At 57.9% G+C, this 55,251-nt stretch carries 58 protein-coding genes (2 of these 58 running past the window's edge); 24 read left to right on the top strand and 34 right to left on the bottom strand.

Going from position 1 to position 55,251, the window contains the following annotated elements; genetic code table 11:
* On the top strand, window position 1 holds a 1-nt sliver of the coding sequence (locus AC2TCY_RS17890) for a hypothetical protein (RefSeq protein ID WP_480849395.1). It extends 389 nt beyond the left edge of the window; only 1 of the gene's 390 nt is visible here; its start codon lies beyond the left edge, outside the window; the stop codon is cut by the window's left edge — 1 of its three bases falls inside, at window position 1.
* Window positions 2–57: 56 nt separating this feature from the next.
* On the opposite strand, the gene AC2TCY_RS17895 is transcribed toward AC2TCY_RS17890, so the two are convergent.
* Entirely contained in the window at window positions 58–1,089 is a 1,032-nt protein-coding gene (locus AC2TCY_RS17895) for a permease (RefSeq protein ID WP_480849397.1), read from the bottom strand.
* The gene (locus AC2TCY_RS17900) at window positions 1,082–1,390 is read right to left on the bottom strand and encodes an ArsR/SmtB family transcription factor (protein ID WP_480849398.1); all 309 of its coding nucleotides are present in this window, start codon (window positions 1,388–1,390) and stop codon (window positions 1,082–1,084) included. The genes AC2TCY_RS17895 and AC2TCY_RS17900 overlap by 8 nt, the downstream gene beginning before the upstream one ends.
* A 135-nt stretch (window positions 1,391–1,525) precedes the next feature.
* On the opposite strand from AC2TCY_RS17900, the gene pdxR reads away from it, so the two are divergent.
* From pdxR to AC2TCY_RS17935, 7 genes are all read left to right on the top strand, one after another.
* A complete protein-coding gene (pdxR, locus tag AC2TCY_RS17905; protein ID WP_480849400.1) occupies window positions 1,526–2,986 on the top strand; it encodes a MocR-like pyridoxine biosynthesis transcription factor PdxR in 1,461 nt (486 codons plus the stop codon).
* Between the two features lie 122 nt (window positions 2,987–3,108).
* A complete protein-coding gene (gene xsc, locus AC2TCY_RS17910; protein WP_480849401.1) occupies window positions 3,109–4,884 on the top strand; it encodes a sulfoacetaldehyde acetyltransferase in 1,776 nt (591 codons plus the stop codon).
* Window positions 4,885–5,056: 172 nt separating this feature from the next.
* Window positions 5,057–7,873: a molybdopterin oxidoreductase family protein gene (locus AC2TCY_RS17915; RefSeq protein WP_480849403.1), complete on the top strand. Its 2,817-nt coding sequence runs from the start codon at window positions 5,057–5,059 to the stop codon at window positions 7,871–7,873.
* Window positions 7,870–8,619 (top strand): 4Fe-4S dicluster domain-containing protein, encoded by a 750-nt coding sequence (locus AC2TCY_RS17920; protein WP_480849404.1) that lies wholly within the window; start codon window positions 7,870–7,872, stop codon window positions 8,617–8,619. Before AC2TCY_RS17915 ends, AC2TCY_RS17920 begins: the two co-directional genes overlap by 4 nt.
* Window positions 8,619–9,491 (top strand): dimethyl sulfoxide reductase anchor subunit family protein, encoded by an 873-nt coding sequence (locus tag AC2TCY_RS17925; RefSeq protein WP_480849406.1) that lies wholly within the window; start codon window positions 8,619–8,621, stop codon window positions 9,489–9,491. Before AC2TCY_RS17920 ends, AC2TCY_RS17925 begins: the two co-directional genes overlap by 1 nt.
* A 108-nt stretch (window positions 9,492–9,599) precedes the next feature.
* Window positions 9,600–10,061: a carboxymuconolactone decarboxylase family protein gene (locus AC2TCY_RS17930; RefSeq protein ID WP_480849407.1), complete on the top strand. Its 462-nt coding sequence runs from the start codon at window positions 9,600–9,602 to the stop codon at window positions 10,059–10,061.
* Window positions 10,058–10,939 (top strand): sigma-70 family RNA polymerase sigma factor, encoded by an 882-nt coding sequence (locus tag AC2TCY_RS17935; protein WP_480849409.1) that lies wholly within the window; start codon window positions 10,058–10,060, stop codon window positions 10,937–10,939. The genes AC2TCY_RS17930 and AC2TCY_RS17935 overlap by 4 nt, the downstream gene beginning before the upstream one ends.
* A 7-nt stretch (window positions 10,940–10,946) precedes the next feature.
* Here the strand turns inward: AC2TCY_RS17935 and dapA are convergent, their stop codons facing one another.
* Complete coding sequence (gene dapA / locus AC2TCY_RS17940) at window positions 10,947–11,819, bottom strand: 4-hydroxy-tetrahydrodipicolinate synthase (RefSeq protein ID WP_480849410.1); 873 nt, start codon at window positions 11,817–11,819, stop codon at window positions 10,947–10,949.
* Window positions 11,820–11,953: 134 nt separating this feature from the next.
* Between dapA and AC2TCY_RS17945 the strand changes: the two genes are divergently transcribed.
* Window positions 11,954–13,927: a lytic transglycosylase domain-containing protein gene (locus AC2TCY_RS17945; RefSeq protein WP_480849412.1), complete on the top strand. Its 1,974-nt coding sequence runs from the start codon at window positions 11,954–11,956 to the stop codon at window positions 13,925–13,927.
* Here AC2TCY_RS17945 and AC2TCY_RS17950 read toward each other — a convergent pair.
* Both AC2TCY_RS17950 and mnmC2 read right to left on the bottom strand, forming a co-directional pair.
* Entirely contained in the window at window positions 13,901–14,770 is an 870-nt protein-coding gene (locus AC2TCY_RS17950) for a DMT family transporter (protein ID WP_480849414.1), read from the bottom strand. The two genes, AC2TCY_RS17945 and AC2TCY_RS17950, sit on opposite strands and share 27 nt — an antisense overlap.
* Window positions 14,767–15,432 (bottom strand): tRNA (5-methylaminomethyl-2-thiouridine)(34)-methyltransferase MnmC2, encoded by a 666-nt coding sequence (mnmC2, locus tag AC2TCY_RS17955; RefSeq protein ID WP_480849416.1) that lies wholly within the window; start codon window positions 15,430–15,432, stop codon window positions 14,767–14,769. Before mnmC2 ends, AC2TCY_RS17950 begins: the two co-directional genes overlap by 4 nt.
* Window positions 15,433–15,481: 49 nt before the next feature.
* On the opposite strand from mnmC2, the gene AC2TCY_RS17960 reads away from it, so the two are divergent.
* Entirely contained in the window at window positions 15,482–16,522 is a 1,041-nt protein-coding gene (locus AC2TCY_RS17960) for an NAD(P)/FAD-dependent oxidoreductase (RefSeq protein WP_480849417.1), read from the top strand.
* Here the strand turns inward: AC2TCY_RS17960 and AC2TCY_RS17965 are convergent.
* From AC2TCY_RS17965 to AC2TCY_RS17980, 4 genes are all read right to left on the bottom strand, one after another.
* Window positions 16,514–17,320 (bottom strand): HTD2 family dehydratase, encoded by an 807-nt coding sequence (locus tag AC2TCY_RS17965; protein ID WP_480849419.1) that lies wholly within the window; start codon window positions 17,318–17,320, stop codon window positions 16,514–16,516. The two genes, AC2TCY_RS17960 and AC2TCY_RS17965, sit on opposite strands and share 9 nt — an antisense overlap.
* Window positions 17,321–17,363: 43 nt before the next feature.
* Window positions 17,364–17,906 (bottom strand): NADPH-dependent FMN reductase, encoded by a 543-nt coding sequence (locus tag AC2TCY_RS17970; protein ID WP_480849421.1) that lies wholly within the window; start codon window positions 17,904–17,906, stop codon window positions 17,364–17,366.
* Between the two features lie 133 nt (window positions 17,907–18,039).
* Window positions 18,040–18,711 carry a YiaD family glycine zipper/OmpA-like lipoprotein gene (locus AC2TCY_RS17975; protein ID WP_480849422.1) on the bottom strand — a complete coding sequence of 224 codons (672 nt, stop codon included), beginning with the start codon at window positions 18,709–18,711 and terminating at the stop codon, window positions 18,040–18,042.
* A gap of 118 nt (window positions 18,712–18,829) precedes the next feature.
* Window positions 18,830–19,522, bottom strand: coding sequence for a helix-turn-helix transcriptional regulator (locus AC2TCY_RS17980; protein WP_480849424.1), 693 nt, complete (start codon window positions 19,520–19,522; stop codon window positions 18,830–18,832).
* A gap of 104 nt (window positions 19,523–19,626) precedes the next feature.
* Between AC2TCY_RS17980 and AC2TCY_RS17985 the strand changes: the two genes are divergently transcribed.
* A complete protein-coding gene (locus tag AC2TCY_RS17985) occupies window positions 19,627–19,818 on the top strand; it encodes a hypothetical protein (RefSeq protein WP_480849426.1) in 192 nt (63 codons plus the stop codon).
* Between the two features lie 2 nt (window positions 19,819–19,820).
* Here the strand turns inward: AC2TCY_RS17985 and AC2TCY_RS17990 are convergent, their stop codons facing one another.
* Window positions 19,821–20,468 carry an RluA family pseudouridine synthase gene (locus AC2TCY_RS17990; RefSeq protein ID WP_480849428.1) on the bottom strand — a complete coding sequence of 216 codons (648 nt, stop codon included), beginning with the start codon at window positions 20,466–20,468 and terminating at the stop codon, window positions 19,821–19,823.
* A 96-nt stretch (window positions 20,469–20,564) separates the two neighbouring features.
* Here AC2TCY_RS17990 and AC2TCY_RS17995 point away from each other — a divergent pair, with 96 nt between their 5' ends.
* The gene (locus AC2TCY_RS17995) at window positions 20,565–20,975 is read left to right on the top strand and encodes a nuclear transport factor 2 family protein (protein ID WP_480849429.1); all 411 of its coding nucleotides are present in this window, start codon (window positions 20,565–20,567) and stop codon (window positions 20,973–20,975) included.
* Between the two features lie 2 nt (window positions 20,976–20,977).
* Entirely contained in the window at window positions 20,978–21,685 is a 708-nt protein-coding gene (locus AC2TCY_RS18000) for an SGNH/GDSL hydrolase family protein (protein ID WP_480849431.1), read from the top strand.
* On the opposite strand, the gene rarD is transcribed toward AC2TCY_RS18000, so the two are convergent.
* The 10 genes from rarD to AC2TCY_RS18050 form a co-directional block, all read right to left on the bottom strand.
* Window positions 21,676–22,581: an EamA family transporter RarD gene (gene rarD / locus AC2TCY_RS18005; protein WP_480849433.1), complete on the bottom strand. Its 906-nt coding sequence runs from the start codon at window positions 22,579–22,581 to the stop codon at window positions 21,676–21,678. The two genes, AC2TCY_RS18000 and rarD, sit on opposite strands and share 10 nt — an antisense overlap.
* 172 nt (window positions 22,582–22,753) lie before the next feature.
* The gene (locus AC2TCY_RS18010) at window positions 22,754–25,207 is read right to left on the bottom strand and encodes a GcvT family protein (protein WP_480849435.1); all 2,454 of its coding nucleotides are present in this window, start codon (window positions 25,205–25,207) and stop codon (window positions 22,754–22,756) included.
* An 89-nt stretch (window positions 25,208–25,296) separates the two neighbouring features.
* Complete coding sequence (locus AC2TCY_RS18015; RefSeq protein ID WP_480849437.1) at window positions 25,297–26,280, bottom strand: GlxA family transcriptional regulator; 984 nt, start codon at window positions 26,278–26,280, stop codon at window positions 25,297–25,299.
* Window positions 26,281–26,290: 10 nt separating this feature from the next.
* Window positions 26,291–27,184, bottom strand: coding sequence for a homocysteine S-methyltransferase family protein (locus AC2TCY_RS18020; RefSeq protein WP_480849439.1), 894 nt, complete (start codon window positions 27,182–27,184; stop codon window positions 26,291–26,293).
* Between the two features lie 12 nt (window positions 27,185–27,196).
* The gene (locus AC2TCY_RS18025) at window positions 27,197–28,249 is read right to left on the bottom strand and encodes an alcohol dehydrogenase catalytic domain-containing protein (protein ID WP_480849441.1); all 1,053 of its coding nucleotides are present in this window, start codon (window positions 28,247–28,249) and stop codon (window positions 27,197–27,199) included.
* Window positions 28,250–28,258: 9 nt separating this feature from the next.
* Window positions 28,259–28,729: a cupin domain-containing protein gene (locus AC2TCY_RS18030; RefSeq protein ID WP_480849443.1), complete on the bottom strand. Its 471-nt coding sequence runs from the start codon at window positions 28,727–28,729 to the stop codon at window positions 28,259–28,261.
* A gap of 19 nt (window positions 28,730–28,748) precedes the next feature.
* Window positions 28,749–31,199, bottom strand: coding sequence for a GcvT family protein (locus AC2TCY_RS18035; protein WP_480849444.1), 2,451 nt, complete (start codon window positions 31,197–31,199; stop codon window positions 28,749–28,751).
* Window positions 31,200–31,211: 12 nt separating this feature from the next.
* Window positions 31,212–31,595, bottom strand: coding sequence for a GFA family protein (locus AC2TCY_RS18040; protein WP_480849446.1), 384 nt, complete (start codon window positions 31,593–31,595; stop codon window positions 31,212–31,214).
* A 4-nt stretch (window positions 31,596–31,599) separates the two neighbouring features.
* On the bottom strand, window positions 31,600–32,223 hold the full coding sequence (locus AC2TCY_RS18045; protein WP_480849448.1) for a LysE family translocator: 624 nt from the start codon (window positions 32,221–32,223) through the stop codon (window positions 31,600–31,602).
* Window positions 32,223–32,792, bottom strand: a complete 570-nt coding sequence (locus AC2TCY_RS18050; protein ID WP_480849449.1) for a helix-turn-helix domain-containing protein — start codon at window positions 32,790–32,792, stop codon at window positions 32,223–32,225. The genes AC2TCY_RS18045 and AC2TCY_RS18050 overlap by 1 nt, the downstream gene beginning before the upstream one ends.
* Window positions 32,793–32,909: 117 nt before the next feature.
* On the opposite strand from AC2TCY_RS18050, the gene AC2TCY_RS18055 reads away from it, so the two are divergent.
* The gene (locus AC2TCY_RS18055; protein WP_480849642.1) at window positions 32,910–33,185 is read left to right on the top strand and encodes a DUF1294 domain-containing protein; all 276 of its coding nucleotides are present in this window, start codon (window positions 32,910–32,912) and stop codon (window positions 33,183–33,185) included.
* A gap of 17 nt (window positions 33,186–33,202) precedes the next feature.
* On the opposite strand, the gene AC2TCY_RS18060 is transcribed toward AC2TCY_RS18055, so the two are convergent.
* Both AC2TCY_RS18060 and AC2TCY_RS18065 read right to left on the bottom strand, forming a co-directional pair.
* Window positions 33,203–33,652, bottom strand: a complete 450-nt coding sequence (locus tag AC2TCY_RS18060) for a GAF domain-containing protein (protein ID WP_480849451.1) — start codon at window positions 33,650–33,652, stop codon at window positions 33,203–33,205.
* 93 nt (window positions 33,653–33,745) lie between these two features.
* On the bottom strand, window positions 33,746–34,918 hold the full coding sequence (locus tag AC2TCY_RS18065; protein WP_480849453.1) for a thiolase family protein: 1,173 nt from the start codon (window positions 34,916–34,918) through the stop codon (window positions 33,746–33,748).
* Between the two features lie 102 nt (window positions 34,919–35,020).
* On the opposite strand from AC2TCY_RS18065, the gene AC2TCY_RS18070 reads away from it, so the two are divergent.
* The 3 genes from AC2TCY_RS18070 (at window position 35,021) to AC2TCY_RS18080 (ending at window position 37,622) form a co-directional block, all read left to right on the top strand.
* Window positions 35,021–35,359: an STAS domain-containing protein gene (locus AC2TCY_RS18070; protein ID WP_480849455.1), complete on the top strand. Its 339-nt coding sequence runs from the start codon at window positions 35,021–35,023 to the stop codon at window positions 35,357–35,359.
* A gap of 23 nt (window positions 35,360–35,382) precedes the next feature.
* Window positions 35,383–35,832, top strand: a complete 450-nt coding sequence (locus AC2TCY_RS18075) for an ATP-binding protein (RefSeq protein ID WP_480849457.1) — start codon at window positions 35,383–35,385, stop codon at window positions 35,830–35,832.
* Between the two features lie 212 nt (window positions 35,833–36,044).
* Window positions 36,045–37,622 (top strand): gamma-glutamyltransferase family protein, encoded by a 1,578-nt coding sequence (locus tag AC2TCY_RS18080; RefSeq protein WP_480849459.1) that lies wholly within the window; start codon window positions 36,045–36,047, stop codon window positions 37,620–37,622.
* A 34-nt stretch (window positions 37,623–37,656) separates the two neighbouring features.
* Here AC2TCY_RS18080 and hspQ read toward each other — a convergent pair whose 3' ends face one another.
* Window positions 37,657–37,983, bottom strand: a complete 327-nt coding sequence (hspQ, locus tag AC2TCY_RS18085) for a heat shock protein HspQ (RefSeq protein ID WP_480849461.1) — start codon at window positions 37,981–37,983, stop codon at window positions 37,657–37,659.
* An 80-nt stretch (window positions 37,984–38,063) separates the two neighbouring features.
* Here hspQ and AC2TCY_RS18090 point away from each other — a divergent pair, with 80 nt between their 5' ends.
* Window positions 38,064–38,945: an AEC family transporter gene (locus AC2TCY_RS18090; protein ID WP_480849463.1), complete on the top strand. Its 882-nt coding sequence runs from the start codon at window positions 38,064–38,066 to the stop codon at window positions 38,943–38,945.
* A 60-nt stretch (window positions 38,946–39,005) separates the two neighbouring features.
* On the top strand, window positions 39,006–39,587 hold the full coding sequence (locus AC2TCY_RS18095) for a transglycosylase SLT domain-containing protein (protein WP_480849465.1): 582 nt from the start codon (window positions 39,006–39,008) through the stop codon (window positions 39,585–39,587).
* An 11-nt stretch (window positions 39,588–39,598) separates the two neighbouring features.
* On the opposite strand, the gene AC2TCY_RS18100 is transcribed toward AC2TCY_RS18095, so the two are convergent.
* From AC2TCY_RS18100 to AC2TCY_RS18115, 4 genes are all read right to left on the bottom strand, one after another.
* Window positions 39,599–40,195: a LolA family protein gene (locus AC2TCY_RS18100; RefSeq protein WP_480849466.1), complete on the bottom strand. Its 597-nt coding sequence runs from the start codon at window positions 40,193–40,195 to the stop codon at window positions 39,599–39,601.
* 39 nt (window positions 40,196–40,234) lie between these two features.
* Window positions 40,235–43,174: a DNA translocase FtsK gene (locus AC2TCY_RS18105; protein ID WP_480849468.1), complete on the bottom strand. Its 2,940-nt coding sequence runs from the start codon at window positions 43,172–43,174 to the stop codon at window positions 40,235–40,237.
* Between the two features lie 14 nt (window positions 43,175–43,188).
* Entirely contained in the window at window positions 43,189–44,370 is a 1,182-nt protein-coding gene (locus tag AC2TCY_RS18110) for an aminotransferase class I/II-fold pyridoxal phosphate-dependent enzyme (RefSeq protein WP_480849470.1), read from the bottom strand.
* 109 nt (window positions 44,371–44,479) lie between these two features.
* A complete protein-coding gene (locus AC2TCY_RS18115; protein WP_480849472.1) occupies window positions 44,480–45,808 on the bottom strand; it encodes an amidase in 1,329 nt (442 codons plus the stop codon).
* Between the two features lie 53 nt (window positions 45,809–45,861).
* Here AC2TCY_RS18115 and AC2TCY_RS18120 point away from each other — a divergent pair, with 53 nt between their 5' ends.
* On the top strand, window positions 45,862–47,124 hold the full coding sequence (locus tag AC2TCY_RS18120) for an FAD-dependent monooxygenase (RefSeq protein WP_480849473.1): 1,263 nt from the start codon (window positions 45,862–45,864) through the stop codon (window positions 47,122–47,124).
* On the opposite strand, the gene AC2TCY_RS18125 is transcribed toward AC2TCY_RS18120, so the two are convergent.
* From AC2TCY_RS18125 to AC2TCY_RS18145, 5 genes are all read right to left on the bottom strand, one after another.
* Window positions 47,121–47,306 carry a Trm112 family protein gene (locus AC2TCY_RS18125; RefSeq protein WP_480849475.1) on the bottom strand — a complete coding sequence of 62 codons (186 nt, stop codon included), beginning with the start codon at window positions 47,304–47,306 and terminating at the stop codon, window positions 47,121–47,123. The two genes, AC2TCY_RS18120 and AC2TCY_RS18125, sit on opposite strands and share 4 nt — an antisense overlap.
* The gene (locus AC2TCY_RS18130; RefSeq protein WP_480849477.1) at window positions 47,303–47,944 is read right to left on the bottom strand and encodes an LON peptidase substrate-binding domain-containing protein; all 642 of its coding nucleotides are present in this window, start codon (window positions 47,942–47,944) and stop codon (window positions 47,303–47,305) included. The genes AC2TCY_RS18125 and AC2TCY_RS18130 overlap by 4 nt, the downstream gene beginning before the upstream one ends.
* 27 nt (window positions 47,945–47,971) lie before the next feature.
* On the bottom strand, window positions 47,972–48,889 hold the full coding sequence (gene trxA, locus AC2TCY_RS18135) for a thioredoxin (RefSeq protein WP_480849479.1): 918 nt from the start codon (window positions 48,887–48,889) through the stop codon (window positions 47,972–47,974).
* An 86-nt stretch (window positions 48,890–48,975) separates the two neighbouring features.
* Window positions 48,976–49,764: an exodeoxyribonuclease III gene (locus AC2TCY_RS18140; protein ID WP_480849481.1), complete on the bottom strand. Its 789-nt coding sequence runs from the start codon at window positions 49,762–49,764 to the stop codon at window positions 48,976–48,978.
* 195 nt (window positions 49,765–49,959) lie between these two features.
* Window positions 49,960–50,646, bottom strand: a complete 687-nt coding sequence (locus AC2TCY_RS18145) for a response regulator transcription factor (RefSeq protein WP_480849483.1) — start codon at window positions 50,644–50,646, stop codon at window positions 49,960–49,962.
* Window positions 50,647–50,807: 161 nt separating this feature from the next.
* On the opposite strand from AC2TCY_RS18145, the gene ribA reads away from it, so the two are divergent.
* Both ribA and AC2TCY_RS18155 read left to right on the top strand, forming a co-directional pair.
* Complete coding sequence (gene ribA, locus AC2TCY_RS18150; RefSeq protein WP_480849485.1) at window positions 50,808–51,902, top strand: GTP cyclohydrolase II; 1,095 nt, start codon at window positions 50,808–50,810, stop codon at window positions 51,900–51,902.
* A complete protein-coding gene (locus tag AC2TCY_RS18155; protein ID WP_480849486.1) occupies window positions 51,899–52,399 on the top strand; it encodes a L,D-transpeptidase family protein in 501 nt (166 codons plus the stop codon). Before ribA ends, AC2TCY_RS18155 begins: the two co-directional genes overlap by 4 nt.
* On the opposite strand, the gene AC2TCY_RS18160 is transcribed toward AC2TCY_RS18155, so the two are convergent.
* The gene (locus AC2TCY_RS18160; RefSeq protein ID WP_480849488.1) at window positions 52,383–53,042 is read right to left on the bottom strand and encodes a YggS family pyridoxal phosphate-dependent enzyme; all 660 of its coding nucleotides are present in this window, start codon (window positions 53,040–53,042) and stop codon (window positions 52,383–52,385) included. The two genes, AC2TCY_RS18155 and AC2TCY_RS18160, sit on opposite strands and share 17 nt — an antisense overlap.
* A gap of 102 nt (window positions 53,043–53,144) precedes the next feature.
* Window positions 53,145–54,194 (bottom strand): porin, encoded by a 1,050-nt coding sequence (locus AC2TCY_RS18165; protein ID WP_480849489.1) that lies wholly within the window; start codon window positions 54,192–54,194, stop codon window positions 53,145–53,147.
* Window positions 54,195–54,475: 281 nt separating this feature from the next.
* Here AC2TCY_RS18165 and AC2TCY_RS18170 point away from each other — a divergent pair, with 281 nt between their 5' ends.
* Complete coding sequence (locus AC2TCY_RS18170) at window positions 54,476–54,964, top strand: DUF3576 domain-containing protein (protein WP_480849491.1); 489 nt, start codon at window positions 54,476–54,478, stop codon at window positions 54,962–54,964.
* 71 nt (window positions 54,965–55,035) lie between these two features.
* On the top strand, window positions 55,036–55,251 hold the 5' end (the start) of the coding sequence (leuS, locus tag AC2TCY_RS18175) for a leucine--tRNA ligase (protein ID WP_480849493.1). The gene runs 2,325 nt beyond the window's last position; 216 of the gene's 2,541 nt are visible here — the first part of the coding sequence; its start codon is at window positions 55,036–55,038; its stop codon lies beyond the right edge, outside the window.

The following is a 55,251-nucleotide window of genomic DNA, read 5'->3' on the forward strand; positions in this document are numbered from 1 at the left end:
AGCTGAGACCCTACTGCGGTAATCCGCCCGACACTGTCGCCGGGCGGATTATTTGGTTCAGATCATCTGAAACAGTATCCCGGCGACAATTGCGCCACCGACACCAAGCCCGAGATACGTCGCAAAGACGCGCGGCTTGACCAGCGACCACACTGCGGCCATCGCCGGGATCGAACTGACCGCTCCAGCGACCATGAACGCCATCGCTGCGCCTGCGCTCATCCCTTGCTCCATCAACCCAGCCAACAAGGGTGGTGCGACATAGGAGTTCAGATAGGCGGGCATCCCGACCAAAGCTGCGACAACAATGGGCACTACGCCTTCGCCACCTACAGCGCGTGCGATCAGATCGGCGGGAACGTAGTTGACCAGCAACGCCTCAAGCACGTAGGCCAGAGCAAGCCATTTCAGCAGAAACAGGCCGTTGTGCACGAACTCGGTCCGGAACCGTGCACGACGTTCGGGCTCTTGCCAGAATTTCCACATAGGCTTGTCGTCTTGTTTGGGTCCACATCCACAGCACCCGGCGGGTTTGTATTCGCGCAGAGGGTTAGCGAATGCCCCGCCCCGCATCAGCGCGCGGACGGCAAAGCCACCAAACAGGCCCAGCGAAACCGCAGCAACTGCCTTACCGATCGCAAAAGGCCAACCCAGCGCGCCTGCGGTAATCAACAAAGTCGGAGGGTCGATCAATGGTGAGCTGAGCCAGAAGGCCATGACCGCGGACAGGGGTGCCCCGAGGGCCAGCAGACCGGCGATAAAGGGGATCACCTCGCAGCTGCAGAACGGCGCAAGCCCGCCAAAGAGCGCCGCCAGAAAGATCATCCGTGTTTCGCGTCCCTCAAACGCACGGGCCACCATCACTTCGGCCCCGGTAGCCTTGAGGTACGACAATAGAAGCACAGCGAACAGGATATACTGCCCGGTATGGGCCAGTGCCTTGCTGGCAAAGGTTACAACTTCCGACCAATTGCCCGGGTCCAGAACAGCCACTGCAGCGAGGATTGCGACGATCAATGCCCAAGGCGTTTTTATCAAGTCCAAGGCGCCTTTGGCAGTTACCTTCGGATTTTGCGAGAGTTCAGCCATCGTTCGCGGCCTTTCCAACTTCATCCGCGCAGCATTCACTGAGGATGAACTGCGCCAGGTTTCTCAACTCGCCGAAACACGCACGGTTTATCGTGCTACGACCGACTTTTTCCTGCTCGACCACTCCACCGGCGGCCAGAAAACGCAAGTGATGCGCGAGGGTCGAGGGCGCGATGCCGGTTCGGTTCTGTATCTCACCCACGGTCAACCCAGACTCACCCGCGCGGACCAGAGTTTTCAGGACCTTCAGCCGGGCCTCGGACCCCATGGCCGAAAACCCTGCAGCGGCTGTTTCCCACATGTTACTTCTCCATTAAACTAGATTTCTGGTTATTTAGTTTATTCGAGATCACACGTCAACTGCATCAGCTTAATTTTTCGCCCTTCCCACTTAAGTCCAGATTGCCCACGCCTTAAGTCCAACCTATAAGCGGATATGGGCATTTCAGTGGACACCTTCTTTCTTGACCCCAATGGGCAGGGTACCTTGCAGGCGCGCATTCAGCAGATGATCGCCGAGGGCATATTGTCGGGGCGTTTTCATGTCGGGGAAAAACTTCCCTCATCCCGCAAACTGGCAACGCATCTGGGGGTCAGCCGGATCACCGTTACGCTGGCCTATACCGAACTGCTGGCCAACGATTACCTGATGGCTAAAGGACGTTCGGGGTACTTTGTGTCTCAGAACGCTCCGGTGCCGCCAAAATACACGCCGTTGCAGCGGGGGGATGAATCGGTTGACTGGAGCACTGCTTTGGCCCGGCACTATTCCGGCGGGGACTTCCTTCAAAAACCAAGCGATTGGCGGGACTATCGCTATCCGTTCATATATGGGCAGGCGGACAGATCGCTATTCGACCACGCCAACTGGCGGCTTTGCGCGGTTCGGGCGCTAGGGCACAAGGATTTCGACTCGCTGACCGGGGATTATGTCGACCAGGACGACCCGCTGCTGATCGAGTTCATTGCACGCCATACACTGCCGCGTCGCGGAATCTCGGCCCGGCCAGAAGAGATTCTGATAACACTCGGGGCCCAGAACGCGCTTTGGCTTGCGTCCAGAGTATTACTGAACCGCAGCCGAACCGCTGCGATTGAAGATCCCTGTTACTATGCACTGCGGGATCTTTTGCTTCATTCTGAATGCAAGGTGACCCCATTGCGCGTCGATCAGGATGGCCTGCCACCGGATGACATCCCAGCTGAAACCGACGTCATATTCACCACACCCAGCCATCAGAGCCCAACCACGGCAACTATGCCGCTGAACCGCCGCAACGCTCTGCTGAACCGGGCACGCGAGCTGGATGCGCTCATTGTCGAAGATGATTACGAGTTCGAGATGGCCTTTCTCGGCGCCCCTTCCCCGGCGCTGAAATCTTTGGACCGGGATGGGAGGGTCGTTTATGTCGGCAGCTTCTCCAAATCGTTGTTTCCGGGCCTGCGGCTTGGGTACATGGTTGGTTCTGAAGCCTTCATTCGCGAGGCACGCGCGTTACGTTCGCTCGTGCTGCGGCACCCTCCAGGACACATTCAGCGCACAGCGGCCTACTTTCTGTCGTTGGGGCATTACGATGCGCAGATTAGGCGTATGTCCACGGCGCTAAAGAGCCGGCGCGAGGCCATTGAGACGGCAATTGGAAAACATGGTTTAACCGTCGCCGGACGCGGTGTTCTGGGCGGTTCATCCATGTGGATGCAGGCGCCGCAAGAAGTTGATACCACGCAGCTCGCGCAGGACCTGCAGGCACGCAGTGTCCATATCGAACCCGGTGAGAAGTTCTTTTCCGGGTCGGACCGGCCACGGAACTTCTATCGTCTTGGCTATTCTTCAATCTCACCCGAACGCATCGCTCCGGGAATCGAGCAGATCGCCGAGGCGATCCGCAGTTTCTAGTCGACTGGACTTATTCCGGCATCTGTTCTGGCCCTAACGTCACAAACACCCTTGCGCCAAAACCGCTATGAATTGCTGCGGCGAGAAGCTCGGCCACGACCACCCAGACCGGAGAGACCCAGATGAAAATGACCACAGAAGAAGCGTTCGTAAAAACGCTGCAAATGCACGGGATTGAACACGCGTTCGGCATTATCGGCTCTGCAATGATGCCAATCTCCGATATTTTTGGGAAAGCTGGTATCACTTTTTGGGACTGCGCACACGAAGGCTCGGGCGGCATGATGGCCGACGGTTACACGCGTGCGACCGGCAAAATGTCGATGATGATCGCTCAAAACGGCCCCGGCATTACCAATTTTGTCACTGCAGTTAAGACGGCCTACTGGAACCACACGCCGCTGCTGTTGGTTACGCCCCAGGCTGCCAACAAGACCATGGGTCAGGGCGGGTTCCAGGAGATGGAGCAGATGCGCATGTTTGCCGACTGCGTCTGCTATCAGGAAGAAGTGCGCGACCCCAGCCGCATGGCCGAAGTTCTGAGCCGCGTGATCATGAATGCCAAGCGTGCATCCGCACCTGCGCAGATCAACGTACCGCGTGACTTCTTCACCCAGGTTATTGATATCGAACTGCCTGCCGTCGTTGATTTTGAACTACCCGCAGGTGGCGCATCTGCCGTATCAGAAGCTGCTGCGCTGCTGTCTGATGCCAAGAACCCCGTCATTCTGAACGGTGCCGGCACTGTTCTGTCGAAAGGTGGAATCGAAGCATCGAAAGCTCTGGCCGAGCGTCTGGACGCTGCGGTCTGCGTTGGCTACCAGCACAATGACGCATTCCCGGGCTCGCACCCGTTGTTTGCCGGTCCCTTAGGTTACAACGGTTCGAAAGCCGGCATGGAGCTGATCAAGGAAGCTGACGTTGTTCTGTGCCTTGGCACCCGCCTGAACCCGTTCTCGACTTTGCCGGGCTACGGGATGGAGTACTGGCCTGCAGACGCGAAGGTCATCCAAGTGGACATCAACCCTGATCGCATTGGCCTGACCAAAAAAGTTTCAGTTGGCATCGTTGGCGATGCAGCCACCGTTGCCACCAACATTCTGGCGCAGCTGTCGGGCACTGCAGGCGACGAAGGCCGCGACGCACGCAGAGCGAAAATCGCTGAAACCAAATCTCGTTGGGCACAAGAACTCACATCTATGGACCACGAGCAGGACGATCCCGGGACCACGTGGAACGAACGTGCCCGAGCAGCCAAGCCAGACTGGCTGAGCCCACGCAAAGCATGGCGCGCAATCCAGCAAGCCTTGCCTAAAGAGGCCATCATTTCGTCGGACATCGGCAATAACTGCGCCATCGGCAACGCCTATCCGTCGTTTGAAGAAGGACGCAAATATCTGGCTCCCGGGCTGTTTGGCCCCTGCGGTTACGGCCTGCCTTCGGTAGTCGGCGCCAAGATTGGTTGCCCGGATGTCCCGGTCGTCGGCTTCTCAGGCGATGGTGCATTTGGCATTGCAGTGACCGAGCTGACTGCCATCGGTCGCGAGGAATGGCCAGCAATTACACAGGTTGTTTTCCGCAACTACCAATGGGGCGCGGAAAAGCGGAACTCGACCCTTTGGTTTGACGACAACTTTGTTGGCACCGAATTGGATACCCAGGTTTCTTATGCCGGTATTGCAAAAGCCTGTGGCCTAAAGGGTGTTGTTGCCCGGACCATGGACGAGCTGACCAACGCGCTGACCCAAGCGATCGAGGATCAGAAGAATGGGATCACGACATTGATCGAAGCAATGATCAATCAGGAACTGGGCGAGCCTTTCCGCCGGGACGCAATGAAGAATCCGGTCGAAGTGGCTGGAATCGACGCTGCCGACATGCGTCCGCAGCAGGTTTGACCTACTGCCTTACGCCTGACTCGGACCAGTTCAATATTGGTCCCTGTTACCGTTTTCTGAGGGAGAGAGCAAAATCGCCCTCTTCCTCAGATAGGTTGAGCCTCGCGTCTAAACACCCCAAGATGCACAAAATAATCTGGTACCAAGGCAATCTGCCGCAGGGAGAGTAAACGTGACCCATCAACCGAAACTCGATCTGTCTCCCAAGGTATCCGACGAGATCCGTCGCACCACTTGCTACATGTGCGCCTGTCGGTGCGGCATCAACGTTCACATGAAAGACGGCAAGGTCGCCTATATCGAGGGCAACCGGGACCACCCAGTCAACAAGGGCGTTTTGTGCGCCAAAGGCAGCGCCGGAATCATGCAGGTCAACGCGCCCTCTCGACTGCGCAAACCTCTGCGCCGGGTCGGCCCGCGCGGGTCCGGTGAGTTCCGTGAAATCGAATGGGACGAAGCGATCAGCACTGCAGTTGGCTGGCTGAACGAGCTGCACGAGACCGCCCCGCAAAAGCTGGCTTTTTTTACTGGTCGCGATCAGAGCCAGAGTTTCACGTCATTCTGGGCGCAAAATTTCGGAACGCCAAACTATGCGGCCCATGGCGGGTTCTGTTCCGTCAACATGGCAGCGGGCGGCATCTATACAATGGGCGGTGCTTTCTGGGAGTTCGGGCAGCCCGACTGGGATCACACCAAACTGTTCATGCTGTTCGGGGTTGCCGAGGATCATGACAGCAACCCCATCAAGATGGGCATCGGCAAGATCAAGGCGCGCGGGGCGCGCGTGATCGGAGTGAACCCGATCCGCTCAGGTTACAACGCGGTCGCGGATGATTGGGTCGGCATCACTCCGGGCACGGACGGGCTGTTCATCCTGTCCCTGATCCATGTGCTGATGAAAGCAGGTAAAATCGATTTGGACTACCTCAGCCGGTATACCAACGCGCCAGTTCTAGTAAACGCCGCCGAGGGCCCGGAAAAGGGCCTGTTCCTGCGCGACGCGGACGGCAAGCCACTGGTGATTGACCGCGTAACGGGCGAACCCACCGCCTTTGACAAACCCGGCGTGCGCCCTGATTTGTCGGCGACTTACGAAAAAGATGGCGTCACGCATCGCCCGGTCTTCCATCTGATGGCCGAAAAGTACCTGACAGACGATCATGCGCCCGAGGCCGTGGCCGAGCGCTGCGGCATCCCCGCCAGCCGCATTCATGCCATCGCTGCCGAGATCGCTCACGTGGCTTTTGACGAGGCCATTGAGCTGGATCAGGAATGGACCGATTTCCGCGGTGAGGCGCATTCGAAAATGACCGGGCGCCCTGTCAGCTTCCATGCCATGCGTGGTATTTCGGCCCATGCCAACGGCTTTCAGACCTGCCGTGCCCTTCACACGCTTCAAATTCTGCTGGGTACGGTCGAGGTTCCAGGCGGGTTCCGCTTCAAACCGCCCTACCCGAAGCCGGTCGAGGCACACCCAACGCCGCACGGCGACCGCCGCCCCGGCCGCCCGCTGGAGGGACCACATCTAGGCTTCCCACGTGGTCCCGAAGACCTTTTGCTGGACGATTGCGGCACGCCGCAACGCATCGACAAAGCCTTCACCTGGGAAAACCCGATGTCGGCCCACGGGCTGATGCATATGGTGATCTCGAACGCTGCGGCGGGTGATCCCTATAAGATCGACACGCTGTTCATGTACATGGCTAACATGTCCTGGAATTCGTCCATGAACACCAAGGGTGTGATGGAAATGCTGACCGCCCGCGACGACGACGGTAAATACGTCATTCCGAACATCATCTATTCCGATGCTTACTCGTCCGAGATGGTCGCCTATGCCGATCTGATCCTGCCCGACACCACCTATCTGGAACGGCACGACTGTATCTCGTTGCTGGATCGACCAATCTGCGAGGCTGATGCCGCCGCTGATGCGATCCGCTGGCCGGTGATCGAACCCGACCGCGACGTACGCGGCTTCCAGTCAGTGCTGATTGAACTGGCCAACCGCATGAGCCTGCCGGGATTCACCAACGAAGACGGCAGCCCCAAGTGGAAGGACTACGCCGACTACATCGTCAACCACCAACGTAAGCCGGGTATTGGCCCGCTGGCCGGGTTCCGCGGTGTGGATGGAGACAAGGAAGGGCGCGGAGAGGTCAACACCGATCAGCTGAACCGCTATATCGAAAACGGTGGATTCTACGTGGCGCATATCCCCGAGGGTGCGGATTATTACAAACCCTGGAACACGGCCTATCAGGACTGGGCGGTGGGCATGGGCATCTATGACAGCCCGCAACCCTACCTGTTCCAGCTTTACTCGGAACCCATGCGCAAGTTTCAGCTGGCCGCCGAAGGGCATGGCGAGCGACAACCTCCCGAGCATCTGCGCCAGCGGATCAAGGACACGATGGACCCTCTGCCGATCTGGTACGAAACCGATCAGGAAGGCAACGAGGGCTTCACCGTCAACGCTCTGACCCAACGACCAATGGCCATGTATCACAGCTGGGGCACGCAGAACGCGTGGCTGCGCCAACTGCACGGGCGCAACCCGCTTTATGTGCCGACCAAGCTGATGCGAGAGCACGGGCTGGAGGACGGCGACTGGGCCAAAGTCAGCTCTCCGCACGGTGAAATTACCGTGCCGGTCATGGAAATGGCCGCTTTGAACGAGAACACCGTTTGGACGTGGAACGCCATCGGCAAACGCAAGGGGGCATGGGCCTTGCAAGGGGACGCCCCCGAGGCCACCAAAGGGTTCCTCCTGAACCACCTTATCCACGAGCTTATGCCACCAAAGGGCGACGGGATGCGGTGGGCCAATTCCGACCCTGTGACAGGTCAGGCTGCCTGGTTTGACCTGAAAGTCCGGATCGAAAAGGCCGACGCCCCAAGCGACGCGGAAAGCCAGCCCGAATTCGAACCCATCAAATCACCGGTCGGCACCGGCCCGAAAGATCTGGCGTGGAAGGTAGGCAAATGACACAGCTCCCTCAATCGACGGATCGCAAACTGGGTCTAGTCATCGATCTGGACACCTGCGTTGGCTGCCACGCCTGCGTGATCTCATGCAAGGGTTGGAACACCGAAAACTACGGCGCGCCGCTGTCGGATCAGGACGCGTACGGCGCCAACCCGTCAGGCACCTTCCTGAACCGAGTGCACTCCTACGAAGTTCAGCCCGAGCAAGGCCATGCTCAGCTGATCCACTTCCCCAAATCCTGCCTGCATTGCGAAGACGCGCCCTGCGTCACGGTCTGCCCTACCGGCGCCAGCTACAAGCGGGTCGAAGACGGCATTGTGTTGGTCAACGAAAGCGACTGCATCGGTTGTGGTCTGTGCGCCTGGTCATGCCCTTACGGCGCGCGCGAGCTGGATCAGGCGGAAGGGGTGATGAAGAAATGCACCCTTTGCGTTGACCGGATTTACAACGAAAACCTGCCCGAAGTGGATCGCGTGCCGTCCTGTGTCCGCACCTGCCCGGCGGGTGCACGGCATTTCGGAGACTTAAGCGATCCCGACAGCGCAGTCAGTAAACTGGTTGCCGAACGTGAAGGCTTCGACCTGATGCCCGAACTGCAGACCAAACCGGTCAACAAATACCTGCCACCACGACCCAAGGACCAAATCGAGGACCAGATCGACATTCTGGCCCCGCTGCTGGCCCCTGTCGCCGATGAACCCAAGGGCTTCCTTGGCTGGCTCGACAAGACACTGGAGAAGCTCTGATGCATCCGGCACCCTCTGTCATCATTTTCACGACGCTCTCGGGCCTCGGGTTCGGCCTGTTGGTTTTCCTGGGCCTCGGGTTACCCGATGTTTCTGGTTGGGTCGCCTTCGTGTTCTTTGCTATCGCTTATGCTTTCGCTGTTGGCGGGTTGCTGGCATCGACGTTTCACCTGGGCCATCCCGAACGCGCGTGGAAGGCCTTTTCCCAATGGAAGACCAGCTGGCTCAGCCGCGAAGGCTGGTGCGCGGTCATCGCATTGGTCGTCATGGGTGTTTATGCCATTGGCGTGGTCTTTCTGGGCCAACGATGGTGGGTTCTGGGCGGGATCGGGGCTCTGTTTTCTCTGACGACGGTGTTCACCACTTCGATGATTTACACTCAGCTAAAACCCATCCCGCGGTGGAACATGAAGCTAACACCGGCCATGTTCCTGAGCTTCAGCATTGCGGGCGGAGCTTTGCTTGCTGGTCAGACTGGCATTGCGCTACCCTTGTTACTGGTCGCAGCGCTGGTGCAGATCCTGTACTGGCGACAGGGGGATAGCGCCCTAGCTAAGTCTGGGACAAATCTGGGAACAGCCACTGGCTTGGGCAACCGAGGTTCTGTCCGCGCCTTCGAGCCGCCGCATACCGGCACAAACTATTTGCTGCGAGAATTTGTCCATATCGTGGGTCGAAAGCACGTTGAAAAACTGCGGGTGATTTCGTTCGTTCTTGCGTTCGCTCTGCCCATCGTGCTGTTGCTTCTACCCTTCAACCACTTCTTCGATTTGTTGGCTGTCCTGTCGCATCTGGCAGGCGTATCGACATCGCGCTGGTTATTCTTTGCGCAAGCCGAACATGTGGTCGGGCTGTACTACGGCAAACGCTGAGAAACCTGAAAGAGCCTCTGATCTGAGGCTCTTTTTTTTGTAAGTCGTGTCACAAATCCGGTGACTCAACCGTCCTGTTTTTGTTCAATTCCAAAACAGGAGAAATCGATGTCCCCCCGGATCAATCACTTTGCCGTCGCACCTGAGTTGCTTCAGCCCATGCTCGACATGGAGGAACGCCTGCGCGCGTCGGAACTGGAACACAGTCTGATCGAGCTCGTAAAACTCAGAGTCTCCCAGATCAACGGTTGCGCCTTTTGCATTCACATGCACACGCATGACGCCCGGGCCAATGGTGAAACCGAAGATCGCCTTCACCTGCTGAACGCATGGCATGAATCGTCGCTTTATTCGGATCGTGAGCGCGCGGCGCTTGCTTGGGCCGAAGCGCTGACGCGTATCGAAACAAACCGTGCGTCGGATGAAGTCTATAAAGCTATGGCTGCGCAGTTTTTGGAAAAGGATCAAGTAGCTCTGACTCTGGTGATCACCACAATCAACGCCTGGAACCGTCTGGCCATCGGATTTGCGATGCCACACCCGGCATCCAGCAAGGCCTCAGCCGCGTGACCCAGCCCGGTTCACAGTTTGAAGACCGGACCTTTGTCGCCTTGCAACCGCGCCTGTTTGCGGTTGCATACCGCATGCTTGGATCCGTCAGCGATGCCGAGGATATCGTGCAGGACGCATACCTGCGCTGGCGACGGGTTGATATTGATCAGGTACGCGATGAGACAGGATTTTTGATCCGCATCGTCACCCGGCTTTGTCTCGACCACTTGCGCGCAGCGCGAACTGTTCGCGAGGCCTATCCAGGCGAGTGGCTGCCTGAACCTCTGATCACCGATGACGCAACCGAACGGCTTGACCGCGATGTCTCGGTGGCGCTTTTGATGGCGCTGGAACGTTTGTCACCGCTGGAGCGCGCGGCCTTCCTTCTGCACGATGTGTTTGAACACTCTTATGGCGACCTGTCTGAGACGTTGAAGCGCAGCCAGAGCAACTGTCGTCAACTCGTCAGCCGTGCCCGCAAGCATGTCGAGCAGGTCAATCCGCGAGCCCCGATTGAACGCGACCATGGCGAGGAAATCGCCACAGCGTTTTTCAATGCTGCCAAAAGCGGTGATACCAAACAACTGGCTGACTTGTTGTCGCGAGACGTCCAATTGCATTCGGACGGTGGCGGCAAGATCATTGCAACCCTGAATCCAATATACGGTCGGGACAAAGTCACACGCTTTTTCGCCGGATTGGCACGGAAACTGTCCGCGCCCCGTCCATATCGTTGGGTTTTCTGTTGGCTGAACGGATTGCCTGCAATCATCAACAGAGAGCCCGGTGGTTCATTGCAGGCAACATCTCTCAAAATCGAAGATGGCAGGATCGCGGCCATTTACATGGTTCGCAATCCTGACAAAACCCAGCATCTGGAGAAGCTGTTGAGCTAGGCGGCGTTTATACGAGCCCTGCGTGAGCCATCGCCGCGTCAATAGCGTATTTGGTGCTCTCGTCCAGCGGCGTCAGAGGCGAGCGGACATCTTCGCTGCACCGACCCAGTTTACTAAGCCCATATTTGGCACCTACCAGACCTGGCTCGATGAAGATGGCTTCGTGCAGAGGCATCAGGCGATCCTGATACTCCAGCGCCTTGGCGTAATCGCCCGCCAGTGTGGCCTGTTGGAATTCTGCGCAAAGTTTTGGCGCTACGTTTGCCGTGACCGAGATACAACCGACACCGCCATGTGCGTTGAACCCCAGCGCGGTCGCGTCTTCGCCTGACAACTGGCAGAAATCTGACCCACAGCTCGCGCGCTGCTGGCTGACCCGCGCCAGATCGCCGGTTGCGTCTTTTACACCAACAATACGCGGCAGTTTAGCCAGTTCACCCATTGTTGCCGGCGACATGTCGATCACAGACCGGCCTGGAATGTTGTAGATGATGATCGGGATATCGGCACAGTCATGGACCGCACGAAAATGCGCGATCAGACCTTTCTGCGTTGGCTTGTTGTAGTAGGGCGTAACGACAAGCGCAGCGTCTGCGCCGGTCTTTTGCGCAAATCGCACGAATCGGATCGCTTCATCCGTGTTATTGGACCCTGCTCCGGCAATTACCGGAACGCGCCCCGCCGCAGCTTTGACGACTTCTTCGACGACCGTCTCATGTTCTTCGTGGCTGAGCGTTGGGCTCTCACCGGTTGTCCCGACCGGAACCAGCCCGGTAGACCCTTCCTGAATCTGCCATTCTACCAATTGTTTGAGTGTATCCAAATCCAACTCGCCGTTGCGGAACGGGGTGACGAGGGCTGGCATCGAGCCTTTGAACATGGAACACTCCTTAGGGTGCAGTACGCTGGTTTTTGCGCATCGGTCCGTCACGATATTTGGTTTGTGAGTTGATCCCGACGGCGCAGGGTTTATCCTGAATGGCTGTATCCTCGGTTGGTTAGGAAATGCAAGAGATGACACGCCTTCTGGCCTTTTTCACGTCCATGATTCTGTGTTCTGCCTTGCAGACAGACACAGCACGCGCCGATGCCGCCACCGATTTGCGGTCCGGGCTGACCGAAATGCGCAAGGGGGATTGGAACGAGGCGCTGCGAGTTGCAGGCGCGCGCGGCTCTGTTTCGCGCGACGTAATCGTGTGGCATTGGCTACGCGAGGGATTTGGCAGTTCCGGCGATGTACTGGTGTTTCTGGACCGACGCCCCGACTGGCCCGGCTTGGCGTGGCTGCGCCGCAAAAGCGAGCCTGCATTTACCGGTGCAGATACGGACCGGGTTTTGAAGTTTTATGAAAAGTCGCCGCCACAGACCGCCGAGGGCGCGTTGAACTACGCCGTTGCGCTCATGGCCAAAGGTCGAAACGGCGAAGCAGAAGCCGATATCGTTGCCGCCTGGCGCACGATGCCGATGGGCTCGGGGTTGCAAAAGAACTATTTGGAAAACTTCGGCAAATTGTTGAAACCCCACCACGAGGCGCGTCTGGATCGGATGCTGTGGGACGGTCATCTTGTCAGTGCAGACAAGATGCTGCCTTTGGTCAGTTCTGATTACCGCAAACTGGCCGAAGCGCGGATTGCATTGCAAAAACGCCAACCAGGCGTGGATGGCAAGGTAGCCGCCGTTCCGAAGTCGCTGACCTCTTCACCGGGTCTGGCATTCGACAGGTTCGTCTGGCGTGACAAGAAAGAGTTGGACGACAGTGCCATCGATCTAATGCTGGCACGCTCGACCGGGCCAAAATCGCTGGGTGAGCCGGACAAATGGGCCGAAGGACGCCGCCGCCTGGCCCGGCTTGAGATGCGGGGCGGCAATGCGAACCGCGCCTATCAAATCGCCGCCAACCACCACATGACCCCTGAAATGGGATATGGCTATGCCGATCTGGAGTGGTTGTCTGGGTTTCTCGCCTTGCGCCGCCTGAATGATCCTGCAACTGCCGTTCGGCATTTCCAGAATTTCTCGGAGGCCGTGAAATCTCCTATCTCCAAAGGTCGCGGTGGGTACTGGCTGGGCCGCGCCTTTGCAGCGCAAGGCGATGCGGACAAGGCTTACGATGCCTACGCTATGGGTGCCGACCATCAAACTTCGTTCTACGGGTTGCTGGCTGCCGAGCGGATCGGTCGACCCTTTGACAGCGAATTGGCCAACCCGCGCCGTGCGCCACATTGGAAGCAAGCCAGTTTCGCCGATTCCAGCGTGCTTGAGGCCGGTCTACTGTTATTGCGCGCAGGAGAGGACAACCTGTCGGAAAGGTTTCTGACCCATCTGGTAGAGAACCTCGATCCGGTTGAAGCCGGACAACTGGGTGATTTGGTGTTGGAGTTGAAAGAACCCCATCTGGCCGTGATGATCGCCAAGCGCGCGGCGACAACGGGTGTTGTCTTGCCCGCGGCCTATTATCCGGTTCATCCAGTTGCTGATCTGGGATTACCGATGGCCAAAGAGATGACCCTGGCCATTGCGCGCCGCGAAAGCGAGTTTGACCCGATTGTCGTCAGCGGCGCCGGTGCGCGCGGGTTGATGCAGGTAATGCCCGCCACCGCTAAACTGGTTGCAGGTGAACTGGGGCTGCTCAGCGGGCACAAGACGGTCCGCCTGACATCGGATTGGAAATACAATGCCAAGCTTGGGTCGAACTATCTGGCCGGGCTGGCCGCAGATTTCAACGGCAACGTGGTCATGATGGCGGCGGGCTACAACGCCGGACCACGGCGCCCGATTTCGTGGATGGAGCGCTTCGGCGATCCCCGCGCGGGCGAGGTCGATATGGTCGACTGGATCGAGACTATTCCCTTCAGCGAGACCCGTAATTATGTCATGCGCGTTGCCGAAAGCCTGCCGGTCTACCGTGCTCGGCTGGGGCAGCCTGCCTTGCCGATCCCGTTTTCGCAGGAACTTATCGGCTCAACTCTGGCGTCGTTCGCGCCATAAGGTGAACAGACCCGCAGCAACGACCAGTGCTGCGCCCGCCACGACCGCCGGGCGCAGCACCTCTCCGAATACCATCATCCCCAGAATTGCGCTCCACACCAAATGGAAATAGGCAAAGGGCTGCACCGCACTGGCCTCGGCCATTTCATAACATTTGATCAGCAACCAGTGTCCCAAAACACCGCTGACACAAAGCAAAGCCATCCACAGCCAGTCCGTGCGGGCCATCGGCTCCCAAAACCACATGCCGACAAGGGTCATTGCCACAGCACCTGCAATACCTGTCCAGAAAAAGCTCGTGGCTGAACTATCTCGTCGTGCAACGTAGCGGGTCAGCAGACCGTAGACAGCAAACATCAGTGCCGAAATCAGCGGAATGATTGCCCACGGATTGAAAACGCCTGCACCCGGCTCAAGGATAATCAGAACCCCGACGCATCCTACGCCGATAGCAGACCACCGCCGCCAACCGACCTTTTCCCCCAGAACCGGCCCGCTTAGCGCTGCAACAAGCAGCGGGTAGCAAATGAAGACCGCCATACTGTCAATCAGACCGAGAATTGTGAAACTGAAGACCGCAACGCAGATCTCGGCTGCCAACAACACACCGCGCAGGATTTGCAGACCCAGTTGGCTTGTATGCGTGGCCGCCTTCAATCCGCCCGGCGCACGGGCGGCGAGGGCCACTACGAAAGCCGCAAAGAACCAATAGCGGATCATCACGACCATATAGGTGTTGTAGGTCCCAGCCAGGTGCCGCGAGATACCGTCCTGCAGGGCAAAGACTATTGTTGCCGCAATCATCAGGCCAACGCCCGCGCGGACGTTATTCTGCTGGGTCATATTTTAGCAGCCCGTGTCATGTGTCGCTTTCGCCCATATCCGGGGCTGCGCGTTACCGTGAACCCGGCGTCCTCAAGCCCGCGGCGCACGAAGCCTGCGGCTGTGTAAGTGGCGGCCGTCCCACCGGGTTTGGTGTGATCGGCAACTTGTTGCATCAGGCCCGCGCCCCAAAGCTCAGGGTTTTTTGCAGGGGAAAAACCATCCAGAAACCACGCGTCCGCTTGCCTTGACCACATCGGCAACATGTCGCGGGCATCGCCTGCAACGACCTCAAGGCGCATCGTCCCAAGATCACAGGATTCGCCCTGCCACACTGCAAGGAACCGTTCAGCCCATGGCGTCAGCTCGGGGAAAGCCGCTAGCGCGCGCGCCATATCGGCTGGGGCCATCGGGAAGGCTTCGAAACTGGTGAAACTCAGGGGGGATGTACGGCCCGACCTTTCCCATTCCGACCAGGCCGTCAGCATGTTCAGCCCGGTACCAAAACCCAGCTCGGCAATGTGAAAGTCACGGGTAAAGCGCGCGGGTAGATCATTGCCTGCCAGAAATACGTGGCGTGTCTCCTCCAACCCGTTTTGCAACGAGAAATACGGGTCATCGAAACGATCTGAGACGGGGACTTGATCGTCCCTCCAGGTCAATTTGGCGCGCTGGTCTGCCATCGGGTTATCCTGTAGCTAAGCGGCGCGACACTGAACAAGGAAAAGGGGAATGGCAATGGTCGATGTGACGGTACGGGGCGCGGGCATCTTTGGCCTTTCCATCGCCTGGACCTGCGCGCGGCGCGGCGCCAAAGTTCAGGTCGTCGATCCCTTCGGCGCCGGGTCCGGATCCAGTGGCGGCCTCGTTGGTGCGTTAGCCCCGCATGTACCGGAAAACTGGAACGCCAAGAAGGCGTTTCAGTTCGACAGTCTGATCATGGCCGAACCGTTCTGGAAACAGGTCGAATCAACCGGCGGCGTATCCCCTGGCTATGCCCGGTTGGGCCGAGTGCAGCCCATCACGGACGACCGCAATCTTGAGCTGGCGCGGGCACGGGAACGCACTGCGGCGGAGCTTTGGCAAGGTCGCGCTGATTGGCACGTCGTGCCTGTCTCCGAGGTAGGCGCATGGTGCCCGGCCAGCCCGACCGGCTTTGTGATCCATGACACGCTGACGGCTCGGATGCAGCCGCGCCGCGCCTGCGCAGCGTTGGTCTCGGCCCTTGCGGTGATGGGTGTAGATGTGGTGGCTGAAGCACCCGACGCTGGTCAAGTCGTACACGCAACAGGACTGGCAGGTTTGCTGGAGCTCAGCCAAACCTTCGGCAAAACGGTCGGCAATGGCGTTAAGGGTCAGGCCGCGCTGCTGAGGTTCGACGCAGGAGATGTCCCACAGCTGTTTGCCGATGCGATCCATATCGTGCCGCACGCGGACGGTACGTTGGCCATAGGGTCGACCTCGGAACGCGACTACGATAACCCCAACAGCACGGACGCCGCCTTGGACGACGTCATCGACCGGGCGATGCGCGCCGTTCCGGTTTTGCACGGTGCCGAAGTGGTCGAACGCTGGGCCGGAGTCCGCCCTCGCAGCAAAAGCCGCGCACCGATGCTGGGCGCACACCCATTGCACGAGGGGCAATTCATTGCCAATGGCGGGTTCAAAATCGGCTTTGGCATGGCTCCGAAAGTGGCCGAAGTTATGGCTGATCTTGTTCTGGACGGGCACAACTCGATCCCGGACGATTTCCGACCCGAAGTTTCACTCTGACACAGCAATTGCCTGCATGCATTGTCGCGCATCCGGGCCTCGCACCCATAAGTCCTGACCGTTCCGGCACAGGGCGGCCGTCTCAAAGTGCATCAAGGGCGATGAGGCACGAAAGGAAAAACGCGTCAGCGGGCCTAACAGCTCTTCGGCCATCAGCATCAACCGTTGCGCCAGCAATGGGCCGTGCACCACGAGGCCTTCGTAACCTTCGACTTCGCGCGCGTAATCCAGATCATAATGGATACGGTGACCGTTGAAGGTCAGCGCGGAATAGCGAAACAGCAGCGTGGTATCGAACTGGACCTCACGCATGTCCGTCTCATCCGTTCGAGCCGTGGGCGGCGTCGGCGCTATGGCGTCTGGCGACGGATCCTCGCGATAGACCAGATCTTGCCACTCGGTCAGACACAGAGCCCCATTTTGCCAGATTTCGTGGCGCAGAGTGACAAATGCCAACGGTCCGGTGCGTCCAGCCTTGGCTGTTGCCGCCTCGCGAAACGACCTGCGTTCGGCGATCTCACCCGCGATCAAGGGGGTGTGAAACTCCAGTCGCCCACCGGCCCACATACGGCGCGGCAAACCCATGTCCGGGATCAAGCCCTTGCCAATCAGCGGGTGACCGTCGCGCCCCAACCCATCTGGTGGCTGAGGTGACCAGAAATAGAGCTGATGAAAAAAAGGCGGCAATGCAGATCCAGCAGCAATCGTCTGCTCCTGCCCCAGCGCTGTCTGCCATGCGGTGGCGCGCGCCGGGTCTATCATGTCACTTTGAATATCGGCCTGAGAATCCTGCTTCATTCGGGCAACCTATGCTCGCCAATGCAACAGAACAAGCCGGCTTTCAGTATCCTGCCTCCGCCCGCAGTTTCTGCATCAGAGTTTGCAGGGCGCTTTCATAACGCGCATTCGACAACCGCCCCTGTTCATCGAACTCGTTGGAACTGTTGGCCAAATGAATCTCAGGCCCTTGCAGAATACGCGGCTGGAACGGCACCATGTAGGCCCGCAGCACCATCTGGGCACGTTCACCACCGGCACGCCCCGCAGCGGCCGACATCACAGCGACCGGTTTGTCGGCCCAAGGGCGACCTTCGGTGCGGCTGACCCAATCCAACGCGTTTTTCAGAACGCCCGATGGCCCCTTGTTGTATTCTGGCGTCGACACGATCACCGCATGGGCCTGCGCGATCTGATCCGCCAGCACCTGCACCTGTTGCGGAATGCCCTCGCCATCCTCCAGATCCCCGTCATACAGGGGCAGGTTCAGGTCAGCCTCGATATACGTGCCGGGATCGAACAGCCTTGCGGCCTCGCGCAGCAATTTGCGGTTGGTCGCGCTTTGGCGCAGCGAGCCGGACAGCGCCAGAAGGATCGGTTCGGTCATCTTGGACAACTCCATCGTTCAGATCAGCGGTAACTTACCTGACCCTTCGGCAAACCAAAGCCCTGTTGACGCGCAGTCATTGTGAAAAAAAGGGACCTCAGTTTTGCGGCCCCTTTGACTTTCGGAATCCCGATCAGGCGTTTCCGCTGGGAACGACTATGATCTCGACGCGGCGGTTCTGGGACTTGCCTTCAGGCGTCAAATTCGATGCAACAGGGTTGTTTTCGCCCTGCCCGATCGTAGTGATCCGCGCATAGCCGACACCGTTGGCCTGCAGAATATCCGCCACTGCATTAGCGCGACGATCAGACAGACCTTGATTGTACGAAGCTTCTCCGTCGCTATCCGTATGCCCGATGATCTGGACGTTGGAATTCGGGTAATTCACCAGGTTCTGTCCCACCTTCACCAGATCGGCGCGCAAAGCCGGACGCACGGTCGAACTGTCAGTGTCAAAGGTAATATCGTTCGGCACGGTCACGATCAGGCGGTCACCGGCGTTTACGATGGTGATCCCATCATTGGCTAGCTGCTGGCGCAGTTCAGCTGCCTGTTTGTCCAGCTGGTTGCCAATCACACCGCCACCGGCCGCACCAATTGCAGCACCGGCCAGCGCCCCAAGCCCCGGGTTTGAGTTGTTCGCGATCGCACCAACACCGGCGCCGATCAAACCGCCCAGCAAGGCGCCTTGTTTCGTGTTCTGGTTGGGATCGCTCTGAACCGACAGCGTACCGGGGTCGGCGCACGCGCCGAGGAAAAGGACCGAACACAATCCGACCGTCAGGATACTCTTGGAAATCGCCATGGAATCACCTTCTGCTCCAATACCCGTTTGCCGGGCTTCATTGATTTCCCAAAGTATAGCATGGGATCAGAGAGCAGGCTCAAGCAACAAATCGGTGAAATCGGCGAATACCTGCCACCTATGCTGCACCGGCAGGCGCGTCCCAACGGTTCTGCTCTTGCCAGATGGTACGCAGAGGTTGGCCCTGGCCGCAGAAGTGATCTTCGACCAGCTCACAGGACCAGATCCGATCTGTACGAAAATGGCGAAACCCGTTTCTCAGCTCGCACCAGGCGGCCAGCATTGTGCACTCGATATGGTAGATCAGCGCGACGGGGCGCAGGATCCGCTCGGTGCGTTCTTCGCTGGCGTTTATGTAGGTGATCCGAATTTTCTGTTCGGCGCGGATGGCTTCCCGGTAGGTTGCAATCGACACGCACCCTTTTTCCGGGTCATCCGCAGGGGCGCCCCACGGTGCGACCTGCAACCAATCGGCGGGTGACCGTAACGCCTCGATCTTGCGACACACCCGGTCAGCGGCCTGTTGTAGCGTGCTGTCGCCGGTGCGCGCCAGCATGGATAGGCCTACCCACAGCGCCTCGATCTCTTCGGCATCAAAATTCAGCGGCGGCAGATCGTAGCCGCGCCGCATCAGGTACCCCACGCCTGCCTCGCCCTCGATCGGTGTCCGTTGCGCCTGCAACGCCGCAATATCGCGATACACAGTCCGCACCGAGACCTCGAGCTTGGCCGCCAGCGCTTCGGCCGTCACCGGCCCGCTGGAAGTGCGCAATATCTGGATGATCTCAAACAAGCGGGTCGAACGGCGCATGTCAGTCTCCTTGTAATCTGCTGACACCTTAGCACACCCCCCTGACAAGGTGGTGTCAGGAGCGATGGGCGAGGCTTGGAACAGCACAAGACAGGAGAACACCCATGCCAAGCCGAGACAACTACGTCATGATGACCCTGAAACTGGATCGCTGGTCACAAGACCATGCCTTACGCGGCTTTGAGATCGAACGCGAACTGTGTGCCGGGCGCCATCTCGGCACCTCTCGCCCAAGGAAACGTCAAAAACGGTTCTCGCTGGGCAATCTGAAAATGTTGTGGATCAGCAGCGCTTAAGGTCAGAATTCCGCCGCAGCGCGGAATTTCATCGCCACACCGCCTTCGGGGTTCTTCAGGCGCAGCTCTTCGGAATGCAGCATCAAACGAGGGAATGCACGTGCCGCGCCCTCGGCATAAAATGGGTCACCCAGAATCGAGTGGCCCAGCGCCTGCATATGAACACGCAGTTGATGCGACCTGCCGGTCTTGGGGAAAAGGCGAATTCGTGTCGATTCCCCTTCGTATTTGACGACGCGCCACTCGGTGACCGCAGGTTTGCCGGTGTCATGACACACCATCTGCAGCGGGCGGTTGGGCCAATCGACGATAAGCGGCAAGTCAACCGTGCCCGTCTTCGCCTCAACCCGCCCCCACACGCGCGCGACATAGGTCTTACGAGTCTGTCGGTTTTCAAACTGCAACCCCAGATGCCGTTGTGCATGCGGGGTCTGAGCAAAGACCATCACGCCCGAAGTATCCCGATCCAGCCGGTGCACCAACAAGGCTTGTGGAAATGCCGCCTGGACACGTGCCAGCAAGCAATCAGCCAGGTGTTCGCCGCGGCCGGGCACTGACAGAAGCCCTGAGGGCTTGTTCACCACAATCAGTTGTGCATCTTCGTGCAATACATCCAATGGCGTCTGGGGGGGATCATAGTTCGCGCTCATGCGGGCCTGCCTATCTCAGCACGTGACCTCCCGCAACGTCGTCCTTGCCTGAACGTGAGGGTTCCGCAACTCTGGGTGCAACCAAAGGGAGACGATATGCACCCCACAATCGAGCGAATGCAGGAAGTTGTCGCCAAGGGCGATGAAAACCTGATCCACGAACTGTTGGCGGAAGACGTGCGGTTTTCGCCGCCAACCTACTATAGCACCTGGACGGGGCGTGCTCCGGTCGCAGCGGTACTGGGACATGTGGGGCAGGTGTTTTCCGATTTTCGATACCGACGGGTCATGGGTGAAGGCAAAGATTGGGCGTTGGAGTTTCAGTGCAAGATCGGCGAACTGGATGCGATCGGCGTCGACCTGATCACGCTAGATGACGATGGCCATATTCAGGAGTTCGAGGTCGTCATGCGCCCCTACAGGACCATCGGTGCCCTACGAGATGCAATGATGGCCCGGGTCACTACCGATGCGCGGTTCCTAGAGTACAAAGACGCGTTGAGCTGAATATGCCAGGCCCCATTGCCGCAGATCAAATTCTTCGGGTGCCGTTGCTGCCGTTATTAGCTGCGCAGGGATTATCGGTCCGGCATCGTGCTCAACTGCTGCCAGAGCCAACCGGCCCGCGTGAGGGACGCGAGGGTCGCGGGCCACGTTTGCGGTTGTTGATCGCTGGCGACAGTTCTGCTGCGGGCGTTGGGGCGGGTACTCAGAAACAGGCTCTATCAGGGCATCTGGTGGCGCAGCTGGCGCGGCAGTATTGCGTCGAATGGCGGCTGGAGGCCACCACCGGCCATACGACTCTGGACACGATTGAACGGCTTGAACGGCTACACGGCAGCTTCGATGCAGTGGTGACGGCGTTGGGTGTCAACGATGTCACCCGCGCGGTGACACGCCGACAATTTATTGACCGGCAGACCCGGTTGCTGCGACTTCTCACAGGCACGTTCGGCGCGCGGCGCGTCGTGGTGACGGCGGTTCCACAAATGAACCGCTTTCCGGCCTTACCGCAGCCACTGGCCTGGGTTCTTGGCCGGCAGGCGAAACGGCTGGATCAGGGGTTACAACAGGCTGCGGCTGCATTTCCGCAGGCTATGCATTTGTCTCTGGATTTACCTGACAACCCGGCGCTGGCCGCACCAGACGGATACCACCCCAGCCCCAAAACCTATGCAATCTGGGCCGCCGAGGCTGCTCGCCTACTTCAGGCCTGAGCGCGTATCTGCCGGATCATAGGAATAGAATACACCACCAGTGCCGCCCAGATCAGCGGAAAAGCGATCATGCGGCCCCGGTCGATATGCTCTCCGAACACCGTGATGGCAGTGATAAAGATCATGGTCGGAGCGATATATTGCAGAATGCCCATCGTGGACAGGCGTACCAGCTTTGCTCCGTTGGCATACACCAGCAAAGGTATGGCGGTTACGACGCCCGCACCTGCCAGCAGCATTGTATCAGACGCAGCCCATCCGAAATGCCCCGTTCCCTGGGCGCCTAGCCAGGTCACATAGGCCAGCGCCGGAATCAACAGAATCAGCACCTCAAGCAGAAATCCTTGATTGGGTCCGATGGGAAGCGATCGCTTGAAAAAGGCATAAAAACCCCAACTGACCATCAGCCCCATTGCAGCCCAGGGCAGGCGCCCGGCCTCTAACACCAGAACCAGAACGCCCAGCGCAGCCAATCCAACGGCCACAAGCTGCGTTCGATTCAGCGGCTCTCGCAACAGGATCGCACCCAGAGCGATACTGAATAAGGGGTTGATGTAATACCCAAGAGCAGCGTCCAGCGCGTTCCCGCTGGCGATAGCCCAGACATAGATCGCCCAATTCACCGAAATCAGCGCGGCAGTCAGACAGGCCATCCCCAACATCTTTGGATTCCGCAGGGCGGCCTTCAGGTCCCGAGTTCGCCCCAGCGCAACCAGCAACAACCCTGCAACAGGAACCGACCAGATGATCCGGTGGGCTACGATTTCTACCGGACCGATATGAGCCATGGCTTTCATGTAAAGCGGCAGAAACCCCCAAAGAACATAGGCCGTAACTGCCAGGGCCAATCCCCTGGGCGTGTCTGTGTTTTGCGGCTGTATGATGGTGTCTGCCATGACAGGTCTCCGGCTGATACCGTTTGTCTTTAGGGCAAGTCACCGGGTGTTGAAAACTACGAAAAGCGTGAAGTCGGTCATCAGGAAATCTGATACGTCGCCTGCTTCATCAGCCCAAAAATCAAATAGTGCCGGGGTGCATTAGCGCCCCAGCACTTACTTTTCCCAAGTGTTAAACCTTAACACGCTCGGATTTCGGGTCATACATCGGCTTCAGAGATGCTTCGGCTTTTACCTTGGTCCCGCAAACATCGATCTCGTAGGTCGAACCCAGAACATCCGCTGCCTTTTCGCCCTTGCACGGGACATATCCCATTCCAATTGCGCCGCCCAACGTATGCCCGTAATTGCCCGAACTCAGGTAGCCTACATATTCACCGTCCCGCACGATGGGTTCGTTGTGAAACAGCAGCGGCTCGGAATCGGTTAGGCGGAATTGCACTAACCGGTTTTCAGGCCCGGTTTCCTTCCGCGCAATTACGGCCTCGCGACCGATAAAGTCGCATCCCTTATCCGTCTTGACCGCAAACCCCAGCCCGGCATCGACAACATGATCCTCGCAGGTGATGTCATGACCGAAATGGCGGAAACCTTTTTCGATCCGGCAGCTGTCCATCATGTGCATGCCGCAAAGTTTGAGGCCCATGTCCTGACCCGCCGCGTGCAGCGTTTCAAACACATGCCCGGCCATGTCGGAGGAAACGTAGATCTCCCATCCAAGTTCACCCACATAGGTCACGCGATGCGCACGGGCGAGGCCCATGCCGATCTCGATCTCCTGCGCGGTACCAAACGGGTTGGTCGCGTTGGTGAAGTCATTTGGCGAGACCTTCTCCAACAAGGCACGTGCATTCGGACCCATCACGGCCAGAACACCTTCGCCAGCTGTGACATCGGTGATCACGACGCGGAAATCCCCGACATTGCGCATCATCCAGGATTGATCCGCCAGCCGGGTCGCCGCCGGAGTAACGACCAGATAAGAGGTTTCGGTCAAACGAGTGACGGTTACGTCCGCTTCGATCCCACCGGTGCGGTTGAGGAACTGCGTATAGACGATCTTGCCGTTTGGAACCGAGTAGTCACCGCCGCCGATATAGTTCATGAACGCCTGCGCGTCCGGCCCCTCGACCCGGATTTTCCCAAACGAAGACATGTCGTACATGCCCACATTCTCGCGCACCGCCCGATGCTCAGCCGCTGAATTCTCGAACCAGTTCTGGCGTTTCCAGCTGTACTGGTATTCGCGTTTCTGCCCCTCATCAGCGTACCAGTTGGCGCGTTCCCAACCCGCCAGTTCACCCATCACTGCACCCTGCTCAAGCAAGTGGTGATGGAACGGGGTGCGGCGCACACCGCGCGCGGTGGCTTTCTGGCGATACGGATAGTGATCGGCATAGAGCAGGCCCAACGTCTCTTTGGAGCGTTCAAACAGATACTTCTTATTACCCTGGAACGGTTGCATCCGGCTGACGTCCACATCGCCCAGATCAAACGGTTTCTCGTCTGTATCCATCCACTCGGCCAGCGCCATCCCCGCTCCACCGGCGGACTGAATGCCGATCGAGTTGAACCCAGCCGCAACCCAGACATTATCCATCTCGGGCGCAAGCCCCAGATGATAGGCGTCATCTGGGGTAAAGCTCTCGGGCCCGTTGAAGAAGGTATGGATGCCTGCCTCAGCCAGCATCGGCATACGGTTGCAGGCGTCTTCAAGGATCGGTTCGAAATGGTCGAAATCCTCGGGCAGTTGGTCGAATTCGAAACTTTCGGGAATACCGTCCATGGCCCAGGGTTTAGCGTTGGGTTCGAACGCCCCCAGCATCATCTTGCCCGCGTCTTCCTTGTAATAGGCGCATTCGTCCGGCACCCGCAGCACCGGCAGCGAGGTCAGGCCTTCGATCGGCTCAGAGACAATGTAGAAGTGTTCGCAGGCGTGCAGCGGCACGTTGACACCCGCCATCCGTCCCACTTCGTGGCCCCACATACCGGCGCAGTTCACCACCATGTCGCACTCGATGTGGCCCGAAGCGCCGCCATCATCAGCGATCCAGTCCACACCGGTTACCTTGCGACCCTGCTTGACGATATCTGTGACCTTCACACGCTCTTTCACGATGCCGCCGCGCTGACGAGCGCCCTTGGCCAGTGCCAGGGCTATGTTGGCTGGATCGCCCTGCCCGTCCAAGGGCAGATGCACGGCCCCCTTTACCCCTTCAAGGTTCAGATGCGGATACAGCTCCTGCACGCGTTCGTTCGAGATCTCTTCAACCTCAACACCAAAGGCGCGGGCCATAGCGGCCTGGCGATAGATCTCTTCCTTGCGTTCTTCGGTCAGGGCAACAGTGATCGAGCCGACACGCTTGAACCCTGTAGCGACGCCCGTTTCTTCCTCGAGCGAGCCATAGAGTTCCTGGCTGTACTTGGCCAGTTTGGTCATGTTCGCAGTGGCTCGCAACTGTGCGATCAGGCCGGCGGCATGCCAGGTGGTTCCGCTGGTAAGCTGCTTGCGCTCAAGCAGCACAACATCGCTCCAGCCTTTCTTGGTCAGATGATAGGCGACCGAGCACCCGATCACGCCGCCGCCGATGATGACCACACGGGCCTTTGTGGGAAGATCAACCATCCTGATGTCTCCGCTATTTCAGGTTTTCATCTAATTGGCACGAAAGATCGACACAAAATGCACGAAAAGCGTCACTGAATCGTCCAAAATCAACGATGACACGCCAACCGTTTTTCCCGTCGCAAAACAAATGGCGTTACGCCAAAGAAGCTTTTGTAAACGGAGGAAAACCCGTTGGGAAACCCGCAGGCCAATCCGATTTCACGCACGCTCATCGTCGTGTTCAACAGCAGGTTATTGGCCTTGGCGAGACGCATTTCGCGGTAGAAACCGTTGGGTGTCGTGCCAAAGACAGCCTTGAATTTGCGCTCTAATGAGCGATTGGACAATTTCAGCGAATCAACGATCTGGTTGATCGGCAATGGTTCTTCGATGTTTGCCTGCATCAGTTTGATGCACTGATCCAGTTTCGCGTCACCTGTTGCCGTGGTCATGACCCCAGAAAACGGCTGCATTGACGAGAAATCTCGGATTTTTTCGTGCAGCATGATATCGGCGACCGTCATTTTGGCCGGCCCCGAGATATGCCGCCCGATCACGGCCAGCGCAATATCGGTTGTAGCCCCCATGCCGGCGCAGGTCACCACACCGCCCTGTTCGGTCGCGATGGACAGTTTGGCTTCGAAACGCGCGCCACGCTCTCTCAGGAACGACGCGTTCTCCCAGTGGGTCGCCAGATCGGCCGTACCTTGTTCTTTGATATAGCGACTTGCAGCTTCGGCCAGCAAAAAGACCTGAGCACCGCGGTACGTATAGTCTGACACGATGCGCCCAAGGGACAATTCCGGCTGATCAGGGTTCGAGTTTCCGATTACAAACAGGTAATCCGCCTGACGTTGGGTTGCCACCTGCTCGGTATCCACGGTCGCGCCGCTGCTGCTTTCGATCGGACCGCCTTTCAGGGATCGGTAGACAAAGGTGAAAGGTGGGTAAGGGCAGACGCGGTTGGCCAAGCGCAGTACTTCAACCAGCGATGCCAATTCCAACAAGACATAGCCGGGCGCGACCAATATGTCGAAATGCCACTGCTGTCGGGCCTGATTGGGTGTGTCCGGTTTTGAGCGATTGGGCATACCTTGTCCTTCAGACGATCCTATGCCCGGCATTACGTAGACACTGGGCCAGCATTTCGATGTGGTCAGGACCAACTTCACAGCAGCCGCCTACAATTGTAGCCCCCTGCTCGACCCACCTCATGGCATGGGCAGCATAGGCCTTCGGGCCAAGGTCATGGCGCTGTTCCAACGCATCAACCGTTGGCGCATCTTTCAAGAAGCCATCGGTGATACCCGTGAATCCATTCGCATAAGCCCCAAAGGGGCGCCCCATCCTTCCGAGGATTTCCAGTGCTGCAGGAATAGCTTCGGGGCGCGAGCAGTTAATCAACAGTGCTTCCGGTGCGAATTTGTCGACCAACGGCTGAATTTCTTCCACCCTTTCGCCCGACCGCAGGCGAGTACCGTCATGATCCAGTACTGTAAGGGACAACCAGACAGGTTTGCCGCAGTTTTCCGTACCGCGCAAAGCACCCACGGCCTCCTGTATCGACGAAACGGTTTCGATCAGGAACAAGTCAACTCGGTTCTTCATCATCCGAGCTAGTTCGCCGAACTTTTCTGCGGCGTCGTCTGGGTCGGGGTTCAGGTCCGGACGATAAGTTGCCAGCAACGGGCCCAGCGCACCTGCGATCCGCCCTCCCGCCACGCGCTGCGCGTTTTCAGCCTGAGACAGCGCCGCGTCGATCAGGGCGGGCATCTGGTCGACCATCCCCACGCGCTCAAGGCGCGAACGATGCACAGCGTAGGTATTGGTTGTCGCAATCGTTGCACCCCGGCCGAAGTAGTCGGCATGCACGGCACCCACCAGATCAGGGTTGTCGATCATCACGCGCGTCGACCACAACGGCGTAGGCGTTTCACCGCTACGTTTGACCAACTCTTGCCCGATTGAGCCATCCAGAAGTGTGATATCTGCCATGTTCCGGGTTCCTCAGGGGATAAGCACAAGTTTACCGGGCAGAGCCTTGGATTGGAAATCCTGCTGCGCCAGGGCGATTTCCCGCAAGGGATAGGTTTTTGATACCAACGGCTTGATTAGCCCAGCGTTCATCAATTCAACCAACCGGCCAAAGACCTCGTAAGCTTGATGGGTGCAGCCATGAATGGTGATGTCACGCAGGTAGATATCGCGAAGATCCGCTTCGACGACTGGGCCTGCGATAGCGCCGGACACGGCGTAATGCCCGCCCGGTTTCAGCGCCAGTATCAGGCCGGGCCAAGCCGGTCCGCCGACGACATCGACCACCACATCGAACATGTCATGCGGCAACGGAGCGTCGCGGTCGAACGTATCCGCGGCACCCTGCGCCTTTACTACGTTTGCCTTAGCCGCACTTGTTACGCCCCAAACCGAAGCGCCCCTCAGCGCGGCCAGCTGGACGGCGGCCAGACCCACCCCACCGGATGCGCCGGTGATCAGAACCTTGTGTCCCGCTTTGACCCCTGCGCGGGTCAGCAGGTTTTCGGCAGTTCCGAACGCACAGGGAATGGCCGCGATTTCTATATCCGAGAGAGGAGAGGCAGTGACATCATAAAGATCCTTCGCTTCGACCAGACAGTATTGGGCAAATGCGCCGTCAATTTCCGAGCCCAGCGCAATAAAACCCGAGGGTTGACCGGGCCGCGGACGCGGCAGGTTGATCGGGCAGGTCACACGCTGGCCCATTGCAAACTCGGTGTCAGGTCCAGAGGATTCGACGAACCCGCACAGATCGCCACCCTGTACACGGGGAAACTGCAGCGCGCCGCCCCAACCCCCGACGTCGACGTCCTGTTCAACCGCATCCGTTGCGCCCGTCACCTCTGACGCGTACCAGCCGACACGCGTGTTGATGTCAGTGTTATTCACTCCGGCAGCGGCGACCCGCACCAGAACCTGCCCCGGTCCGGGGACCGGAACCGGGATATCCTCGCGCCATTCCAGCGCCTCGGGTCCGCCGTGACGGGTAAGATAAACGCCGGACATATGTCTGGGTGTCGTCATCAATCGATCTCAATCGCCCGGGTGTTGGGGAACAGGTCCCATCGGCACGATGTCGAACCGGGCGTTGAGCTCAGCCATTCTGGCTTCGTCGGCGAAATCGGCCTCGCTCATCGTCGCAAGTTCGGCGAGAAACCCATCGAAGCCCGAAGGCTGAAAGATCATCAGCATCTTTGCCGGTGCACCCTTGGCCACACGGCATGCATGCGGGACCCCGGGCGGCACATGCATCGTCGTGCCCGGGGTGCACAAGTGCCAATCACCGTCGATATAGAAATCCACAGCGCCTTCCAAAAAGTAGAAAGTCTCGGCATGTGTATCGTGCCGATGCAGACCTAGCGCAAAGCTGGCTTTGAGGTTGTCCTCTATAAGCGTATAGGCGCCGCCGGTGTCCTGACCGGACACTTTGACAAAGGTATGGTCGTTTTCCCAGTCATAGTTGGGACCCTCACCGGGTCCCAGTTTGGCGTAGCGCTTGCTCATGGAGGCCTCCTCGTTGCGATTAGGCGCGGAGCCGCTCGTTCGCAGGGTCCCAGAGCGGCTGATCCTCCTGTACCACAGCGCGGCACTTTTCGCCGTAGATTTCGACCTCAAGCTCGGTGCCCGGAACGGCCAGATCAGGGCGAACCATGCCCAGCGCGACTGAGGCATTGATGCGATAGCCCCATGCACCAGATGTGGTTTCACCCACGATCTGACCATCGTTCCAGATGCAGGACATGTAGGGCGCATCGCAATCTTTCGCATCGACCAACAAAGTCACGAACTGCTTTTTCGCCCCCTGCTGCTTTTCGTTCAGGATTGCGGCCTTGCCGGGGAAGTCCTGCGGTTTGTCGAGTTTGACGAAACGCTCCAACCCGCCTTCGAGCAGCGAATAGTCAGTTGACAGGTCGCCCTTCCATGCGCGGTAGCCCTTTTCGATGCGCAGCGAATTCAGCGCGTACATACCAAACGGCTTGGCACCTGCGTCAACGATCGCTCCATAGATCGCCGGCATGTGTTCGTTCAGAGCGTGAACTTCCCAACCCAACTCACCGGCAAAGGACACCCGGATCAGATATGCGGGCTGGCCGGCAACGGTCGCCGACTGATGGGTCAGCCATCCGGGCGACAGGTCCGCATCAGTCAGACCTGACAGAATGTCGCGCGATTTCGGGCCGGTCACGATCAGTGTGTCACGGGTAGTCGTCACGTCCTCAATTGTGACACCGGCGGGCATGGCGTTCCGCAGTATATCGCGGTCATGCCACTGCGCGGTTGCAGCGGTGATCATCATGAACTCGTCATCGCCCAGGCGAATACAAGACATCTCGGTCAGGATGCGGCCACGGTTATCAGAGACATAGATCAGGTTCATTCGACCGACTTTGGGCAAACCACCTGTTGCGAGGCCACGCAGCGCCTCCGCGGCACCGTCTCCCTTGACCATGAAGCGCGAGAATCCGGGCAGGTCGAGCACACCGCAATGGTCGCGGACAGCCTCGCACTCTTCCTTGATCCGCTGTTCCCATGGTCCGGAGCGACCCCAGGTATGCGTACTGTCTTCGCTCACGTCATCGCCCGGCTGCGCGAACCAGTTGGCACGTTCCCAGCCGTTGTAGACACCCATGACGCCGCCCAATTCCTTGACCTTGGCATGCACCGGGGACAGCTTCTTGTCTCGTGCTGCCGGCCATTCGTGATGAGGGAAGTGCATGGCGTATTCGTTGCCGTAGACCTCCATCCCCTTCTGGTTGCAAAAGTCCTGGTCTGTGTAGTCGGTGTAGCGACGCGGATCGACGGCCCACATATCCCATTCGGTGCAGCCATCGACGATCCATTCCGCCAGAACCTTGCCGGCACCACCGCCCTGCGCGATGCCGAAGGTAAAGGTATGCGCCTCAAATGCATTTTTCACACCCGGCATCGGGCCGATCAACGGCAGCCCATCCGGGGCATAGGGGATCGGCCCGTTGATTACGCGGCCAACGCCCGAAGTCGCCATCAGCGGCACGCGCTCCATCGCGTCGGTGACGATATCTTCGATCCGGTCCAGATCATCGTTCCAGAGTTGGAATGAAAAGTCCTCTGGCATCGGATCGTCCTCGGACATCCAGTGGCCCTTGCAGTTGGGTTCATACGGGCCAAGATTGAAGCCGTTCTTCTCCTGCCGCAGGTAGTAGGAGATATCCACATCACGCAACAGCGGTAGCTTCTTGCCACCGTTCTTTTTGGACCACGCTTCGACCTCGGGCACTTCGTCGGTCAACAGGTACTGGTGGCTCATGACCATAGCCGGAACGGTACGCCCACCAAAGGGTTTGAACCATTCGCCAACACGTTGCGCATAGTAGCCGGCGGCATTCACAACGTAATCACAGGCGATGTCGCCCTGATCCGTATGTACAGTCCAGGTGCCGTCGTCGTGCTGCGTTACACCGGTCGCTGGGCAGAAACGGATGATCTTCTGCCCCATGTCACGTGCGCCTTTGGCCAACGCCTGCGTCAGCTGCGCCGGGTCAATGTCACCATCAGTGGGGTCATACAGAACGCCTTCAAGATCGTGGGTCTCAAGGAACGGGTAGTGCTCTCTGGCTTCTTCCGGCGACCACATCTCCATCGGGATACCTTGATGGCGACCCATGGACAGTGCTCGCTCGAACTCTTGCATCCGCTCTTTGCTGTGCGCCAGGCGGATAGAACCCGAGACGTGATAGTTCATCGGATAATCAACCTCTTCTGCCAGGCGCGAATACAGCTCGGTCGAATAACGCTGCATGTTCATGATCGCCCATGACGTCGAAAAGGTAGGTACGTTGCCCGCCGCGTGCCAGGTCGAGCCTGCCGTCAGCTCATTCTTTTCCAGCAGTACGCAATCGGTCCAGCCTTTCTTGGCCAGATGGTAGAGCGAGGAGGTCCCCACCACACCGCCACCGATGATGACCACGCGGGCTTTCGTCGGAAAATCATTCATGTCTTTCAGTTCCTATTGTTGCGCCTCTTGAGGCAGGTCATCCTTGATGTCGTAGTAATCGCCCTTGTCGGCCACAAAGATGTGGCGGGCGAGTTTCAGTCCGGTAGGTGCATCCAATGCCCCCATGGAAATCGAGATCGTGTCTTCGTCATTGTGCTGCCAGAACAAGAACGAACCGCAGGTGTTACAGAACCCGCGCCGCGCAATATCCGAGGCACGATACCAGCTCAGCGAATTGCTGGCCGCGAAAGTCAGATTGTCCTGATGGGTCGAAGCTGAAGCCCAGACATGGCCCGATTGCTTGCGGCACTGTCCGCAATGGCAGGCAGAGGGTGGCGAAATCTCTCCGTCGATTGTGAAAGCAACAGATCCGCACAGGCAGGAACCAGCGTGCATTGATTTACCCCCTTGCTACTGGCGCAGTGCTGGTCCCCAGCAATACGCCATAGATGATGAAACAGGCGGCCATCACGCGGCGCACCCAGATGTTGAACACCGCCCCCAATGCGGCTTTGCCCATCACGGCCCCAAGCAGGGTGAACCCTGTGTAGCTGAGCGTGGTAATGATCAGGGCAGTTGGCATGATTACGGCCATCTGCTGCCAAATCGGAACGTCGGGTTGAACGAATTGCGAGAACGCGGCCAAGTAACCAGCGACGCTTTTTGGGTTGATCGTGGCGACGGCAAGCGCGTGCAGATAGACATGCCGCGCAGGTCTTTCCGACACCGGTGCAGGCTTGGTTGCGTTCATCCATCCGCGGATACCCATCCAAATCAGAAACCCGGCACCGATCAACTTGACCGCAAAAAATCCGGTCGTCGACGCCGCGATTAACGCCGTCACTCCCAATGCCGACAGGACCAGAAACGCGCTGGCCTGCGTCAGGATCGCCAGGACCCCAAGCATAGCCTTGGGAAAGGGCAGGCTCATCCCGTTCGAGATGCAGTTGACCGCGTTCGGTCCCGGCGTCGTGACGAACACCACCCAGAACAGTGCAAATATGGTCCAGGCCTCGAAACTCATCAGTACACCGGTGGCGCGATAACCCAGATGGCTACGGCGGGCTCACTATATGGGTTGGACCATTGATAGGGCTCGTGCTTGATCCGAAAGCTGTCGCCCGGACCAACGGTGAAGCCTTGGGTGCCGATTATCAGATCCAGACGACCCGAGATCATGTAACCCACTTCCTGAGTTGGACGGTCCGCTGGTGTTTGCATTTTGGAATGCGGTTCAAAAGTGGAATGAACCATCTCGAAGTCATCGGTCAAATCGGGCGACAGCAACTCTTCGATCAACCCTTCCTCGCCCGAACCCATGGGGCGGCGTGATCCGGCACGAACGATATACCCCTGTTCATCCGCTGGTGCCGCCGAATGTGCAAACAGCATCGACATCGGCACACCCAGACATTCCGAAATCTGGCGCAGGTCTGAGATCGATGGTTCGGACATGTCACGCTCGACCTGACTGAGCCATCCGACAGACCGTTCGAGCCGTGCCGCAATCTCGCTTAGTGTCAAACCACGTGCTTTGCGCAAAGCGCGCAGATCGGCTCCTAGCGTCGCGCTATGGGGGGTTTGATCGTTCAATGGATGCTCCGACTCGCCGTGAAATTTCTATCGTAATTTTCACGGTGCATCGAATCGATGAAAATTCCAAGCATTTTTTCACTTGGGTCTGCTTGCTTGATTGGCTATGGCATCGTCATGTGGATAGCTGTGACCTACCTTTGGGCGATCAACAGCCTGACTTTGCTGGTATTCGGATGGGACAAACTTCAGGCACGCCGTCGGAAAAAGCGCGTACCCGAGCGTTGGTTGCTGAGACTTGCAATGCTAGGCGGCAGCCCATCGGCCCTCCTTGGGCGATGGGTCTTTCAGCATAAGACCAGAAAGAAGGGTTTTTCGTTCTGGCTCATCTGTATCATCTGCGTACAGTTGATTGCTTGTGTCGTCATTTTGCGGAATGGACCGCTAGGGTAGCGCCGATGCGTGTGCGCTCACGCAAACACTTGCGAAAGAATCCTCTGCAGACTGATAGCGTCTTCCTCGCCGAACGCATCCGGCTGATTGCTGTCGATATCAAACACCGCAATGACGTCACCTGACGCATTCCGAACCGGCAAGACCAGTTCGGATCGGGTGGAAGACGCACAAGCAATATGTCCGGGGAATGCATCCACGTCGGGCACAAGCTGCACCTCTCCCGTCCGCGCCGCAGCGCCGCAGACGCCGCGCGCGAAAGGGATGACAAGGCAGCCATGCCCGCCTTGGTATGGGCCGATTTTCAATACGCCGGGTTCTGTCACACGATAGAACCCGGTCCAGTCAAACCGATTGTCGGAATGGTGAACCTCGCAAGCGACAGTGGCCATCAGAGCGACCTGATCAGTCTCCCCTTCGGTCAGCGCGGCTATGGTCTTGGCGAGCGTATCGTAGTCTGCTGTCATTTCTGCACGTTTCCGCGTTGGGCTGAGGGGGCATCGCCCCTCATGATCCGTTGGGTCAAATCAACCCCGCAGTATTTGGAAAAAGTGGAAGGGTCAAATACGTTCGATGGCGATTGCTGTCCCTTCTCCACCGCCAATGCAAATAGCGGCTACGCCACGCTTGAGGTTTCGTTTTTCCAGCGCGTTTAGCAGTGTGACCACGATCCGGGCGCCCGATGCCCCGATGGGGTGCCCCAGCGCGCAGGCACCTCCGTTTACGTTGACGATTTCGCGCGGCAGGCCCATTTCGTGCATGAACGCCATTGGGACAACGGCAAAGGCTTCGTTGACCTCCCACAGATCGACATCCTCTTTGCTCCAACCGATGCGAGACAGCAGCTTTTGCGCGGCAGGAACCGGGGCCGTCGTAAACAGACCCGGAGCCTGAGCGTGGCTTGCATGACCCAGAATGCGTGCACGTACCGAGAGGCCCTGCGCCTCAGCAGCTTCGGAAGACGCCAGAACCAAAGCAGCCGCCCCATCCGAAATCGAAGAGGAATTGGCCGCCGTCACTGTCCCATCTTTGCGAAAAGCCGGCTGCAACGTCGGGATTTTCTCTGGGCGCGCCGACTTCGGCTGCTCATCTGCGTCCTGAGTGACCTCACCTTTTCTGGTGCGAATCGTCACTGGGGCGATTTCAGTATCAAACGCACCGGTGTCCTGCGCAGTCAGAGCATTCGACAGGCTTTTCAAAGCGTATTCATCCTGCGCTTCGCGCGTGAACTGGTAGGATTCCGCGCAATCTTCCGCAAAAGTTCCCATCAGTCGGCCCTTGTCATAGGCATCTTCCAGCCCGTCGAGGAACATGTGGTCAACCACCTGGCCATGACCGATACGGGCTCCGCCGCGCATCTTTGGCAGCAAGTAAGGCGCATTCGTCATGCTCTCCATCCCACCGGCAACCATGGTATCGGCATGGCCCAGCGCGATCTGGTCGAAGGCCATCATCGCGGCTTTCATGCCCGACCCGCACATTTTGTTGAGCGTTGTAGCAGGGACGTCTTCACCCAAGCCAGCTGCAAACCCGGCCTGACGCGCCGGAGCCTGCCCCTGCCCTGCCGGCAAGACGCATCCCATTAGCACTTCGTCCACGGTCTGCGCGCCGGCGCTTTGCATGGCGGCTCGAATAGCGGTTCCGCCCAACTCGGCCGCCGGGACCCCATCAAACACCCCCTGGAACCCGCCCATGGGCGTTCGTGCGGCCCCTGCAATCACAACTTCTTTCATCTGACGCCTCCCATTGGATTTTCAGCACTTGGATACCGAATGGTAAGAATTGCCGTCTAGCGTATTTCTACGATCATTTCCAAAACCGGAGGGCGGTTGACCATGGGGCTAAGCAGCACCACGACCGGCAAGACACAGGTTATTACTGTCCACTGCGACCGAATTGATGCGGCAATGGCCATTCAATTCAAGGAAGACATGCGATCCCAGGCCGAAGAAAGTGCAAGTCGCGTCATCCTGGATCTGTCCACTGTCGAGTTCATCGACTCAAGCGGTTTGGGCGCAATTGTCGCGTCGATGAAGCAATTGGGAGACGGTTGCCGACTGGATTTAGCCGGATTGCAACCGGTCGTCGAAAAAGTATTTCGTCTGACGCGAATGGACACAGTTTTCAAACTGTTTGTTTCGCTGGATGATGCGTTGACTACAGGTGCAGACTGACCACTGGGCAGGGGTAGATTGGCGTGGCCCATAAATGTGAAAATGACTGCCTGGACCTGAGCTTTCACGCAATCGATTCTCAGGCAAGCGCCGGGATAGCAACCCTCAGCGTGCGGCTGGCGGCGATGGGAATCCCACAGAACAAAGCCGGTGACGTAAAAATCGCTCTGGCGGAGGCGATCAACAACGTCGTGGAACACGCCTATGCCGGTGTACGACCGGCAGACATTCGCATCGAATGCCACCTGTGCCAGAACAAGCTGGACGTTCTGATCACGGATGCCGGAAACCCAATGCCAGATTTGAAATTGCCCAGTGGCGTTCCCTCCTCGGTAGATACAGCGCGTCTGGACCTGCCCGAAGGTGGCTTTGGTTGGTTTCTGATTCGGCAGCTGACAAGTGAAATCCGGTATCAACGGAGAGACGGTCGTAATCAGCTTTTTCTACGGTTTGACCTCACGGATTTGTCATAGAGAACCAAAAATGGTCACAATAAGGTCCAGATCGAACCATTGTAGCGCCGCAAACCAAGGGCAAAAAGGTAGTGTAGCTCAGATAGCTTCCCTCGGCGCCTAACGTCACAGCCCCCACCCAGTGAACGGCGCCGAGGAACTTCCTCCCTGATACTATTGGACAATTCGCTACCGCGGCTTACTCTCTGCCTGCTTGATAGGAGGAGTAGTTCATGCGGGATTTGCACATGCCGGGCCGGTCCGAAGTTCTGGCAACAAACGGGATGTGTGCGACGTCACACCCTCTGGCCGCCAAAGTGGCGTTAGACATTCTGGCCCAAGGCGGCAACGCCATGGACGCGGCAATCGCCGGCGCAGTTCTTTTGGGTATTTGCGAACCACAAATGACGGGCCTCGGTGGTGACTGCTTTGTGTTGTTCAATCGGCCAGGCGAAAACACTGTCCGGGCGTTGAACGGATCTGGCCGCGCGCCGGCCAAGGCCGATGCATCGACCCTACGGGCAAAAGGATTGAAGTCAGTTCCCCTAAACGGACCGGATGCGGTGACAATTCCGGGGGCTGTTGATGCGTTTTGCCATCTGTCGCAAACAGAAGGACGGCTGGGCCTGGACGCGATACTACAACCCGCGATCCAGTATGCCGAGGCCGGTGTTCCGGTCGCCCCGCGCGTGGCCTTTGATTGGGCTAACGGCGAAGGCACATTGCAAGGTGCTGCACGCAACCATTATTTGCTGGGCGGTAAGGCATTGAAAACTGGGCAGGTCTTCTGCGCACCGGGTCAGGCCGAGGTTTTGCGCCGCATCGCACGAAATGGGCGCGATGCCTTCTATACCGGTGAGATCGCCGAAGACATGTTGTCAGCACTTTCCAATTTGGGCGGCGTTCACACGACCCGGGATTTTGCCAACGCTAAATGCGATGAAACGCAGGCGATGAACGGCAGCTATGGCGGCATTGAGTTAGTGGAACATCCGCCCAACGGTCAGGGCGCAACAGCAATTCTGCTCCTTAACATCCTTAAACACTTTGATCTTTCAAAGATGGACCCGTGGGGCGCCGAACGCGCCCATATCGAGGCCGAAGCGACCAAGCTGGCCTATGACGCGCGCAATCGCTTTATCGCTGATCCTGAATTCAGCACACAAGCTGATCGGTTTCTGGAGCCCGACATAGCCACCAAATTGGCGGCTCTGATTGATCCGAAGCGTGCGATGCAGGCAGCAGCTCCGCTTACCGAAGCGGTGCACAAAGATACCGTCTACATCACAGTAGTAGATCGGGACAGAATGGCTGTTTCCCTTATTTATTCGATATTCCACGGCTTCGGCTCGGGCATAGCCTCAGAGAAATTCGGGATTCTTTTGCAGAACCGCGGAGCCGGTTTCACTCTGCAGGAGGGGCATCCGAATGAACTGGGCGCCGGCAAACGCCCGATGCACACTATCATTCCCGGCATGTTGCGTCAGGGTAGTCAGGTCATGATGCCGTTTGGGGTGATGGGCGGCGTCTACCAACCCACCGGTCATGCCCGCTTTCTGTCTAACATCGTGGATTACGATCTTGAGCTTCAGGAGAACCTGAATGGCCCGCGCGCTTTTGCAGATGGTGGCGTGCTGAAACTTGAACGGGGACATTCTGAAGTTGTTCGGCAACAATTATCCGACCTGGGCCACATTATCGAAACTCCGGAAACACCCCTTGGAGGCGCACAGGCGATTCACATCCGTGACAGTGGTGTTTTGGTGGGTGCCAGCGACCCCAGAAAAGACGGTTGCGCGCTTGGATATTAAACCGTGGGGCGGACGGCAGTTCCGTCTTGGTAATTCAGTTGAACTGAAAGTGCAGAGGGTAGGATCCGTCCTGAAACGGACCAAACATGTTGGGAATATCCGGGTGATCCACGGGCTCTCCGGATTGGTCCTCAACCAGATTTTGTTCAGAAACATAAGCAACATAGAAGGATTGGTCGTTCTCCGCCAACAGGTGGTAGAACGGCTGATCCTTGATAGGGCGGCTGTCTTCGGGAATGGCTTCATACCATTCTTCCGAATTCGCGAACTCTGGGTCCACGTCAAAAATCACCCCTCGAAAAGGGTGTCTGCGATGTCGAACCACCTGCCCCAGGCGGTACTTGGCATGTGTCTTAAGCATTGTTTCAGCCCCCAAAGCATTTTCTACCTCTTTCCGGGCCAAAAAGCCAATCATTGATCTGAAAAACAGGGAAACAGTCTGTGAACCTAATTCTTACAGTGTTCGAAATTGCAGCCCCGGTTTTTCTGCTGTCAGGGATCGGATTTACCTGGGTCAAACTCAAGTTCGAGTACCGGCTGGAATTCGTTACGCGCCTTGCGGTGAATCTGGCAGTACCCAGCTTGATCTTTGTGGCACTTATGCAAACCGAGATACCGGGTCGCGAATTAACCCTGTTCACTCTGGCAGCCGTTGCGGCCCATATGGTGCTGGCCGGTGTGTTCTGGGTATTCGTTCACCTGACAGGGTTAGAACAGCGCACCTATCTGGCACCATTGATTTTTGGGAACACGGGCAATTTGGGCCTGCCGTTGTGTATATTTGCCTTTGGGCAGTCCGGGCTGGGCTATGCAGTGGTTTTTTTGGCCGTTACTGCGTTGTTTTCCTTCACATACGGCATCTATCTGGTCGCAGGGCGGGGAGCGTTCGGCAAGGTCCTGCGCGAGCCGATGGTATGGGCAACGTTGCTGGGCGCCTTGTTCTTGTGGCGAGGATGGAAAACTCCACTATTTGTGACCAATACGCTGGATCTATTGGGTCAGATGGCCGTTCCATTGATGCTGATCACATTGGGTGTGGCCATTGCCCGGCTAAGCGCGCGCAAAATTGGTCAGGCCGTCTGGTTGTCACTTATCAAGCTGATTGTGTGTTTTGGGCTGGGATGGGTTTTGGCGCTTTGCTTCAATCTCGAGGCCGTGGCGTTTGGTGTTCTGGTTTTACAGATATGCACTCCGGTCGCTGTCACATCCTATCTTCTGGCCGAGCGATTTGAGGCCGATGCTGACGCAGTGGCGGGGATGGTCATGGTGTCGACCCTGCTCTCTGTCGCCGCTTTGCCCATTATTCTGGCCATTGTTCTGTAACGAATGTGATTTCATCAAAGCTCAATCTGCGCTAGAATAAAGAAAAAAGGCACGAGGCACATGAGCAGAATTCTTTTCGTACTCTTCGGGGTGCTGCTTTTGGCATCCTGTGGGGGCGGGTCAAAGCAACCGCCCAGCAGATTGAATGACGCGTGCAGCATTGCGCGCGAACGTCCCGACTATATCAAGGCCTTCAAAAGCACCGAGCGGAAATGGGGGGTTCCCATCCACGTTCAGATGGCCACGATCTATCAGGAAAGCCGGTATCGTCACGATGCGCGCACCCCGCACAAATACGTGCTGGGCGTAATTCCGATGGGCCGGCAAAGCAGCGCTTATGGCTTCAGCCAGGCGTTGGACGGGACTTGGGATCAATACCAGCGCGAAACCGGGAAGCGCCGCGCCAAGCGTGACCGCATTCGCGACGCGTCGGATTTCATTGGCTGGTACATGAACAAAAGCTACGAGCGTAACGGCATCCACCCCAGCGACACACGCAACCAGTATCTGGCCTACCATGAAGGTCATACGGGCTATGCTCGCGGAAGCCATAACGGCAAATCATGGTTGCTGAATGTGGCCAGCGATGTGGATGCGCGTGCGCAGCTATATCAGGCACAACTGTCCAACTGCCGTTATTAACAGCAGGCGGATCAGCGGTTTGCTGATCCGCTTCTCGTTCTGGTGGAAAACAGATCCTGATTCAGATTGCCGCCTTCGGTCAGTTGACCCAGAAGAACCGTCGTCTGACCGCCAGTATTGTCATGGATCACCCATTTTCGCAGTTCGACAGGGTCACTGGTAAACATCAGTTCGATCCTGCCATTTTCGGGGCTCTTGGGATCCTGCGCTGTGACAACAGTTGCGGTCCCGTCGAAATCATGGCCAACAACCATATTGGCCTGACCCAGATCGACGTTACGGGCCAGAACAAGTGACAGCGGCGTTCGCCGAAGTGGATACTGCTCGGGCGGCTGGTTGGACTTCGGATCAAAGATCTGAACCGTTCCGGCGCGGGCCAGGACAACGGCACTGTTGGGCGGATCGTATTCGAACCGCATCTTGCCCGGCCGCTGCAACCACAGCTTTCCCGTGCTCAGTGACCCATCGTCGTTCACTTGGGTGAAACTGGTCTGAACCGTTTTCAACTGGTTCAGATAGTTCGAGATTTCGGACAACTGCAGTTTATCTGCAGCCCAGGCCGCAGGCGCGGCGAGTGTCAAAGCAAGGGCAAAGGCAATCTGTTTCATGGCTCACAGATATGTGCTCTGCCCTTGTTATTAAATATCCTATTGTTCGGGGACGAGGATTTCGCGCTTACCGACGTGATTTGCCGACGAAACAACGCCTTCGTCCTCCATTTGCTCAACAAGCCGCGCAGCTTTGTTGTAACCAATGGCAAGTTTCCGCTGAATGTACGAGGTCGAGCATTTGCGATCCTTGATCACAATCGCCACGGCCTGATCGTACAAAGCGTCTTCGCCGTTGGTGTTGCCACCGGTGTTCAGGCCCAGAACGGCGTCGATATTGTCGGCCTTATCTTCGGCCGGGCCATCCAACACCGTACTTACATAGTCCGGCGGGCCGAACTGCTTCAGGTGGTTGACGATTTCCTCGACCTCTTCATCCGAGACAAACGGGCCATGGCAACGGGTGATCTTGGCGCCACCAGCCATATAGAGCATATCGCCCTGCCCAAGCAGTTGCTCGGCGCCCATCTCTCCCAAAATGGTGCGGCTGTCGACTTTCGATGTCACCTGGAACGAAATCCGCGTGGGGAAGTTCGCCTTGATCGTACCGGTGATCACATCGACCGAGGGCCGCTGCGTGGCCATAATCAGGTGTATGCCCGAGGCACGTGCCATTTGCGCCAGACGCTGGATGCAGGCCTCGATCTCTTTGCCCGCGACCATCATCAGGTCGGCCATCTCGTCGACGATGACGACGATATAGGGCATCGCTTCGGGCGCGAATTCCTCGGTCTCGAACATCGGCTCGCCGGTCTCATCATCGAACCCGGTCTGCACCGTGCGGCTGAACATCTCGCCTTTGGCCAGCGCATCCTTAACGCGGCCATTATAACCGGCGATGTTGCGAACGCCCATTTTGGACATCTTGCGATACCGGTCCTCCATTTCGCCCACGACCCATTTTAGGGCCACAACGGCCTTCTTGGGATCGGTCACAACGGGTGACAGAAGGTGCGGGATGCCGTCATAGACCGACAGTTCCAGCATCTTGGGGTCGATCATGATCAGGCGGCATTCGTCCGGTGTCAGCTTATACAGCAGTGACAGGATCATCGTGTTGATTGCCACCGACTTACCGGAACCGGTGGTCCCCGCGATCAGCAGGTGAGGCATTTTGGCCAGGTTCGCCACAACGGATTCACCGCCGATATCCTTGCCCAGCGCCAAGGGCAGAGCTTGGTTGCCATCACCGAAATCACGGCTGGCGAGGATTTCTCGCAAAACCACCATTTCGCGGTTTTCATTGGGCAGTTCGATACCGATGACCGAACGCCCCGGCAATGTCGAAACCCGGGCCGACAGCGCCGACATCGAGCGCGCAATATCGTCTGCCAGACCGATCACACGGCTGGCTTTCAGACCAGGCGCAGGCTCCAGTTCGTACATGGTCACAACCGGGCCGGGGCGGACGCTGACGATCTCACCTTTCACGCCGTAATCATCCAGCACGTTTTCAAGCATCCGCGCGTTTTCTTCGAGCGCTTCGTCGCTGAGATGATGGCGCTGAATGGCCGCCGGGTTCGATAACAAGCTCAGCGGAGGAAGTTCGAAATCCGAATGCCTCTCTTCAAACGACAGGGTCGGCTGTGCCTCGGCCTGAGCGCGACGCGACGGTGGCGGAGCGCGGCGCACGGGTTGCGCCACAACAGGTTTACGCGGCTCGGCCACTGGGATTTTCATCGCTTGGCGCGGTTGCTGTGCAGGTTCAGGCGCGTCCTCGAACACGGCCTCATCCTCAAAATCAGGGTCGGACTGATAAGCCTGTGCTGGGTCTGGTTCGGGCGCATAATACGGATCCGAAGCGTCTTCCTTTCCAACCGGTTCCGACCATTCCAGCGCTTCACCTGCAGTCAACGGTGGCTCGGGCGGGAGACCCGTTGCAGTCATCGGAGGTTCCGGCGGCAATTCCCCAGCCTGGCCTGCGTTCAGGATCAGAGGATCTGGTCCCCTGCCCCGCCCTTTTGTCAGCGGTAAATTCGGATCCGGTTCAGGTGTCATTTCACCAGTCGCGACCTTGCGATTGCGCACAGCAGCGGAAATTTTCGAGCGGATACGGTCTTCGCCCGGCATCTCATAAAAACCCTCGACCGGGTTGGGATCGACCAACTCGGGCTCCGGCATGGGTTCTGGTCGGCGGATCAAGGAAGGCATCCGCGCCAACAGGCCGCTTTTCAGAGGCTCGGGTTCGGCTTCCGGTTCTTCAAAAACCGGCTCGGCATAAGCTAATTCGTCTTCAAAAACTGCTTCAGCAGCTTCCAAGCGGGCCGATTTGCGTTCGTCCCATTGCGAACGTCTGTCACGAGCCGCCTGCGCGGTTGCAGACGCCCCCCGACCAAGCAGGTTCATCAATGTATCGTAAGACAGAACAAGCCCCAACAGGAACGCCCGGAAGCCTCTCTGGACATCGTTTTTTGTGAACCCCAGCACAAATACGCCGAGCGCCAGCATACCGCCCGCCATGGCCAGCGACATCAGTTTAACCATGAAGTGCGACGAGATCGGCAGCAGTGTCAGCAGTGCCCCCATGACGGTGTCGCCAAACAACCCGCCCAGCCCAAAGCTGTGCGTAGCCCGCCACGCATCTCCTGGCACGAGGGTCGCCGCATAGACCGAGACAATTGCAATCCAGATCGGGGCAAAGATCAGACGAGCTACGGCACGATCTTCACCAAAATGCCCGGCAAAACGTACACCCCAGCCGATCAGGACCAACGCGATGCTCCAGCTGCCCCAGCCGACGATCATGAACAGCGGCGCCGCGATTGAGGCACCTATCCGGCCCATCCAGTTCTGTACCGGCGCATCCGTCGACACCATCCAGTTTGGATCTTCCGGTGTGTAAGACCAGATCATCGCCGCCGCCGCAAACCCCAGCAGGATCAAGGCGATTCCGATCAATTCCTTGCTGCGCCGTTCAATGGCCGCCTGCGTGGTGCTGTCCAGCAATGGATCGCGTTTGCGCGCGTTTAATGATGCCATTTTGCCCTCGTACCTCACGAATAGATGCAGTCGCGGAGCGTAATCAGCCCGCGCTGCAACTCTTTTTTTGGGGCCACCATTGCGACCCTGATAAATGCTTCGCCCGGGTTCTGCCCCGGATCGCCTTGAGAAAGATATGCACCCGGCAGAACCCGAACACCGGTTTCCTGCCACAACTTCAAAGCCGTTTTCTCGCCGTTTTCGACCGGCAGCCACAAAAAGAATCCGGCTTCGGGCGGCATATAGCCCTGCAGACCGGCGAACACTGTGTCTGCAATGGCGTATTTTTCCTGATAAAGCGCACGGTTTTCGGCAACATGCCCCTCATCTGCCCAGACCTTGGCCGCGGCCGCCTGCAAAGGCGCAGGTAGCGGTGCCCCTGAATAGGCCCGTAACTGCTTGACCCGCCTGATCGTTTCCGGTCCACCTGCAATCAGCCCCGAGCGCAAACCAGCCAGATTTGACCGCTTTGAAAGCGAGTTGAACAGGGTAATACGTTCGGGGTCGGCCCCAAGATCCTGTGCGACAGTCAGAACACCAACAGGTGCTTTGTCGCGATAAATCTCAGAGTAGCATTCGTCAGCGAAAATACGGAAATCGTATTTTTCGGCCAAGCGGATCAACTCGGCCCAATAGTCCCGTGAGGCGACCGCGCCCTGCGGATTGGCAGGCGAACAGATATAGGCCACGGCGGTCCGGTTCAGCACGTCTTCAGGCAGGTTCACGTAGTCTGGCAGGTGGCCCGTCGCGGCTGTGGCCGACACGAAATACGGCTGAGCGCCGACCGAAATCGAAGCGACCATATAGACCTGATAAAACGGATTTGGGCACAACACGATCGGCTGCTGGCCATTTTTCTGTTCAGGGCAAAGTGCCATTGCGGCGTTGTACAACCCTTCGCGCGTGCCGTTCAGGGCCATTACATTGGTGTCTGGGTCCATGGTCACGCCATAACGACGCCTGATCCAGTCCGTGATCGACGTGCGCAGTGCAGGTGAACCTTCGTTCGGCGGGTAGCCCTGAAAATCAGCAGCGTTCTGCATGATCACATCCGTCACCCAGCCCGGAAAATCATGCATGGGGGTGCCAATGGTCATATGAACGACCTCACCGCCCGGTTGGTGATGATCCAAAAGGGCGCGCAGACGCGGGAATGCATATGCCGGTAGGTTCGAAAACCGCTCGGGAAAATTCATAACTACTGCCTCAATGCCGGGATCATTTGCGTCCCGGTTTTCTGGCAGATTACAGGCCGAGCCCCCCTTCGTCCAGACAAAGAGGTGCCGAATCAGGGGATTGTGGCATTCAGGCCAATGCGGTTTCGACGGCTGCACCCAGCCGTAAAAGCACCTCTTCGGACCTTGGATAACCCAGCATCATCAACCCGCAACTTGGTGTTCCGGTGGGCACGGTCAGCGACGCCAGCCCCATCAGATTGCCGATCCGGGTATTGCGCAATGCCAACAGGTTTTCGGTGACGTAGTATTCGTGATCATTCATGAGGCGATCCAGATTCGGTGGTAGAATCGGTGCGGTCGGTGCCAGAACCGCATCGAAACCGACGGTGGCGGCATCCCAAGCGTGGCGGCAGGCTTTAAGTTTTGCCCAGGCCGCCACATAGTCCGGCCCGGATACTTCCTTGCCGATGCGGAATCGTTCGAGGATTTCCGGGTACATCGCATCGGGGTTCGCTTCGATCACATCCCGCCAAAGACCATAGGCTTCGGTCGTGTAAAGGACCCCCGACAAGCCCATCGCCTCGTTCAGTTCTGGCACCTCCAAAGGCACGATTTCGGCGCCGGCCTCCTTCAATTTCTGCAAGGAGTCTTCGTATGCCTTGCGCGGGGCCTCGCGTAAATCGTCCTTTGCGACATTCTGCAGATCAGCAAAACGGCGACCTTTCAGGGTGGCACCCCGCAAGTCAGCCGGGGTGCCACCTTCAAGCAAAGCCAACATATGCGCCGCATCTTCAACCGAACGCGCCAGTGGACCGATCGTGTCAAACCTCAGGCACAGTGGCACCACCCCCTCAAGGCTCAGACGCCCGGCGGTGGTTTTCAGCCCAACCAGATCGTTCCAAGCTGCGGGTATGCGCACCGATCCGCCCGTGTCCGAGCCGATCCCGCAGGCCGCCAGCCCCCAGGCCACAGACGCGCCGGCCCCTGAAGACGAGCCACCCGGAACTGCATCCTCGTCATGGACGCATGGCGGCGTTTCGGTGATCGGGTTCAGCCCGAGGCCGGAAAAAGCCAGCTCACTCATATGCGTTTTTCCCAGACACACGGTCCCCATTGCCGCAGCATTGTGCAATACCAGCGCATCCGCATCAGGCATACGGTCTTTCAACAGGGCCGAGCCTGCCTCGGTCACGGTCCCGGCAGTGTCAAACAGGTCTTTCCAGCTTATCGGAACCCCGTCCAGCAGGGACCGGCGCAGGCCCAGTTTAGCCCGTTCCTGCGCCGCTTGTGCCTCGGCCCGGGCACGGTCGTGGGTAACGCGGGCATAGATCCGATCCTTGTGTGGATGCGCGTCTATGGCGGACAGGTAAGTTTCGGTCAGCTCTACCGGATCAATCTGCCCCATCCCTATGCCGCGACCCAAATCACATGCGGTCATGGTTAGCCAGTCCTGCATCCTGCCCCCCCTCTGGAAATCTGCTTAACGGGACGGTAGCGACAGGACCGCACATGGACAATCCCGAAAGGGGGCGCATATTGCGGGTCATGAAAAAGGCTTCCGATATTTTGATCGTAGGGGGCGGGCTGAACGGACCCGCTCTGGCTCTGGCGTTGGCGCAGACCGGCCACACAGTAACCGTCGTTGATGCACTGGCAGAGAAAGTGCGCAAGAACGCCGCGTTTGACGGGCGTGCCTACGCCTTGGCACTGGCCTCGCAACGGTTGCTGGATGCAGTCGGCGTTTGGGATAGGGTCGCTGAGCATGCTCAGCCGATGCTCGAGATCAAGGTAACGGACGGCCACGCAGGCGCCGGACCATCGCCGTTTTTCATGCATTTCGACCACGCCGAGATCGAAGAAGGCCCTATGGGCTATATGGTCGAAGATCGCCACCTGCGCCGTGCGTTTCTTGAAGCGATGGCCGACGAACAGAATATTACCGAAATCAGCGGCAAGACGGTTGTATCGCAGGAAATCACCTCAGCAGGCGTCGCTTTAACTCTGGATGACGGAACCGCAGTGTCCGGCAACGTGCTGGCGGGGTGTGATGGTCGCCGTAGTGGCACCGCCCAGCGAGCTGGGATCAAACGGACGGGTTGGGACTATGGGCAGACTGCGCTGGTTTGCGCGATCGAACACGAGCTGCCACATCACGGTATCGCACATCAGTTCTTCATGCCGCCAGGCCCTCTGGCGATCCTGCCACTTACCGGCAACCGCAGCTCGATCGTCTGGAGCGAACGAACCGAGACTGCACAGCGCATCAACGCCCTGCCCGAAGCGGAATACCTTCAGGTCCTGCGCCCGCGGTTCGGCGATTTTCTAGGCGATATCAAGTTGCAAGGTGACAGATTCACCTATCCTCTGAACCTGACCATCGCCAACTCCTTTATCTCGGACCGGTTGGCACTGGTCGGAGATGCCGCCCACGGCATGCACCCGATTGCGGGACAAGGCCTGAACGCGGGTCTGCGCGACGTGGGTGCGCTGGCCGAAGTTCTGACCTTGGCGGGGCGCCGGGGTGAAGATATCGGCTCTACTCTGGTGATGGAACGCTATCAGGAATGGCGCCGGTTCGACACGGCATCACTTGCGATGGCGACGGATGTGTTCAACAAGCTGTTTTCCAACGACAATCCGCTTTTGCGCATTGGGCGAGACATTGGAATGGGGATTGTAGGCTCGCTGCCGGGGCTTCGCCGTGGTTTCGTGCGCGAAGCCGCCGGCCTTACCGGAGACCTGCCAAAACTGCTGCAAGGCCGACCGATCTAGTCAAGCTCGCGCGCCTCATCGACCAGCATCACCGGTATGCCGCTGCGGATCGGAAAGGCCAGACCGGCCGCTTTGGACACCAATTCCTGCCGCTCGGCATCGTAATGCAGTGTGGTATGGGTCTGCGGACAGATCAATGCCTCAAGCATATGGCGGTCAAAAGCGTGCTGTGTATCGCTCATTGCAGTTTTTCCTCGTTTGAGCCGCCACGCATGGCAAACTCGATCAATGTTACCAGCGTTTCGCGGCGCGTACGCAGGCATGGGGCCTCGAGCAAGGCCTGCTTGTCCTCGGGTTCAAAATCCAGAAGCATCGACAAGGAGTTGACCAGCAACTCGTCGTCCGCGTCTTTCATCGTATCCCAATCGGTTGACAATTGGCGCGATGAAAAGAACTTTTCCAGCAGGGTCAGGAATCGACTGCGGTTAAAACCATCATCGACCTCGACCTTGCCCAGATCGCGGTCAAACCCCTCCCAGGACACCAGACAGCGGCGATACGGCGTGAAACTGTCCAACTCTGATTTCACGCGGAATCGCGAAACACCTGTCAGTGTGATCAGATAGCGGCCATCCTCGGTTTCCGAAAACTGCGTCACGCGACCGGCGCAACCGATCTGGTGCAGTTTATCTCCATTACTCAGGCACGGATTCGGCTGAACCATTCCGATCAACCTTTCCTGAGTTTTCAATGCGTCGTCCAGCATTTGCAAATAGCGCGGCTCGAAAATATGCAGCGGCAAGCGCGCGCGCGGTAACAGCAGTGCCCCGGGCAAGGGGAACACAGAGACTGTGTCCGGCAGGTCAGCTGGATGCATCATAAATCCGAGTGTAGCCCTGATCGGAGATTAGGCAAATATCATCGAACTCAGCTTGCGTCGGCCGTTCAGTACAATCTGGTCATTGGGCTTGAGTGCGTCAAAGATCGTAAACAGCTGTGCCTTGGCCGCGCCATCGTTCCATTCCCGGTCCCGGCGGAACAGCTCCAGCAGCTGAGAAACGGCCTCTTCCACATTGCCATTGGCATGCAAAGCCTGCGCCAGATCGAACCTGGCTTGATGGTTGTCCGGATCCGCCTCGACCGCCGCAGTCAGCTCACCGACCGGGCCGGCATCCGCGGCCTGTTTGGCCAGCTCCAGCTGAGCGTGGGCCGCTTCGATCTCGGCCGAGGTCGAAATTTCGGCCGGCGCTCCGTTCAGGATCGCCTCGGCCTGATCCAGATCACCCAATGCGATATGAGCACGCACCAAACCGCCATAGGCGCCAGCATGGTTGGCATCTTCGCCCAGAATAGCCGAAAAGGTCTGGGCGGCATCCACGGCGGCACCTTCGGTTAGCATCTCTTCGGCGGCCTGAACGGCATCGTCCAGTTGTTCGCCCGGGCTTTCGCCGCCTGCCGCTTCGATCACGCGATCCACGAACGCTTTTATCTCGGATCCTGGCACTGCACCCTGGAAACCATCGACGGGCTGCCCCTTGTGGAATGCATAGACCGTCGGGATCGACTGAACGCGCAATTGCCCGGCAATCATCTGCGCTTCGTCTACGTTGATCTTGACCATCTTGACCGCACCCTTGGCGGCGGTCACGGCCTCTTCAAGCATTGGGCCCAAAGTTTTACATGGACCGCACCAAGGCGCCCAGAAATCGACGATCACAGGGGTTTCCTGCGAAGCTTCGACCACATCGGCCATAAAGGTGGCCTCGGTTCCGTCCTTGATCAGGTCGGTGGCTGTGGTGTTGTCCGCGCCGTTCAAAAGATCCATTGCATTCACTCTCAGGTTCAATTTTGCGCTCTATATGCAACCGCCCGAGCCAGAAACCAAGGGCGGACTTTTGGTTTACTCTGGTATCAGAGGTCAAACGTCGCAAATACTGGCGCGTGATCGCTAGGTTTCTCCCACCCGCGCGCGTCCCGCAGGATGCGGCTGGAATGCCCAGCATTCGAGATATCTGGCGTCGCCCAGACATGATCCAGCCGTCGTCCCTTGTCTGCTGCATCCCAGTCGCGGGCGCGATACGACCACCAGCTATAGAGCTGACCTTCGGGGATATCCTGCCGCGTAATATCGATCCAGCCACCCGCATCCTGCGTCTCGGCCAGATGCTCAACCTCGATGGGAGTGTGCGAAACGACCTTGAGCAGCTGTTTGTGCGACCAGACGTCATCTTCGCGCGGCGCGATGTTCAGGTCGCCTACCAGAATGGATTTCTCGGGCTTTTCTGCATGGAACCAATCGCGCATATCGGTGAGATAGTCCAGTTTCTGGCCAAACTTCTCGTTTGCTTCGCGATCTGGCACATCTCCCCCGGCCGGAACATAGAAGTTATGGATCGTCACACCGTTTTCCAGCCGCCCCGAAATATGGCGGGCATGGCCGAGCCCGGCAAAATCCTTGTCACCAACTTCCTCCAGTGGCAGTCGCGAAAGGATGGCGACGCCATTATATCCCTTTTGCCCACGCGCGATCATGTGCGTGTAACCCAATGCGGCAAATCCTTCGGTCGGAATCTTTTCAACAGGCGATTTACACTCTTGCAGGCATAGTACATCCGGCGCCTCTTCCTGCAGCAATTTCAGCACGATAGGCTCGCGCAGGCGGACCGAGTTGATGTTCCAAGTGGCAAGGGTGAAAGGCATGTCAGGGGATTCCTCTGTCGCGGTTGGCGCACCCTAACGCGCGTTCCTTCCCAGTTCCACGACAAAAAAAGGCCAGGCCATAAGGCCCGGCAGTCCAACAGGGAGGTACATGTCATAACCCGGACATGCACGGGTTGGGAGTAACCTAAATATAACTACAGAGTATCACTTTGATCCAAGTCAATCCACCTCCGGTCAAGATACCAGACGATATCCGCCGGATTCTGTGACCAAAAGGCGAGCATTTGATGGATCAGGCTCGATCTTCTGACGCAGACGGTAGATATGTGTTTCCAGCGTATGGGTGGTCACTCCGGCGTTATACCCCCAGACTTCGTGCAGCAGGACATCGCGTGCCACAACACCGTCAGTTGAACGGTAAAGAAACTTGAGGATGTTCGTTTCTTTCTCCGTAAGGCGGATTTTGCGGTCATCTTCGGTCATCAGCATCTTCATCGCCGGCTTGAACGTGTAGGGACCCAGAACGAATACCGCATCCTCGGACTGTTCGTGCTGGCGCAGCTGGGCGCGGATGCGGGCCAGAAGTACCGGGAATTTGAACGGCTTGGAGACATAGTCATTCGCCCCGGCATCGAGGCCCAGTATGGTGTCTGCGTCACTGTCATGACCGGTCAGCATCAGAACCGGGCTTTTGACACCCTGTTTCCGCATCAGGCGGCACAGCTCGCGCCCGTCGGTGTCCGGCAGGCCGACATCCAGAATAACCAGATCGTAAATCGCCTCGCGCGCCCGCTCCATTGCGGATTGACCGTCTGACGCTTCGAACACATCAAAGTCCTCGGTCATCACAAGTTGCTCACTAAGCGCCTCGCGCAGGTCCTCGTCGTCATCCACCAACAGGATTTTCTTAAGCTGAGCCATTTACGGTCCTCCTAAACCTTTTCCATCACTTGCGTGCGCAAAAGGCAATCAGCAAGATTTGCTGCAATGGTTTCACGCCCTCGTGTCTGACGCGCAGGAAATGTTTCACATTTTACAGTGATCGGGCTAGGAGAGGGGTCGAACGTTACAGGGTAACACACATGAGTCTTATTCCCGACATCAAGGAACTGCTGGCACGTGCGCGGGCAGATCTGCGGATGGGTCTGCCTGTCGTCCTGACAGACGACACCGGTACCAGCGTACTGGCCCTGACATCCGAGACACTAAGCCCGCAACGTTTAGCCGATCTGCGTGCGTTAGGTGGGCAGCCGGTCGTGGCCATTACCGTGCGGCGGGCAGAAACACTTAAGGCGCGGGCCTATGACGGCGATTTGGCGCGGGTTCTGATTCCAGCGGATGCAGATCACAGTTGGGTACAGGCCATTGCAGATCCGTCCGATGACCTGAATGCGCCAATGAAAGGCCCGCTCATGTCAGAGCGGCAGGGTAACGCCAACCTGCATCGCATCGCCATCGCCTTGGCCAAATCTGCCCGCCTTTTGCCCGCTGCCGTTATCGTGCCCGTCGCGGATGGCCGTGAATTTGCCGCGACAAACGGCCTGACATGCATCGACCACACTCGCGCAGCGCCCCATCTGGCAGACCGAAGCGCACTGCACGAAGTTGTTGCCGCACGTCTGCCAATGGAAGTTTCCGAGGCCGGACGTCTGCATGTTTTTCGTCCCGAAGATGGCGGTGAAGAGCATTACGCCATCGAGATCGGACGTCCGGATCGCGAGAAACCAGTGCTTGCGCGTCTGCATTCAGCCTGTTTTACCGGCGATCTGATGGGCAGCTTGAAATGCGATTGTGGTCCTCAACTGCGTGGTGCGCTGGCTCAGATGGGCGCCGAAGGGGCGGGGGTTCTGCTGTACCTGAACCAGGAAGGACGCGGGATCGGTCTGGCCAATAAGATGCGCGCCTATTTCCTGCAAGATCAGGGGTTTGACACTGTTGAGGCCAACCATCGTCTGGGATTCGAAGATGATGAGCGCGATTTTCGCCTTGGCTCTGACATCCTGAAGTCCCTCGGATTTGGTTCAGTGCGCCTGCTGACAAACAACCCCGCCAAAATCGCGATGATGGAACGCACGGGAATTGCCGTCACTGAACGTGTCCCACTGAAGGTTGGCGAAACCGCACATAACCGGGGATACCTAGCGACTAAAGCCGAAAAATCGGGCCATTTGTTTTGACGCCGGATGATCTGGTTCTGACACCGAAAGGAGTTCGCTTTCTCGGGCGCATCTTTCCCTGTGCGATCGGCAAGGGAGGGTTGAGCAACAACAAGCGTGAAGGAGACGGGGCCACACCAACCGGTGTTCATCGAATTGCCGGATTGCTCTATCGACCAGACCGAATACCCTCCCCTGCCCCTTGGGCCCAAGCTATAGGGCCTCGCGATCTGTGGTCGGATGATCAGGCCGACCCTGAATATAACCGGCATGTTGTTGCGCCATATTCTGGCAGCCATGAAATACTGCGGCGCTCAGATCCATTGTATGATTTGGTTTTGATCACCGATTGGAATTGGCCAAATGCGATTCCCGGCCGTGGTTCGGCGATTTTCCTGCATCAATGGCGGCGCCCGCGTTACCCAACCGAAGGGTGCCTGGCTTTTCGCCGCGATCACTTACACTGGATTGCCCGGCAGGTTGTCCCGCACACGCGGTTAATTATCCCTGAGGTTTGACGCGTTCACCAAAAATGGCGGATCCCACGCGCACATGGGTCGCTCCCAGGGCGATTGCGGAATCGAAATCACTGCTCATACCCATCGACAACCCTGTCAGACCATTTCGAGCGGCGATTTTGGCCAGCAACGCAAAGTGCAGCGACGGTTCTTCATCAATTGGCGGGATACACATTAGACCGCGAACCGGCAGCTCCATGCCTTTGCACTCGGCGATAAATCCATCCGCATCCGATGGCAGAATCCCTGCTTTTTGGTCTTCCTCGCCGGTATTAACCTGAATGAACAGGTCAGGGCAGGAGCCGATCTCCTGCGCCAGCCGAGCAAAGGTTTTGGCAAGTTTCGGGCGGTCCAGCGAATGGATTGCCTCGCATAGCTCCATCGCCTGTCGGGTTTTGTTGGTCTGAAGCGGGCCGATTAGATGCAGGTCGATATTTGCATACCGCTCTTTGAAGGCGGGCCATTTGCCCGCTGCCTCCTGAACGCGGTTTTCACCAAAACAGCGATGCCCCTGTTCCAACACAGCCTCGACCCGATCATTGGGCTGCACTTTGGACACGGCGATCAACTGAACCGAACCTGCGGCGCGTCCGGCCTTGGCTTCAGCTTTGGTTATTCTGTCGGTGATATCTTGCAGCGACATGGGGCCTCTCATTTTGCAGTAGCAGCAGGAAAACACCATGTTGACACAAAAGAAAAGGGCAGGTCCGAAGACCTGCCCTTAAACCTTGCGGTTCAGCTCAACTTAGAAGTTGAAGTTGACACCGAAGTCAGCTTGCAGGGTGCTGTCAGTTGCCAGACCGCGCTCGGACTGACCGATGCCGCCTTTCAGCGATACACCACCACCCAGATCGTGGATGACACCGATGCCGTACTGCTGGTTGTCGTCATCACCCGAACCGTCACCGTAGGCGAAGTTCACGGTTGTTGCCGAGCCAACGTTGTAGGCCAGCGACAGACCGTATGCGGTGCCGTTGCGGGTAGCCAGGTTCACGTCATCGTCCGCGACAAACAGAGTTGCGTTCAGATCACCAAAGTCACCACCCAGGGTCAGGACGGTCAGGCTGCCGCCGCTAGCAGCGGTGCTGTCGTTTTCACCATAGGCCAGAGCTGCGGTGATGTTGTTGAAGGTGTAAGTCGCGCTTACATCCCAACGATCAGCAGATGCAGTCGTGGCTGTGATGGCAGTACCACCACCCGTTAGGGTCGTAGTGATCGCATCACGCTGGTCATACGAAGCGCCGAAAGCAAAATCGCCGACTGCGTACTGGAAGAACACGGCGTTCGAACCTGAACCGGTCGAATCAAACGACAGGAAGCTATAGTCAACACCGGAATACTGACCGATGAAGAATTCCAGACCGGGCTCGTTACCGTAGTAGTTTGCCAAGTTGTCGAACGAACCCGAAACGTTGCCGGCGTCCACACGCAGACCACCGTAAATGGCCGAGAAACGCGCGCCGCTCAGTGTGGCCGCTTTCTGTTCACCCAGGGTTGGGGCGTCGTCGGCCTGAAGACGAACACGAGCCGAGAACTCGACGCCGCCGTCGGTTTCTGTAATCCCGTCGATGTTCAGACGAAAGCGCGAGACCAGAGAAGTATCAGGACCGTCGATGGTCGCTGTCAGAGTGGTCAGCGCAGTACCGGCAGTGTTCACAACCACCCTGGACGCCGTTGCGGAACGATCTTCCACATAACCCAGACCAAAACGACCGTAGCCGCTGAACTTAACTTCGGCCGCTGCAACACTTGCGGTTGCGATCAGAGCGGTCGATGCGAAGAGAACTTTTTTCATCTTGTTTCCCTCGGTTTCAAAGATTTTCTACTCGACACATGCCAGGCACATGTCTCAGCACGGTCACCGTTTCGCTCTTTTTGCCCCCTTTGCGCAAGCTTGCCATAATGCCCGTCCCGTCATTCGGGCCGAATTGGTGCAAGGATGTCACAGTCCGATTTGGCGCGTTCTGTGCTGTCCGCTCACGCCCTTATGTAAAGAATGGGCTTGTTGCAGCACGGGTCCTTGTCTAGGAGTATCACTCGAACGACACACAACAAGTGATACAGGACCTGTCTAAGATGCGCCTGACGACGATTCTGGGTTTTACCATTGTGACGGCCGCCATCTCGGCCTGCGGACAGAATCGGCCACCTCCGGGCGATGCCCGTGCTTTGACTGTCGATGGCAGCTCAAGCGAAGAGCGTGAGTTGAACGATGCAGATCGCAGCACGATCTGGGACGTGTTTGGGCCGGACACTTCAGAACAGGTGACTCAGGTAAACCGGTATCTGTGGGCGGCATCGCTGGATGTGCTGAATTTCTTGCCGGTTCAGGAGATCGACCCGTTTACTGGTGTAATCGTAACCGGTTACGGCAAACCGCCGGGTGGGGGGCGCTCTTATCGTGCCACGGTTCACATAAGCGATCCGGCACTTGCGGCACGGTCACTGTCCGTTTCCTTGCTGACCAGCGGTGGCGCTCCGGTCAGCGCTTCGACCACCCGCGCGGTCGAAGACGCGATTCTCTCGCGGGCCCGTCAACTACGCATAGCTGACAACAAGCTCTAGCAACCCGCATCAATTCACAATATTACCACGCCGGGTTCATGCCCGGCGTTTTCATTACGAAGGACCGCAGGATGTCGCGTTATTCGGCCACCGAAATCGAAGCAAAATGGCAAGAAGCCTGGAACAAGGCCGGGATTTTCACTGCCAGCCACAAGGCGGACAAGCCGAAATACTACGTGCTTGAGATGTTCCCCTACCCGTCTGGCCGAATCCATATGGGGCATGTGCGCAACTATACGATGGGCGACGTGATCGCGCGGCACAAGCTGGCCACCGGGCATAACGTG

It is taken from the genome of Ruegeria sp. HKCCD7181 (assembly GCF_057221055.1).

Excerpts from the sequence above, each read along its gene's own strand:
- AC2TCY_RS17895 (WP_480849397.1), bottom strand. The coding sequence starts at position 1,089 with ATGGCTGAACTCTCGCAAAATCCGAAGGTAACTGCCAAAGGCGCCTTG.
- AC2TCY_RS17900 (WP_480849398.1), bottom strand. The coding sequence starts at position 1,390 with ATGTGGGAAACAGCCGCTGCAGGGTTTTCGGCCATGGGGTCCGAGGCC.
- pdxR (WP_480849400.1), top strand. The coding sequence starts at position 1,526 with ATGGGCATTTCAGTGGACACCTTCTTTCTTGACCCCAATGGGCAGGGT.
- xsc (WP_480849401.1), top strand. The coding sequence starts at position 3,109 with ATGAAAATGACCACAGAAGAAGCGTTCGTAAAAACGCTGCAAATGCAC.
- AC2TCY_RS17920 (WP_480849404.1), top strand. The coding sequence starts at position 7,870 with ATGACACAGCTCCCTCAATCGACGGATCGCAAACTGGGTCTAGTCATC.
- AC2TCY_RS17925 (WP_480849406.1), top strand. The coding sequence starts at position 8,619 with ATGCATCCGGCACCCTCTGTCATCATTTTCACGACGCTCTCGGGCCTC.
- AC2TCY_RS17930 (WP_480849407.1), top strand. The coding sequence starts at position 9,600 with ATGTCCCCCCGGATCAATCACTTTGCCGTCGCACCTGAGTTGCTTCAG.
- dapA (WP_480849410.1), bottom strand. The coding sequence starts at position 11,819 with ATGTTCAAAGGCTCGATGCCAGCCCTCGTCACCCCGTTCCGCAACGGC.
- AC2TCY_RS17945 (WP_480849412.1), top strand. The coding sequence starts at position 11,954 with ATGACACGCCTTCTGGCCTTTTTCACGTCCATGATTCTGTGTTCTGCC.
- AC2TCY_RS17950 (WP_480849414.1), bottom strand. The coding sequence starts at position 14,770 with ATGACCCAGCAGAATAACGTCCGCGCGGGCGTTGGCCTGATGATTGCG.
- mnmC2 (WP_480849416.1), bottom strand. The coding sequence starts at position 15,432 with ATGGCAGACCAGCGCGCCAAATTGACCTGGAGGGACGATCAAGTCCCC.
- AC2TCY_RS17960 (WP_480849417.1), top strand. The coding sequence starts at position 15,482 with ATGGCAATGGTCGATGTGACGGTACGGGGCGCGGGCATCTTTGGCCTT.
- AC2TCY_RS17965 (WP_480849419.1), bottom strand. The coding sequence starts at position 17,320 with ATGAAGCAGGATTCTCAGGCCGATATTCAAAGTGACATGATAGACCCG.
- AC2TCY_RS17970 (WP_480849421.1), bottom strand. The coding sequence starts at position 17,906 with ATGACCGAACCGATCCTTCTGGCGCTGTCCGGCTCGCTGCGCCAAAGC.
- AC2TCY_RS17975 (WP_480849422.1), bottom strand. The coding sequence starts at position 18,711 with ATGGCGATTTCCAAGAGTATCCTGACGGTCGGATTGTGTTCGGTCCTT.
- AC2TCY_RS17980 (WP_480849424.1), bottom strand. The coding sequence starts at position 19,522 with ATGCGCCGTTCGACCCGCTTGTTTGAGATCATCCAGATATTGCGCACT.
- AC2TCY_RS17985 (WP_480849426.1), top strand. The coding sequence starts at position 19,627 with ATGCCAAGCCGAGACAACTACGTCATGATGACCCTGAAACTGGATCGC.
- AC2TCY_RS17990 (WP_480849428.1), bottom strand. The coding sequence starts at position 20,468 with ATGAGCGCGAACTATGATCCCCCCCAGACGCCATTGGATGTATTGCAC.
- AC2TCY_RS17995 (WP_480849429.1), top strand. The coding sequence starts at position 20,565 with ATGCACCCCACAATCGAGCGAATGCAGGAAGTTGTCGCCAAGGGCGAT.
- AC2TCY_RS18000 (WP_480849431.1), top strand. The coding sequence starts at position 20,978 with ATGCCAGGCCCCATTGCCGCAGATCAAATTCTTCGGGTGCCGTTGCTG.
- rarD (WP_480849433.1), bottom strand. The coding sequence starts at position 22,581 with ATGGCAGACACCATCATACAGCCGCAAAACACAGACACGCCCAGGGGA.
- AC2TCY_RS18010 (WP_480849435.1), bottom strand. The coding sequence starts at position 25,207 with ATGGTTGATCTTCCCACAAAGGCCCGTGTGGTCATCATCGGCGGCGGC.
- AC2TCY_RS18015 (WP_480849437.1), bottom strand. The coding sequence starts at position 26,280 with ATGCCCAATCGCTCAAAACCGGACACACCCAATCAGGCCCGACAGCAG.
- AC2TCY_RS18020 (WP_480849439.1), bottom strand. The coding sequence starts at position 27,184 with ATGGCAGATATCACACTTCTGGATGGCTCAATCGGGCAAGAGTTGGTC.
- AC2TCY_RS18025 (WP_480849441.1), bottom strand. The coding sequence starts at position 28,249 with ATGACGACACCCAGACATATGTCCGGCGTTTATCTTACCCGTCACGGC.
- AC2TCY_RS18030 (WP_480849443.1), bottom strand. The coding sequence starts at position 28,729 with ATGAGCAAGCGCTACGCCAAACTGGGACCCGGTGAGGGTCCCAACTAT.
- AC2TCY_RS18035 (WP_480849444.1), bottom strand. The coding sequence starts at position 31,199 with ATGAATGATTTTCCGACGAAAGCCCGCGTGGTCATCATCGGTGGCGGT.
- AC2TCY_RS18040 (WP_480849446.1), bottom strand. The coding sequence starts at position 31,595 with ATGCACGCTGGTTCCTGCCTGTGCGGATCTGTTGCTTTCACAATCGAC.
- AC2TCY_RS18045 (WP_480849448.1), bottom strand. The coding sequence starts at position 32,223 with ATGAGTTTCGAGGCCTGGACCATATTTGCACTGTTCTGGGTGGTGTTC.
- AC2TCY_RS18055 (WP_480849642.1), top strand. The coding sequence starts at position 32,910 with ATGTGGATAGCTGTGACCTACCTTTGGGCGATCAACAGCCTGACTTTG.
- AC2TCY_RS18060 (WP_480849451.1), bottom strand. The coding sequence starts at position 33,652 with ATGACAGCAGACTACGATACGCTCGCCAAGACCATAGCCGCGCTGACC.
- AC2TCY_RS18065 (WP_480849453.1), bottom strand. The coding sequence starts at position 34,918 with ATGAAAGAAGTTGTGATTGCAGGGGCCGCACGAACGCCCATGGGCGGG.
- AC2TCY_RS18070 (WP_480849455.1), top strand. The coding sequence starts at position 35,021 with ATGGGGCTAAGCAGCACCACGACCGGCAAGACACAGGTTATTACTGTC.
- AC2TCY_RS18080 (WP_480849459.1), top strand. The coding sequence starts at position 36,045 with ATGCGGGATTTGCACATGCCGGGCCGGTCCGAAGTTCTGGCAACAAAC.
- hspQ (WP_480849461.1), bottom strand. The coding sequence starts at position 37,983 with ATGCTTAAGACACATGCCAAGTACCGCCTGGGGCAGGTGGTTCGACAT.
- AC2TCY_RS18095 (WP_480849465.1), top strand. The coding sequence starts at position 39,006 with ATGAGCAGAATTCTTTTCGTACTCTTCGGGGTGCTGCTTTTGGCATCC.
- AC2TCY_RS18100 (WP_480849466.1), bottom strand. The coding sequence starts at position 40,195 with ATGAAACAGATTGCCTTTGCCCTTGCTTTGACACTCGCCGCGCCTGCG.
- AC2TCY_RS18105 (WP_480849468.1), bottom strand. The coding sequence starts at position 43,174 with ATGGCATCATTAAACGCGCGCAAACGCGATCCATTGCTGGACAGCACC.
- AC2TCY_RS18110 (WP_480849470.1), bottom strand. The coding sequence starts at position 44,370 with ATGAATTTTCCCGAGCGGTTTTCGAACCTACCGGCATATGCATTCCCG.
- AC2TCY_RS18115 (WP_480849472.1), bottom strand. The coding sequence starts at position 45,808 with ATGCAGGACTGGCTAACCATGACCGCATGTGATTTGGGTCGCGGCATA.
- AC2TCY_RS18120 (WP_480849473.1), top strand. The coding sequence starts at position 45,862 with ATGGACAATCCCGAAAGGGGGCGCATATTGCGGGTCATGAAAAAGGCT.
- AC2TCY_RS18125 (WP_480849475.1), bottom strand. The coding sequence starts at position 47,306 with ATGAGCGATACACAGCACGCTTTTGACCGCCATATGCTTGAGGCATTG.
- AC2TCY_RS18130 (WP_480849477.1), bottom strand. The coding sequence starts at position 47,944 with ATGATGCATCCAGCTGACCTGCCGGACACAGTCTCTGTGTTCCCCTTG.
- trxA (WP_480849479.1), bottom strand. The coding sequence starts at position 48,889 with ATGGATCTTTTGAACGGCGCGGACAACACCACAGCCACCGACCTGATC.
- AC2TCY_RS18140 (WP_480849481.1), bottom strand. The coding sequence starts at position 49,764 with ATGCCTTTCACCCTTGCCACTTGGAACATCAACTCGGTCCGCCTGCGC.
- AC2TCY_RS18145 (WP_480849483.1), bottom strand. The coding sequence starts at position 50,646 with ATGGCTCAGCTTAAGAAAATCCTGTTGGTGGATGACGACGAGGACCTG.
- ribA (WP_480849485.1), top strand. The coding sequence starts at position 50,808 with ATGAGTCTTATTCCCGACATCAAGGAACTGCTGGCACGTGCGCGGGCA.
- AC2TCY_RS18160 (WP_480849488.1), bottom strand. The coding sequence starts at position 53,042 with ATGTCGCTGCAAGATATCACCGACAGAATAACCAAAGCTGAAGCCAAG.
- AC2TCY_RS18165 (WP_480849489.1), bottom strand. The coding sequence starts at position 54,194 with ATGAAAAAAGTTCTCTTCGCATCGACCGCTCTGATCGCAACCGCAAGT.
- AC2TCY_RS18170 (WP_480849491.1), top strand. The coding sequence starts at position 54,476 with ATGCGCCTGACGACGATTCTGGGTTTTACCATTGTGACGGCCGCCATC.